We start from the raw sequence: 48,268 nt of genomic DNA, 5'->3' as shown, positions 1-48,268 counted from the left end.
TTTTTCTTCTGGCGCGTTATCGATCTGGTCGAAAGCACGTGCAGAACCACCGTAGGTTTTAGCCAGAACGGTAGTGATTGCAGCGGTCAGGGTAGTTTTACCGTGGTCAACGTGGCCGATAGTACCAACGTTAACGTGCGGTTTGGAACGTTCAAATTTTTCTTTAGACACGGCTATATTCCTTAACTCTTTTGCTCCCCCCTCATGGAGGGAGCACTGATCAATGTGTTAAACCCGAAAGCTTATTTACCACGGGCTTCAATTACGGCCTGAGCGACGTTGTTCGGCGCATCATCGTACTTCAGGAACTCCATGGAGTAAGAAGCACGGCCTTTGGTCAGAGAACGCAGTTGAGTTGCGTATCCAAACATCTCGGACAACGGAACTTCAGCGTGAATCTGAACGCCAGTAGCGTTGGATTCCTGACCTTTCAGTTGACCACGACGACGGCTAAGGTCACCGATGACGTCACCAGTGTTCTCTTCCGGCGTTTCAACTTCAACCTTCATGATAGGCTCAAGCAAAACAGGTTTTGCTTTCTTAAAGCCATCTTTAAAGGCGATAGACGCGGCCAGTTTAAACGCCAATTCGGAGGAGTCAACATCGTGGAAAGAACCGAAATGCAGACGCACACCGAGATCAACTACCGGATAACCGGCCAGTGGACCAGACTTAAGTTGCTCCTGGAGGCCTTTATCAATGGCAGGGATGTATTCCGTTGGGATCACACCACCTTTGATGTCATTGATGAACTCGTAGCCTTTCGGATTTGAGCCCGGCTCCAGTGGGTACATGTCGATAACAACATGACCATACTGACCACGACCACCAGACTGCTTGGCGTGTTTACCTTCGATGTCAGTAACTTTCGCGCGAATTGCTTCACGGTAAGCAACCTGTGGTTTACCCACGTTCGCTTCAACGTTAAATTCACGACGCATACGGTCAACCAGGATATCCAGGTGAAGTTCACCCATACCTGCGATGATGGTCTGACCTGATTCTTCGTCAGTCCATACGCGGAATGATGGGTCTTCCTTCGCCAGACGGCCCAGAGCCAGACCCATTTTTTCTTGGTCAGCTTTGGTTTTTGGTTCTACCGCTACGGAGATTACCGGCTCAGGGAACTCCATACGCTCAAGAATGATCGGGCTATTTGGATCACACAGCGTATCACCGGTAGTTACGTCTTTCAGACCGATTGCCGCAGCGATGTCGCCTGCACGAACTTCTTTAATCTCTTCACGCTTGTTAGCGTGCATCTGAACGATACGGCCAAGACGCTCACGCGCGGCCTTCACGGAGTTCAGAACGGTGTCACCGGAGTTAACAACGCCAGAGTACACACGGAAGAACGTCAGGTTACCCACGAATGGGTCGGTAGCGATTTTGAACGCCAGTGCAGAGAACGGCTCTGAGTCGTCAGAATGACGCACTGCCGGGGTATCTTTACCGTCGTCCAGAATACCGTTGATAGCTTCAACGTCATTTGGTGCTGGCAGGTATTCGACAACCGCATCCAGCATTGCCTGTACGCCTTTGTTTTTAAAGGCAGAACCACAGGTTACCAGAATCACTTCGTTGTTCAGCACGCGCTGACGCAGAGCTTTCTTGATTTCTTCCTCGGTCAGCTCTTCGCCGCCCAGGTATTTGTCCATCAGCTCATCAGAGGCTTCAGCAGCAGACTCAACCAGATTCTGGTGCCATTCAGCAGCCAGTTCTTGCATGTCAGCTGGGATCTCTTCGTATTCGAAGGTCACGCCTGCATCAGCTTCGTTCCAGTTGATGGCTTTCATTTTCACCAGGTCAACAACACCGGTGAATTTCTCTTCTGCGCCAATTGCCAGCTGCAATGGAACCGGGTTTGCGCCCAGACGAGATTTAAGCTGACCAACAACTTTCAGGAAGTTGGCACCCATACGGTCCATTTTGTTAACGAACGCGATGCGTGGCACTTTGTATTTGTTAGCCTGACGCCATACGGTTTCAGACTGTGGCTGAACACCACCAACAGCACAGTAAACCATTACCGCGCCATCAAGCACACGCATGGAACGTTCTACTTCGATGGTGAAGTCAACGTGCCCTGGGGTGTCGATGATGTTTACACGGTGCGGCTCAAACTGCTTGGCCATACCAGACCAGAAAGCAGTTGTCGCTGCAGAAGTAATGGTAATACCACGCTCCTGCTCTTGTTCCATCCAGTCCATGGTGGCGGCGCCGTCATGAACTTCACCGATTTTGTGGTTTACACCGGTGTAGAACAGGATACGTTCGGTAGTTGTGGTCTTACCGGCGTCGATGTGAGCACTGATACCGATATTACGGTAGCGCTCAATGGGTGTTGTACGAGCCATTTGATTCCTCTATTGCCTTAGGCGGTTCGGTGAAACCAAGCGGGTTGGCTTCTTGAAGCGCCCACTTGGTTAGCATAACTACTGCGTGGATTACCAGCGGTAGTGGGCGAACGCCTTGTTGGCTTCTGCCATACGGTGAACGTCTTCACGCTTCTTAACAGCAGAACCTTTGTTCTCTGCTGCATCAGACAGTTCGTTCGCCAGGCGCAGAGCCATGGATTTATCACCACGTTTACGAGCGGCATCAACGATCCAACGCATTGCCAGGGCATTACGACGAACCGGACGAACTTCAACTGGTACCTGGTAAGTAGAACCACCAACGCGGCGAGACTTAACTTCTACAGTCGGGCGAACGTTGTCGAGAGCGACTTCGAAAGCTTCCAGGTGACCTTTACCAGAACGCTGAGCCAGGGTCTCCAGCGCGGTATAGACGATTGCTTCTGCAGTAGATTTCTTGCCATCTACCATCAGAATGTTTACAAATTTAGCCAACAGCTCGGATCCGAACTTAGGATCTGGCAGGATTTTACGTTGGCCTATTACGCGACGACGTGGCATGGAAATACTCCGTTGAAAATTTCAGGATTGTCCAAAACTCTACGAGTTTATTTTGACATTAAAATGTTTGGCCTTACTTAACGGAGAACCATTAAGCCTTTGGCTTCTTCACGCCGTACTTGGAACGAGCTTGCTTACGGTCTTTAACGCCGGAGCAGTCAAGTGCACCACGGACGGTGTGGTAACGCACACCTGGCAAGTCTTTAACACGACCGCCACGGATCAGGATTACGGAGTGTTCCTGCAGGTTGTGGCCTTCGCCACCGATGTAAGAACTCACTTCGAAACCGTTAGTCAAACGCACACGGCAAACTTTACGCAGTGCGGAGTTTGGTTTTTTCGGGGTGGTAGTATATACGCGAGTACATACGCCACGTTTCTGCGGGCAAGCTTCCAGCGCTGGAACGTTGCTTTTAGCAGCCTTCACAGAGCGTGGTTTGCGAACCAGCTGATTAATCGTAGTCATTAAAAAAAGCTCCTGGGTTTTGCTTCGTTTTTTGCTTCGTAAACATGTGATAAATCCCCCGTATGCACTTTTGGCACAGTACGAGGACGCAGAATTTTATGGCTGACTGGTAGAGGTGTCAAGAAATATACAACATCACACGCATTACCATGCCATTTGGCTGTGGTGTTTCTCGGTTAACACAACGAAGTCAGTATAACCGATTAGCGTTATTTTGTGTGAAAAATGACCAGACAGGGCTCTGGCATCCAGATCGTCCTGCAGCGCATAAAGGGATATGGGGGCATTGAGCAATAAATCAAGGCTGGCGCTACCGGCCAGGCCAGCCAACACGCCGTCTTGCAACAACAGCAAGGCATCACCTTCTCTGGTGAGTCTTAACAATGCAGGCAGGTCGCAACGGGTTGGGGAATGGCTGAGGGTATACAGCATCAAAATTTCCTAGAAAGTCATGACCACATCGTAAGCGGCCAGTTTCTGGCGCAGAGTATCAGGCGGCAGAATTTCGGCCTTCAGCACCCAGTCCGTGACCTGTTGTAGGCCGCGCTCCTGGATGGCCGTTGCGCAGAGATAGCAGTTTTCAACGTCATACAGCGGCAATACGCCAAAGGTGGCGATGTAATTGCGGGCCAGGATCTTTTCGGGTTGTTGGCCCGGCAGCAGTTGCAACACGCCATCGCCGACAAAAAACACGCCGATATCCTCGCTCAGTGCCGACGTCGCCAGTACCGCATCCAGCCCCTCTCTGCCAGAAGCGCTGCCATGTGGCCCCTGGGTAAATACAAACGCAACTCGCTTCATTCTGCTCACTTAAAACTGTACCAGGCGATCGTTGCTCAACGCCGCTTCTGCCAATGAGCCCAAACCGCTGAGGGTAAACCCCGGCTGCAGGTTAGCGGCCGCCAACGCCAGCTGCGCAGCTTCTTGCTCATCGGCTACGCCACGGCGCAAAGCTGCCGCCACACAGACGTTAAGCTCCACACTATGCCGCTGGGCCAGATCAACCCACGCACGCACCAGATCGAATTCATCGCTGGCCGGAGATGATAGCTGGTTGGCATTCAGCACCCCTTCGCGATAGAAAAAGACGCTGGTAATGCGGTGGCCTGCCGCCAACAGGGCCTGGGCGAACTGCCAGGCGCTGCTCGCTTGCTGAGTGCCATAAGCCGGGCCGGTGACCAATAGGCAGTAGTTAAGCATCAGCGCTCATTGCCCAGCAGATCGCCACTCTTGAACTGGCGGATATACAGGTAAACCGTATGTTTGGAGATATTCAGACGATCGGCAACCTGATTGATCGCGTCTTTGATGTCAAAAATGCCTTTCTCGTACAGGTTGAGTACGATCTGGCGATTTTTGGCGTTATTGGACACGTTGCGATCGGCATTCACCTCTTCGATGGTGAACTCCAACGTCTGCGCTACCAGATCGTCAACCGAGGAGGCGAAGTTGACCGAGGAGGCCACCTCCTGCGTTTCCGGCGGCATAAAGGTCTGGATGATCTGCGAGAACGGCACATCGAGGTTCATGTTGATACACAGCAGGCCGATCACCCGCTGTTCGCGATTGCGGATGGCAATCGTCACCGACTTCATCAACACGCCACTTTTGGCCCGGGTGAAATAGGCTTTAGAGACGCTGCTGTCATCGCCCGCCATATCATGCAGCATACGCAGTGCCAGATCGGTGATCGGCGAACCGATTTTACGCCCGGTGTGCTCGCCATTGGCGATACGCACGGCGGAGCATTTCAAATCCTCCAGGGAGTGCAGTACGATTTCGCAGTGCCCACCAATCAGCATCGCCAGCCCGTCGACCACGACTTCATACGACTTCAGGATTTCATGGTCCGTCTGACTAAACGGACGCTCATTCAGCAAATCAAGTTCGCTGGCTTCGCTGGATAAAAGCGAATTTGACATCGAAGATACCACCTACATAGATCGCCTGTGCCAGGGGACGCAACTAAAACGGCTCGCGCAGGAAGCAATCGCTGCCGGGAGCAGTTTTAGGTACACGCCCTAAGGGGCAGGCGCATGATTCATAAGTTCAGACCCAGAGTCTAGCAAAACGGTCAGATGCTGGTTCTTACATTTGCGCGTGATATTGACGTTAAGCCCGATGCCCGGCAGGCGTCAAGCGATCAGTAGAGACAGGGAGTAAAGTTGCAGGATATTTTGCATTCTTGGTAGCGCAGAAATGAAAACCGCCGCGAAGGACATTCGCGGCGGTTGGGAAAATCTCAGACTTATTTGGCTTTAGCGTCTGCAGCAGCTTCATCAGCCGCTTTTTCTGTTTTGTCGTCAGCCTTGGCTGCCGGTTTCACATCCAGCAGTTCAACGTCAAACACCAGCGTGGAGTTGGCAGGGATCCCTGGAACGCCATTTTTACCGTAGGCCAGTGCTGGTGGGATAACCAGTTTGATCTTGCCACCTTTCTTGATGTGCTTCAGGCCTTCGGTCCAGCCTGGGATCACGCCGTCCAGACGGAATGACAATGGCTCGCCGCGATCGTAGGAGTTGTCAAACACGGTGCCGTCGGTCAGGGTACCTTTGTAGTTTACCACTACGGTATCGCTGTCTTTCGGTGCTTCACCGGTCCCTTCTTTCTCTACTTTGTACAGCAGACCAGATTCGGTTTTCTTCGCGCCTTTTTCTTTGGCGAAGGCTTCAGCGTATTTAGTGCCTTTCGCTTCGTTTTCTTTCGCGTCCTGCTCCATCTTCGCCTGAGCGGAAGCCTTCACGCGCACTTCAAAACCTTGCAGGGTTTTTTCGATGTCAGAGTCATTCAGCTTGCTCTGCTTGGCAAACGCGTCCTTAACAGCCCCAAGCATCACATCTTTGTCCAGCTTGATGCCCAGCTTTTCTTGTTCATCCAGCGAGTTTTCCATGTAGCGGCCGAGTTGAACACCCAGTGCGTAAGCTACCTGCTCATCGTCATTCTTGAACTTGCCGGTGCTTGGTGCTTCTGCAGGTTTAGCCGCTTCAGCAGCAGGCGCAACCTCACCGGTAGTGGTAACGGTAGCTGCATCAGCAGGTTTGGCCGCATCGGCTGCCATCACTTGGGTCGCATTCAGAGCAAGAGCCATAGTGGTTGCCAGAAGCGTGACTTTAAACAAAGATTTCATCCATTTCTCCAGTGTCTGAAGCGGTGCCTCAAACCATCATTAAGTAAGTTAACCGGGCTACTATAGCTGCCTGAAACAAAACAAAACAGTCACACAGGTAACCAATCGAGTCAAGATGTGACCTCATATTGGTAGCAAAGTTCAAGAAAAATAAAAATAGCATTGATAATTAACGATTTTATTTATCGACTTTGCGGATTGAATTACCCGCTCTACGGCAGTGAAAAACCGCTTGCCGAAATTGGCAGGCACAAAGCCGAGCGCTACTGATAACATAGTGCCAGAATCCCAGATTTAACAGTGCCAGAGGTAACATTATGCACGAGAAAGACTACGACAACCTGCTGCTGCGGTTGGAAGAGATGGAAAGCCGCCAGGCCTTTCAGGAAGTGACGATTGAGGAACTCAATCAAACCGTGGTGCAGCATCAGCTTGAAATGCTGAAGATACAGGAACATCTGCGCCTGCTGACCGACAAGCTGCGCGCTAGCCAACCTTCGATGATCGCTTCACAGTCGGAAGAGACGCCTCCCCCGCATTACTAAAAAAGGCCGCCGAAGCGACCTTTTGTTGCAGTTACAGCACCAGGATTAGTGGCAGCCGCAACCACCGTTGCCACCACAGCCGCCTTTCTTGCCGTGGTCATGATCGTGGTCGTGATCGTGGCCATGACCGCCGCAGCAGCCGTCACCGTGTTCGTGGTGATGATCGTGCTCACCGTGAACGTGGCCGTGAGCCAGTTCTTCTTCGGTCGCTTCACGAAGCGCCACAACTTCTACATGGAAGTTCAGGTCTTGGCCAGCCAGCATGTGGTTACCATCAACCACTACGTGGTCACCATCAACTTCGGTGATTTCAACCGGAACCGGGCCCTGATCGGTATCAGCCAGGAAGCGCATGCCTACCTGCAGTTCATCAACGCCCATAAAGACGTCTTTAGGAACGCGCTGCACCAGGTTTTCATCGTAGTTGCCGTAAGCTTCGTTAGCGGCAACATGAACGTCGAAACGATCGCCCGCTTCGTGACCTTCAAGTGCTTTTTCCAGACCTGCGATCAGAGAGCCATGCCCGTGCAGATAGTCCAACGGTGCACTCACCGGAGACTCATCAACCAAAACACCGTCTTCTGTACGTACTTGGTAAGCCAGGCTGACCACCAAGTCTTTTGTTACTTTCATGATATCTCCTACCGTTGGAAACTAAATCGGTGGAGATTGTAGCGGAAATCTCCAGCGCTGTACCCTTCAGCATAAAAAATCACGGCAGATAACGCTACTCCGGATCAAAAATACCGATCACCTGCTCCTGCGGCCGAACGTGTTTTTCCACCTGTTGCTCGGTCTGGCGCTGATGGTGGCCACACTTGACGCACTCCACCACTTCGACCTGGTCTTCACGCCAAACCGCCAGCGTATCCATAGCGTTACAGCTTGGGCAAACCGCCCCGGCGATAAATCTTTTACGTGTTGCAGACATCTTTGTGCTCCGAATTATTCGTATTCATCCCAGCCGTCGAACTGCCGTTTTTCTTTTTGCATTTCGCGGTGGAAAAGTTCTTCCAGCTCGCGCCGGGCTTCTTTCACGCGGGAAATCTGGGCCACGTCCCCAAGATGCGGCGGCATCAGTTCACGCAGCATACGCATATCCAGACGGCGAAAATGCTGCTGAGCGCGATAAGCCTGATGTGGGTGCATCCCCAACTCCGTTAACGCCTTGCGCCCAAGCTCCAGGGCGCTGGAGAAGGTTTCACGACTAAACTGTTTTACGCCAGCCTGTAGCAACTCATGCGCTTCCACACGCCCCCTCGCCCGCGCCAAAATGGACAGGTTGGGGAAGTGCTGCTGACACAGATGGACGATGGCCATGGTATCTTCCGGCTCATTGCAGGTAATGACGATAGATTTGGCCTTTGCCGCACCGGCTGCCCTCAGCAGTTCCAGCTCCGTGGCATCCCCGTAGTAAACCTTGTAACCGTATCGGCGCAATACGCCAACCGCGCTAACGTCCCGCTCCAGCACGGTGATACGCTTCTTGTTAGCCATCAGCAAGCGGCCAATTACCTGCCCGAAGCGGCCGAAACCGACGATGATTACCTGCGGATCGTCATCTGCCACGTAGGGAGCCTCTTCATCCTCATCCTTGGCGTTATAGCGGCGGGCCAGAATGCGATCGATAATCTGCATCAGCAGTGGCGTGGTCATCATTGAGAGCGTCACCACGACCAGCAGCAAGGCCAGTTGTTCGTCATCGAAGATATGCTGCGTCGAAGCCGCCGAGAACAGCACGAAGGCAAACTCACCGCCTTGGCTCAGCACCCCGGAAAATTGCAGACGTACCGAGCGCCGCAGGCCAAAGATACGCGCCATTGAGTACAACACACCCGACTTCACCGCCACCAGGATCACCACGCCAAGCAGCACTTCCAGCAGATGGGTATACAACACGCCCATATTCAGTGCCATGCCTACCGAGATGAAGAACAGCCCGAGCAACAACCCTTTGAAAGGCTCAATGGCGATTTCCAGCTCATGGCGATATTCGCTCTCAGCCAGTAGCACCCCGGCGATAAAAGTCCCCAATGCCATCGACAGGCCAAGGGCATCCATAAACAACGCTGCCCCCAGCACCACCAACAACGCGGCGGCCGTAAATATTTCACGCACCCCAGATGAGGCGATATAACGAAATAACGGGCGTAACAGGAAGCGCCCCCCGATCAGCATGCCGCCGAAGGCCGCCACCTTCATAGCGATTTTTGCCCAATCGTCGCTGGTACCTGCGCCACCGGCCAGGATCGGGATCAGCGCCAACGCCGGGATCACCGCCATATCCTGGAACAGCAGCACCGAGAAACCTAGCTGGCCCCCCTCGTTACGGTTCATCCCCTTTTCACGCATCAGCTGCAGCGCCATGGCCGTCGATGACATGGCCAGACCAATGCCGCCGATCACTGCCGCCTGCCAGGCAAAATGGCTGAAATACAGCAGCGCGCCGAGCACGGCGGCCGTGGCCAGTACCTGCCCGGCACCAACACCAAAGATCGAACGACGCAGTTCCCATAGTTTGGCCGGGTTCAGTTCCAGCCCGATGATAAACATCAGGAACACCACACCCAACTCGGAGAAATGCAGAATTTCATCCACATCCCGAATGAATCCCAATCCCCACGGGCCGATGGCGATACCGGCGATCAGATAGCCTAAAACAGCCCCGATCCCCAGACGGCGGGCGATCGGCACCGTCACCACCGCAGCAAACAGGAACAGCAGTATGGCGGTTAATAGCGAGGAACCTTCCATCAGTGCCTCCCGGTGTGCGGTAAAGGGTTACGCAACCAATCGCCATAGGCGCTGGCGTGGCTGCTCAGCACTTCTGGTTTCTGGCGGCGTGCCCAGTAGACGAGGATCGGCGTCAGCCAATGCATATGACACATGGCCGCAGTCAGCTCAAAAGGGCGCAGAATATCCTCGATCGGGTAGCGATTGTAACCGCCGGTGCGATAGGCACCTTCCGGCTCCCCGGTAGTGATCACCGAACGCCAGTATTTGCCTGCCAGCGCATTACCGCCCATCCCACTGGCAAAGCCACGGGACAGTACACGGTCCAGCCACTCTTTCAGCAAGGCTGGGCAGCTATAGGTATACAGGGGATGTTGGAAAACGATGACCTGATGGTCGCGCAGCAGTTGTTGCTCGTGATGGATATCAATAAAGAAATCCGGATAGTGCGCGTATAAATCGTGCACGGTGACATGTTCCAACTGCTGTGCCGGTTGTAACAAAACCCGGTTTGCTACCGAGTCCTGGGATTCCGGATGGGCATACAGCAGCAAAACCTTCGGCGGCTGTGACATCATTCCCCTCCAAAGCGTCGTCAGGGTGGCGGATTTCCGTTACCATGCAACGCAAAGACTAATAATAGGACTGCTACGCGTCCTGTTAACGTAAACTCAATTCAATTTAACATACTCTGAACAAACGGCGCTTTATGATTGTTTTCTCCTCGCTACAAATCCGACGCGGCACCCGCGTCCTGTTGGACAACGCCACGGCGACGGTTAATCCAGGTCAGAAGGTTGGCCTGGTGGGTAAGAACGGCTGTGGGAAATCGACGCTGCTGGCCCTGTTGAAAGGTGAGATCGCCGCAGACGGTGGCAGCTACACCTTCCCAAACAACTGGGCGCTGGCCTGGGTGAATCAGGAAACACCGGCACTGGACGTGCCCGCCATTGAGTATGTTATCGATGGAGATCGGGAATTCCGCCAGTTGGAAGCCGAATTACAGGTGGCAAACGATAATAACGACGGCCACGCCATCGCCACGCTGCACGGCAAGCTCGATGCCCTGGATGCCTGGACCATCCGTTCCCGTGCCGCCAGCCTGTTGCACGGTTTAGGCTTTTCCAACGAACAGTTGCAAAGCCCGGTGCGCGCCTTCTCGGGCGGATGGCGTATGCGCCTCAACCTGGCTCAGGCTTTGGTTTGCCGCTCCGATCTGCTGTTGCTGGACGAACCCACCAACCACCTGGATCTGGATGCAGTGATCTGGTTGGAACGCTGGCTGAAAAGCTATCCGGGCACCCTGGTACTGATTTCGCATGACCGTGATTTCCTCGACCCAATCGTCGACAAGATCCTGCACATCGAAAATGAGACCATCAACGAATATACCGGCAACTATTCCTCCTTCGAGCGCCAGCGCGTCACCAAACTGGCACAGCAACAGTCGCTGTATCAGAGCCAACAGGAAAAAGTGGCGCATCTGCAAAGCTATATTGACCGTTTCCGTGCTCAGGCCACCAAGGCCAAACAGGCACAGAGCCGCATCAAAATGCTGGAACGGATGGAGCTGATTGCCCCAGCGCACGTCGATAACCCGTTCACGTTTAGCTTCCGCCAACCCGAAAGTCTGCCAAACCCCTTGCTGCGCATGGAAAAAGTCAGCGCAGGCTATGGCGACAAAGTGATCTTGCAGTCAATCAAGCTCAACCTGGTGCCCGGTTCACGTATTGGCCTGTTGGGGCGTAACGGTGCCGGTAAATCAACGCTGATCAAAATGCTGGCTGGCACGCTGGAGCCGCTAAGCGGGGAGATCGGGCTGGCAAAGGGCATCAAACTGGGTTACTTCGCCCAGCATCAGTTGGAATTCCTGCGCGCCGATGAGTCTCCACTGCAACATCTGAGCCGCATCGCCCCTCGCGTGTTAGAACAGCAATTACGCGATTACCTTGGCGGCTTCGGCTTCCAGGGCGATAAAGTCACCGAAATCACCGAACGTTTCTCCGGCGGTGAAAAGGCACGGCTGGTGCTGGCGCTGATCGTCTGGCAGCGCCCTAACCTGCTGCTGCTCGATGAACCGACCAACCACCTGGATCTGGATATGCGCCAGGCGTTGACCGAAGCGCTGATCGATTTCGAAGGGGCATTGGTGGTGGTTTCGCACGACCGCCATCTGCTGCGTTCTACTACCGACGATCTGTATCTGGTGCACGATGGCCAGGTGGAGCAGTTCGAGGGCGATCTGGACGATTACCAGCAGTGGCTTAGCGATCTGCAAAAGCAGCAGGCACAGCAGGATGCCGCACCGAAACAGGATAACGGCAACAGCGCCCAGGCGCGTAAAGACCAAAAGCGCCGTGAAGCCGAATTCCGTACGCAAACCCAACCACTGCGTAAGCAGATCGCCAAGCTGGAACAACAGATGGATAAGCTGGGTGCCGAATTGGCCGCGGTGGAAGAACAGCTGGCAGACTCGGCGCTGTACGACATCAGCCGTAAAGCCGATCTGACCGCCTGCCTGCAAAAGCAAAGCCAGGCGAAATCCGCTCTGGAAGAAACGGAAATGACCTGGCTGGATGCCCAGGAACAGCTGGAGACGCTCACCCAGGCGTTTGAAGCAGAGAGTTGATTTAACGCCCCCCTCACCCTCTCCCACAGGGAGAGGGGCTCTATCGTGCTACAGCTTAACTCTGGTTATAATCCTTTATATCAACTAGTTAAATATTAACTCTGTAATCACCTACGAGCTCAATTCAGCTCCCTCGCCCTGTGGGAGCGGGTTGGGGCGAGGGGCAGGCAATGCGCTGGCGGATCTGCTCCAGTGAGTCCTGGTTATAGAGTTTGCCATCCAGGAAGCGCGTTTTCAGTTCGCCCTGCTGTTCCTGCTGCCAATCCTGATTATCCAGCAGTTGATATTCCCCTGCTTCATCGCGGACCACCCGCAACAAACCGCGTGCAGACTGTTTCAGACCGCTGTCGGTCTTCGGTTGTTTGAAGATAGGGCGCCCCACTCCGTTCACCTCACCGTAGGTGGCCTTCATCGCGAAACCAAAGGTATCGCGGGTATTATACTGATAAGTAAAGGAACCTACGCCAAACACTACGTTAGAACTGGCAAAACCTTTCGCTTCCAGCCGTTGCAGAATTTCCTGGGCGCGTTCCAGAGTGATGGAGTCTCCATAAATCAGCCCGACATGCGGATCCAACACTTTGTAGCCCTTGCTGTTAACCGTGCCGCCAAAGATTTCCCACAACACTTCCACCGAGCCTTTCTCTTCGGGGCTACGTTGCGTACTGCGATCGCTGTCGTCGCCGGTTCCACAAAGAATAGCCACCGGGTCGCCACTGTCTGGGCGGAAGACCACTCGGCCATCGCGCGCCATAATCTTGCTGTGTAACTCACGAGTAAACTCCGTCAGCACCTGCCAGTAATCCCAGGTATCCGACACGATGGAAACCAGCCCGTTCGGGTAAAGATCTTCAATCAGGCGGCGGAACGTTTCGATCTCCGTTGCCTGCTCTCCCATGCACATCACACTATGTTCGGTGGCGGGAATGCTGCCAGCCACGAAGTAATCTTCAGCGGTTGGATAATACTTCTGTGCGTACAGCACCGCAGGAATGTTGTCGGTCCCCTTGAAGCTGAGCAAATGCCCGGCACCGGATTGCGCGACATCATGCATGCCCGACATGCCGCGGAAAGAAAAGTCGTGGCATTGGAAATCCAGATGCGCCAGGTCATCACAGGTTTTATCCGCCCACATCTGGCAGATCTTGCGGTAATGGTGGGCAATGGTGGCATTGGTGGAAGCCTTCCACAGTTCGGCCGAGATCACCGTTTCCAGGTAGTTGACCAGCCAGAAGAACTCCTCACGCGTATTGGTGATGGTCAACACAGGCACCTTCATCCTCACCTTGCTGCCTTCATCCAGCCCTTTGATATGCAGCGGCAGATAGCCCAGCTGATGCAGGGCGCGAATATGCTCCACGCAGACTCGGTCCTGACCAATGTAGCTATCCATCAGCTTTTTATATTCCCCCACTACCTGCTCTTCCGGTTGGGCAAAAAACTGTTGGTTGAAGAGATCCACCATGAACCACTGCAACAAACCCTGCAAACCAAAGAACACCAGTTGGCCGTCCGGCAACGGGGAAGCAAAGAACCGATCGCTGCGCGGCGTGAAGTTGGAATAGATCCGCGTAGTACCCAGCGGATACTGCTCACGGTGTGACACTTTATAGCCATCAATCGCCAGAATAGGATTGGTCAACATAGTCGGTTCCTTAGTGAGCGTAGATACGCGCAATATCAATCAGTTCAACACGTTGCTCAGCGAGTTCCGCCGCAGCATAGGAAGTGGTGCTATAGATGTTATCGATGCCTTGGCTCAGCAAAGCCGCAGTGCCTTTGGAAAACACCCCGTGGGTGACATACAGGCTGACCGTACGAGCCCCCGCCTGACGCAACACCTTGGCCGAGCCGATAAAGGTACCGCCGCCGTCGCACAGGTCATCCACAATCAGCACGTCTTTGCCCTGCACATCACCGGCCAGCAGCTCGAAACCCGTCAGTTCGCCGCTGAATACGTCCCGGTGTTTGGTCAGGATGCCGTATTGCGCGATGCCAAAGTGCGCCGCCACCGCGTGAATTTTTTTCAGCGCTCCGGCATCCGGAGCCATCAGTAACAGCTGCTGCTGGGTCAGTAAATTGGCCAGTCTGCTGCTGTGCTGCATGCACTGTTGCTGAGTAATGATGTGCATGTTGTCGATCACGGCGGCAGCCACTTCACTGTGTGGATCGAGCACCGTCACGCGGTCAAACGCCAAGGTGTTTAGTAATTGGCCGAACACCTTGAGCGCAAAGCTGTCGCCGGAGGTCATATGGCGATCCTGGCGGGCGTAGGGCAGGTAAGACAGCTCAAGCAGGCTTTCTTTGATCAGAAACTGGTGGCGTACCGCCTGCGTCAACTGTGCCAACAGCATGAAGTCATCCATGCTGCGCATTGCGCTGGCACGTATACGCATCTGCCAAGCCCCCGTTGTTTCAGGCTGTGCAAAACGGGCATACACCGCCCCATCGGGAAACTGCCCGGTTGTCACCTTCACTTCAATGTCGTTCAAAAACAACTGCAGCTGTGCGCTCATATTTTTCTCCCCCGCTAATTATTGTCCCTGGGACACTTATATAATTGTCCAAGAGACATTTATTGGCAAGCGAAAAATGCCTTAATCGCAGAGAAATCGCTTAACCATTTGTTTATTTGAGCTTTTAATAATTATCATTAGCCAGCAGCTATTGTTATATTGTCTCAAAGACCTTTTTAGCCGAGCGCCAGCATGACCACGCAAGCCGAGTACCTGAAAAACTACGATCCGCGCCTCTTCCCCTCACCGCTTGTCACCGTCGACAGCGTGCTGTTTACCGTACACGGCGGGAAGCTGTGCGTGCTGTTGGCCAAGCGCGCTAATCAGCCTTTCCTCGATCAGTGGGGATTGCCCGGTGGGTTTATCGATTTGCAGCGTGACACCTCCACGCAAGCGACGGCCGAACGTAAACTGAGGGAAAAAACCGGTTTGGTGCCACCCTATCTGGCGCAGTTGGCCAGTTTTTCCGGCCCCGAAAGGGACCCGCGCGGCTGGAGCCTGACCACGGTCTACTTTGCTCTGATCGCCCATGCCGATTGCCAGCCGCATATCGCCGACGTGAGCGACGTAGCCTGGGTGCCGTTGGACAGCCTGCAAGCGCAGCAGCTGGCTTTCGATCATCAAACGATCGTAGAAGCGGCACTGCAGCGGCTGCGGCAAAAAACGGCTTACTCCATGCTGCCGGTCTATTGCCTGCCAGCGGAGTTCACGCTTTCCCAGTTGCAGGAAGTGATTGAGATCATCTTGTCGCATACGGTACAGCGCAAAAGCCTGATGCGGCGTTTTGACGCTTCGGAAATGTTTGAGGAAACCGGCGAGAGAGTGGCAACAGGCGCACGTAAGGCACGCCTGTATCGCAGGAAAGCGGGAATAGATATGAGAAACTTTTCCAGAAACCTGATGGTGGAGTGATCCTCAGGCGCGATAGAACGGCTTATCTCCCAGAATGGTCGCGCGGTGCATAATACGCCGCTGCGGCAGGTAATCCGCGTTGGCGTAATGCTGCGTCACCCGGTTATCCCAGATGGCAATATCATTGGCCTGCCAGCGCCAGCGCACCTGAAACTCCGGCTTGGTGATATGCGCAAACAAGAAGCTCAGCAAGGCATCACTCTCCTTCGCCGCCAGATCGACAATCCGCGTAGTAAACCCCTCATTGACGAACAGCGCCTGCTTGCCGGTCACCGGATGGGTGCGGATCACCGGATGCAGCAAAGGTGGGTTTTTCTGCACGGCCAACTGCCAGCGCTGATGCTCCTCCTCGCTACCACGATGTTTATACTCGGGGAACGACTTGGTGAAGTCATGTTCCGCCTGTAACCCAGCCAACAGCCGCTTAAAGGGTCCGGACAACGCCTCATAGGCGGCAATCCCGCTGGCCCACAGCGTGTCCCCACCGGTCGTCGGCAGCTGCTTGGCGGCTAAAATCGCCCCCTGCGGCGGGTTTTCAATAAAGGTAACGTCGGTATGCCAGTTGTCGTTATCCGGCGGGTTATCGTTATGGGTATCCAGCACAATGATCTCCTCCACATCGGGAGCATGTGGATACACCGGGTGAATATGCAAATCGCCGAAGCGCCCTGCCAGCTCGCGCTGTTGTAGCGGTGTGATTGGCTGTTCGCGCAGGAACAGCACCTGATGTTTGAGCAAAGTATGATAAAGCTGTTCAAACTGGCCGTCGCCCAGTGGCCGCGCCAGATTGACGTTTTCCACCAACGCGCCGATATAAGGCCCCAACGGGGTAATTGCCAAACGTTCGTTCATTGCTGTACTCCATGCCAGGGGGTCAAACGGCGCTGTAAGGCACGCAGCCCCAGCTCCAGACCAAATGCAATTATCGCAATCACGCTGATACCAGCGATCACTACGTCGGTCGCCAAAAACTCACCTGCGGACTGCACCATGAATCCCAGACCGCGCGTGGCGGCAATCAGTTCGGCGGCCACCAGCGTAGACCAGCCGACGCCCAGGCCAATACGGATGCCGGTCAGAATTTCCGGAAGCGCGCTGGGCAACACCACAAAGCGCAACAGTTGCCAGCGGTTAGCTCCCAAAGCTTGTGCAGCACGAATGCGCACCTGCGCTACGCTGCGTACGCCTGCGACGGTCGAAAGCGTCACCGGGGCAAAAATCGCCAGGTAGATCAGCAGGATTTTCGAGGTTTCGCCAATGCCAAACCAGATCACCATCAGTGGCAGATAGGCCAGCGGCGGCACCGGGCGATAAATTTCAATCAGGGGATCGAGCAGGCCACGTACCGTCTCACTCAGTCCCATCGCAATACCCACCGGGACACCGATGACCACCGCAGCAAGCAGCGCTACCAGGATTCTGCCCAGGCTGGCGGCTAAGTGTTGCCACAACGTGGCATCCATAAAGCCTTGCGGGCTGGCAATGACCACCAACTGATGCAATACCTGCTGCGGCGCGGGCAGAAATAACGGGCTGACCAGTTGCAAGGCGGTTACCGCCCACCAGACCGCCAATAGCACCAGCAAGGTTGCCGTGCTCAACTTGAGGCTGTGCGGCAGCGTGAAACGAGATTGACGCACCGCTGTCGGTACTGCGGCTTTCAGAACAGAATGCAGGCTCATAGCAAGGCCTCGCGCTGTTGGAACACCCGGCCCAGCACGTATTCACGCTGGGCGATAAACTCAGGATCGGACTTGATGGCGCGGCAAGCCTCTCCGGCGGCATAGCGCTGGCCAAAATTCAGCGATAAACGCTCCACCACCTGCCCAGGGCCAGGAGAAAGCAGTATCAGCTCGCTGGCCAGGAATACCGCTTCTTCAATGTCATGGGTGATCAGCAGCACCTGCTTGCCGGTATCGCGCCAAATGTTCAACAGCAGTTCCTGCATCTGTTCGCGAGTGAATGCGTCCAGCGCCCCGAAAGGCTCATCCAGCAGCAATAGCCGAGGATCGGCAGCCAAGGCGCGGGCAATGCCCACCCGCTGACGCATCCCACCGGACAGTTGCCAGATAAAGTGTTGTTCATAGCCGGTCAGCCCCACACGTTGCAACATCTGCTGCGCCACCTTGCGGCGTTGCGGCTTGGCCACACCGGCCAGCTGTAAACCAAACTCCACGTTATCCACCACGTTGCGCCACGGCAGTAAGCCTTCATGCTGGAAGACCACGCCCCGCTCGGCTCCTGGGCCTTTGATGGGGACATCGTCCAGCGTAATGCTGCCTGCCGTTGGCTCAATAAACCCGGCGATCAAATTCAGCAACGTGGTCTTGCCGCAGCCAGAAGGCCCCAACACCACCACCAATTGCCCTCTGGCTATCTGGAACGACACATCGCGCAGCGCCGCACGCCCCTGATAATCGGCCGAAAGATGGTTAACGTTTAGCATGGCGGACCCCTTACGACTGCGGCGCAGCCTGCACCTGTTTGACAAAGCGGTCGGTCACATAGGCACTGTAATCACTGTCCACCTGCGGGATCTTGCCTTGTTGCTTGAGGAACTCGGCGGTATCACGAATGGCTTTATCTACCGGCTGGCCCAGTTGAGTAATCTGATCGGCGACCGGCAGGTAGCGGTTACCCTTCACCAGTTCCGGCACCTGCTCTGGCGGAACTCCGCTCAGGCGAGCCAGCGTGCTGAGGTTGCTTGAGTCTTTCAGCCACTGTTCCGGCTGTGCCAGATAGGCCTTCTGCGCTTTCAGGGCGCTGGCAGCAAACGCGGTGACGACTTCCGGATGCTGCTCGGCAAAGTCTTTGCGCACTACCCACACGTCCAGCGTTGGTGAGCCCCACTGGCCAACCTGCTCGGAGTCGGTCAACACCTTGCCCTGTTTGGCGAGTTCATTGACCACCGGAGCCCATACGTAAGCCCCGTCGATATCCCCACGCTGCCAGGCCGCTGCAATGGCTGGCGGTTGCAGGTTGAGAATTTGCACCTGGTCAGGTTTGATGCCCCAGTGTTTCAGAGAGGCCAGCAGGCTGTAGTGAGTGGTGGAAATGAACGGTACCGCAATACGCTTACCGATCAGATCCTGGGGAGATTTGATGTCCTTTTTCACCACCAGCGCTTCGGAACTGCCCAGCTGTGAGGCGATCAGGAACACTTCGATAGGGAGCTTCTGGCTGGCGGCCACGGCCAGCGGGCTGGAGCCGATATTGCCAATCTGCACGTCGCCAGAGGCCAGCGCACGCAACACGCTGGAGCCGCTATCGAACTTGCGCCAGTCAACGGTCGCGCCAGACTGTTTGGCAAAGCTGTTTTCCGCCTGCGCCACCTTGGCCGGTTCGGCGGAGGTCTGGTACGCCACGGTGACGTCCACTGCCTGGGCACTGGCCGCACCGAGCGATAAAGCCAACAATACTGCACTGCGTAATGAGAAAAGTTTGCTCGCCATGATCCGCTCCGTTGATAAAATTCTGTGCTGTGACCAACAGTTTTATCTGAGCGGCGTTCGGCAATAAAAGAATAAAAAAATATTCTTTATTACTTATGGCGATATCAATGCCACCCACTCTCCCCCTGCACGGCTACTGCGCTGAGCGGCATCAATAAACGCCATCCCTTGCACACCCGTTTCAATCCCTGGTAACAACGGTGCCGCCGAAGGGTCATCACGCAAACACCGGGCCGCTTCACGGTAAATCTGGCCAAACCCTTCCAGATAACCTTCAGGATGCCCAGCGGGTACGCGGGCCAATTGGCGGTTCTCTACGTGCTGAAATGCCGAAGCGCGGGTGATGCAATAGGGGGGCGCGTCAAAAGGCCGTATCCACAGCTGGTTCGGGTTTTCCTGGCAAAACTCCAGGCTGCCCTCACTGCCGTAAACTCGTAACTTCAGCCCATTCTCATGACCACAGGCTACCTGGCTAGCCCAGAGCCGACCTTTGGCACCGTTGGCATAACGCATCTGCACTCGCACGTCGTCATCCAGCTTGCGCCCCGCGATGAATGACGTCAGCTCAGCGCTGATCGCCTCAGGCAACATGCCACTGACAAACTCTGCCAGTTGCCAGGCGTGGGTACCTACGTCACCGATGCAACCGGATCCGGCTTTTTCCGGCTGCGCACGCCAACCGGCCTGCTTGTTGTCGGTCAGTTCCAGCGGTTTTGCCAGCCACTGCTGCAGATATTCCACCTCAATGAAGCGGATCTCACCCAACTCCCCCGCCAATATCCGGCTACGTGCCTCACGCACCAGCGGGTAGGCGCTGTAGTTATGGGTCAGGATCAGTTGTCTGCCGCTGTGGCGCACCATTTGTGCCAGTTGCAGAGCCTCGGCATAGGAGGTGCATAACGGCTTATCGCAGATAACATCAATCCCGGCGTTGAGAAAGGCACTGGCGACTGGGGCGTGCAAATGATTCGGGGTCACGATCGCAACGACATCAATTCCATCCTCGCGTGCCGCTTCCGCCAACGCCATCTGGCTAAAATCGGCATAGCAGCGTTCCGGTTGCAGATGCAGTAGCGCCCCGGTGCGCAGACAGTTTTGTCTATCGGAGGAGAAAGCCCCGGCGACCAGCTCAAACTCATCGTCCATCCGCGCCGCCAGCCGATGCACCGCGCCAATAAACGCGCCTTCACCACCACCTACCATTCCCAGCTTCAATCTCATGATGCATCCTCCACGCCCAGCATGGCTCTGACTCGCTCACGGTCAGTATCCACCGCGGCAAAATCATCAAAGGCCCGTTCCGCTACCGGAATTATATGGCGGGCGATAAAGGCGGCACCTTCGCGTGCCCCAGCCTCCGGCGACTTAAGGCAGCACTCCCATTCCAACGTAGCGACTCCAGGGAAGCCGTACTGCGTCAGCTTGCTGAAAATCGCCGGGAAATCGATCTGCCCGTCCCCCAACGAACGGAAGCGCCCAGGCCTTTCCAACCACGGTTGGTAGCCCCCATATACGCCGCTGCGGGCGTTGGGGCGGTACTCGGCATCTTTGACGTGAAATGCGCGGATACGTGGGTGATAACAATCGATAAAGCCCAGATAGTCCATCTGCTGCAAATGCAGATGGCTCGGATCATAGAGAATATGGCAGCGGGGATGATTGCCGACCTTGGCCAAAAAGCGTTCAAAGGTCACGCCGTCATGTAAATCCTCCCCCGGATGCAGCTCATAGCACACATCTACACCAGCCCGATCGAAGGCGTCCAGGATCGGCAGCCAGCGCTTGGCCAACTGTTCGAAGGCCTCTTCCAACAGTAACGCATTATGCGGCGGCCAAGGATAGAAATAGGGCCACGCCAGCGCCCCAGAGAAGGTCGCATGGGCCGTTAGCCCCAAGCGCTGAGATGCCTGTGCTGCCAGCAACAGTTGCTCCGTTGCCCAGGCTTGCCGCAGCTGTGGTTTACCCCGGATTTCTGGCGGAGCAAAACCGTCAAAGGCCAGATCGTAGGCCGGATGGACGGCGACCAACTGCCCTTGCAAATGCGTCGACAGCTCGCTGATGCGAATACCGTGCCGCCCAAGCCGGGCGACGATCTCATCACAATAATCCTGACTACGCGCCGCCAGCGCCAGATCGAAAATGGCCGGCTCAAGCGTGGGGATCTGGACGCTGGTGAAGCCCAGCCCGGCAGCCCACTCCGCCAGGCCATCCAACGTATTAAACGGGGCCTGCTCGGCGATAAACTGCGCCAGAAACAGCCCCGGCCCCTGCATCGTCTTCATGCTTCTCTCCCTAAAATCACCGTACGTTGGCTGCGTACCGCCTCGTCCGCAGCCAGCACCACCCGTAAGCTGTTCAGCGCATCCTGAAGATGCTGATTGAGATCCAGCCCCTCACGAATAGCCCGCAAAAAGTAACGCTGTTCACTCAGGCACAGCGCTAAATGGTCCGGCTCATCCTGGCAATCGATCCAGCGATCCGGTCGCTTAAAGCGATTCTCATCGTCTAAATCGGCGTAATGCACCCGCAATGATTCGGTTTTGGTATGTCCCCCGACATCGTCAGAAGCCCTTTCGTGATGACGGGCCACGATCGAAACCGCGCCGCGCGGCCCAATGACGTCTTTCACAAAGTAAGCCGTTTCACTGATCATCGGCCCCCAGCCCGCTTCGTACCAGCCGATCGATCCGTCGGCAAAACGCACCTGTAGCTGGCCGTAGTTATACATCCCCTGCGGCAGGTCATCGGTCAGCCGGGCACCAATAGCGCTTACGCTGATCGGTTCTGCCTGGGCCATCTGGCACATCACGTCCAGATAATGTACTCCGCAATCAACGATTGGCGACAATGACTGCATCAGGTTGCGATGCACATTCCACATCTGCCCGTGGCTTTGCTGGTTGAGGTTCATCCGCATCACCAAGGGCTTACCCAAACCGCGAGCGAGCTCCACAAACTGCTGCCAAGAGGGGTGATGGCGCAGAATATAGCCCACCACCACCTGTCGTTGTGCCTGATGAGCAGCAGCAATCACCCTTTCAGCCCCTGCTACCGTGGTGGCGAGCGGCTTTTCGATAAACAGATGACATCCCGCCGCCAGTGCTGCCAAGGCGTAGGTTTCGTGGGTGTCCGGATAAGTGGTCAGGCACACGGCATCAGGCCGGGTTTGCGCCAGCGCCAACTCAAAGTCGCTAAAGGTGGGATAGTCGCCCCCCAAATGTTGATTGAGCAACTCACGCGACTCGCCCCGAGCCACCAGACCGCAGATTGTCACCCCTTCCATAGCGTGGTAGGCCTCGGCATGGGACGCCCCCATATTGCCGCAGCCCACCACCAGCACCCGCAAATCAGCCATCGCGTTTCTCCCCTGCTGGAATATCCCGGTAGTTGAAGGTGAAGAAGAACAGCGCGGCGATCGCCAATGCACCGAAGGCCGGATACCACCAGAAGTGCTGCCATTGCGGCAACGCCGCAGTTCCTTCCGCCGTCACCATATGGTTAAACAGCGCACCGCTGATTTGTGAACCAATCAGCATACCGATGCCGTAGGTGAACAACACCAACAGGCTTTGTGCCTGACCTTTTACCTTATCGCCCGCCACTTTATCGGTATAGATAAAGCCGATAACGAAGAAGAAGTCATAGCACATGCCATGCAGGATGATGCCGAGGTAGATCATCCAGCGCATTTCTTCGGTAATGCCCAGAGCGAACATCACATAGCGCAGGAACCAGGAAAGCATGCCGATCATCAGCATGTACTTGATCCCCAAGCGGGCAAACAGGAACGGGATCAGCAGCATGAAGAACAGCTCGGACATTTGCCCCAGCGACATCACGCCACCCACGTTGGTGAAACCGGCCGCGGCAACGAACGGCGCAGCATAGGCGTAATACGCCGCCAGCGGGATAGAGATCAGCATGGCGCAGATGATAAACACCAGGAAATGGCGCTGCTTGAGCATCGCGAAAGCATCGGCACACAGCAGATCGCGCATTTTTACTGGCTTGCCGCGTTCCGGTGCAGGGGTATGCGGCAGCGTAAAGCTGTAAATCGCCAATACCAACGAAGCTACGGCAGCCAGCATGAAGATATCGGTACTGTCCGACAGGCCGCTGGTGCCGACAATCAGTCCGGCGACAATCCAGCCAAAGGTGCCGAACGCCCGCACAATCGGGAAGGCCTTCTCACTGTTGCTCAGGCTATAAAATGCCACGTTGTTGCTCAGGGCAATGGTGGGCATGTAGCACAGCATATAGCCGAAGATGAGCCACAGTAGACCGCTGCCCTGCCCTTCAGCAAAGAAGCCCGGCATCATCCACAGCAGGCCTGCCCCAATCAGGTGCAGCACGGCTAACACTTTCTGTGAAGCGAAGAAGCGATCGACCACCATGCCCAGTACAAAAGGCGACAGAATGGAGGCGATCGGCCCGGTGGAATAGGCATCGCCAATGATCGCGGTCAGTCCATATTTGCCCATCACCACGCCGAGCGTGACGTACCAGGCTCCCCAGACAAAAAACTGCAGGAACATCATCAGTGCCAGCCGCGGCACCACCCATTTGAACGTGGTGCTTTTGGCCCCCAGGGCCAGGCTATCTGTTTGCATAACTCCCCCCATTGGTGTTGGTTGGTTAATACGGCAACGACGCCGGTGCTAACCGCTTTCCGGCAAAAAGGACGGCATCACCACGCCGCCGGGTTGTTGCGCCTGGCCTTTCACCTGCGCGACATGTAATTCACAAATTCGTCCTCCCCAGCGCAGTAAAACCTGGCTAAGCGCGGAGCGCTCTGCGGGCACTAATACCACCGGTGTCGTACCGCGATGATGGTGATCCAGCATCCAACCGAGTAACTCAAGGGCGATCTCTTCGCTATGGCTGCACCCCGGCCCCAACATGCGGGAAGCCGGGTGTGCCACAGAGGCCAAATAGCCACCGATGCGCTCGTCCAGCTCCCAGACGGCAACCCGCCACAGTCCACGGGTATCATTGAGGAAATAATCGATATCGCGCTGGCGTTCGATGCCCAGTATTTCGCGCTCCAGCTCCAGGATGGCGGGCAGATCGTCGAGCCGGGCTGCCCGCACCTGGCCGCGAGTCAGGCGTGGATAAGCAAATCCCTGGCTCGGCACTGGGATCGTCATATCCTGATAGAGGGCATACGGGGTAAATCCCCCGCGCTGGTAGAGCGAATAGGAATCCAGGTTTAGCGCGCTGGATAGCAAACGAACCGGTAACCCCCCCGCCAGTTCGTCGGCCTTGGCCAACAAACGGCTGGCGATCCTCCGGCCGAAATAATCGGGATGAACATTCATGATGCCCAACCCCAAATGAGTTTCACGCGGATGGAAAAAGCAGGAGCCGCAGATTGCCCCTTGTTGATCGCGCGCAATCCAGTGGTGGCCCTCATCCAACTGCTGATAAACATCAACAAACAGCCCACAACTTTCCGGCCCGGCAGAGAAGATGTCACCCAGCCCGTGGCGCTGATACCAGGCATTGGTTGAACAATGGATCAGAGCGGCAATCTCGCTGCGATCCTGCGCCTGCGCTAGCTGAAGCTGTATCTCCATCTGCCACCTCCTATTGCGTCACCATTGGGGGTAATTCGGTCTAAATTAGAAATGTAATCGATTTCATTTTGCGATAAATAAAATGTAATCGATTTCTTTTTTTCGGCAACCGGATTGATATGATTAAAAGCAGGTAGAGGATGAATTTGTAATCGCTGTCACAAACTCTTCGTAGTGATCGTACTTTTTGCCGCATACTGTGCGAGGCAAACGGGCAGAAGGAAAAGCAAACCATGTCGATAGCAAAGGTGGCGAAAATCGCTGGCGTCTCAGCGGCCACCGTCTCACGGGTGTTGAACGGCCAACAGATCGTCAAACCGGCCACTCGCGATAAGGTCCTGGCGGCGATCCGCGCGTGTGACTATCAACCCAATCTGCTGGCACGCCAACTGCGCACTGCCCGCAGCGGGATGCTGTTGGTGCTGGTGTCCAATATCACCAACCCCTTTTGCTCACTGGTGGTACGCGGTATCGAAGAAGAGGCCGAACGCCACGGTTACCATATTCTGCTGTGCAACTCGGAATCCAATCCCACCCGTGAATCCGCCTACCTCAGCCTGCTGAGTGGCAAGGTGGTTGACGGGGTGATCACCATGGATGCCATCAGCTGTTTGCCGGGGCTGACTGCCATGATCGGTGATTTCCCCTGGGTACAATGCGGCGAAGGGGATACCCAATTCCGCGCCTCCTCCGTCACCATCGATAATCACCAGGCCGCCATGGCCGGTGTGCAGCACTTGGCCGCCAAGGGCCGCCAACGGATCGCGTTGCTCAATGGTGATATGCGTTATCTGTATTCACAACAGCGGGAACAAGGCTACCGGCAGGCGTTGGCAGAGCTGGGGCTGGACTATTGCCGGGTCGAATACGTAGAAGGGCTGGACTACGCCGCTGGAGCCAAGGCGATGAATGATTTGCTAGCAGAAGGGCCGCGGCCAGATGCGGTATTTGCCATTTCAGATGTGATTGCCGGAGGCGCGATGAGTACCTTGCATCAGCAGGGCTTGCGTATTCCAGAAGATATCGCGGTAATGGGATTTGACGGTGTGCCTTTTGGCAGCATCACCACCCCGCCGCTGACCACCATCGTACAACCCATGCATCAGTTCGGCGTGCGCAGCGTGCAGTTGCTGCTGGAGAAAATTCAGGGCCAGCAGTTGCCTCCTTGCCACGACGTGCTGGATTGGCAACTGCTGGAACGGAGTTCAACCTGAAATCGTGCCGCGCAAGAAAATACGTGCGTGGCCACCCAGCAAAGTACGCTCCCCTTGCAGTTCGCAAAACAGTTCACCACCGCGTGATGATAGCTGCTTGGCATGCAATACGTGGCGGCCAAGACGCGCCGTCCAGTAAGGCATCAGTATGCAATGGGCGGAGCCGGTGACCGGATCCTCGCTGCGATCCAGCGAGAAATAGCGCGAGACAAAATCTACTTCATCGCCCGGAGCCGTGACGATCACGCCACAGCCAAGGTGGTCAATCAGCTCGGCGATCGCAGGCTGTACCGCCCTGACCTGCGCCTCATCGGCCAATACCGCCATCAGCGACTGGGCTCGCCACACTTCCTGCGGTTGCACACCGAGCAAAGCGGCCAACCGTGGCGGTTCAGCAATCTTCTGTGGTGGGCGAGAAGGGAAATCCAGGATCAGCCTCTCACCGTCGGCCACATCGCGTTTGACATACAGTTCACCGCTGGCGGAACGAAAACGGATATCGCTCAAAGCCGGGTTGGCTACGTTTAACAGCACGTGCGCCGTAGCCAAAGTGGCATGTCCGCAGAGATCCACTTCCCGCGTTGGCGTGAACCAGCGGATCGCGTACATGTCACCATCCTCCCAGACAAAGCTGGTTTCCGGCAGGTTCAGCTCGTTGGCGATGGCCTGCATCTGTGCCGCCTCCAGCGGTTGTTGCAGCAGGCAGACACCGGCCGGGTTGCCCCGCAGTCCCTCGCCGATAAAGGCGTCCACATGGAAATAGTTTTCGTTCATCAGCGTTCCCTCAATGCCAAATCAGTAATACACAGGCGGCGGTTAGCAGCCCCATCGATACGTTAAAGATAATCCAGGCCTTCTTGCTGCGCAGCAGACGGCCAATCACCGTACCAAAACCCAACCAGATAATCCCAGCCACGATATTGACGGCAAAGATACCGAAGGCGATAGCCAGAATGGAGTGGTTGTATTTATCCCCCGCCAGGCTGAAGCTCGCCACCGCCCCTAGCGCCATCAGCCAGGCCTTGGGGTTGAGGAATTGCAACAGCCAGCCTTGGTACAGACGCACCGGCTTTGGTGGCGGCGCGTCGGTTTCCAGCTTTTCATAGGCCGCCGTCGCCACTTTCCACGCCAGCCACAACAGATAAAGGCTGCCGAGGATTTTCAAGATCAAGTGCAAGGAGGGATAAATCAGGATCAACCCACCAACGCCAAATGCCACCAACACCAGGATACTTTGCATGCCCAGCATGATGCCGATCATCAGCCATAATGAACGCATAAAGCCGAAATTGGCACCTGAGGTGGTGAGCAACATATTGTTGGGGCCAGGGGTGATCGCGGCCACCCACAGGAAGCCTAGCATCGAAAGAAATAAACTCAGTTCCATGAAGCGGGTGCTCCTCACCCAAATGACTTTTTTGCAGTATGATTGCTAATACATGTGTTTGAAGCTAACAGTGCGGTTCGGATCACACAATAGCCGCCAACAAGAATTTTATTCATTATGTATGAATCCTTTCGCCCCCTGACCGGGGCCAGTAATCCACACCTGCAAACCCTGCTGCCACGGCTGGTGCGCCGCCGCGTACTGCTGCAACCCCATTGGCAACGGCTGGAGTTGCCGGACGGCGATTTCGTCGATCTGGCCTGGAGTGAAGATCCGCAACTGGCGCGCGATAAACCTCGCGTGGTGCTGTTCCATGGGTTAGAGGGTAATTTTTACAGCCCTTACGCACATGGGCTGCTCAATGCCTGGCGCGAGCAAGACTGGTTGGGCGTGGTGATGCATTTCCGTGGTTGCAGCGGCGTGCCCAACCGTAAGCAACGCATCTACCATTCCGGCGAAACGGAAGATGCCCGCTTCTTCCTGCGCTGGCTGCGTGACAGCTTTGGCGAAGTGCCAACGGCGGCGGTCGGGATTTCTCTTGGCGGCAATATGCTGGCCTATTATCTGGCCCAACAGGGCAATGACAGCCTGCTACAGGCGGCAGTAGTCGTTTCCGCCCCGCTGATGCTGGAACCTTGCTCTATCCGCATGGAACAGGGATTCTCACGCGTTTATCAGCACTACCTGCTAGGCCAACTCAAGCAAAATGCCACCCGCAAGCTGCTGCACTATCCAGGCACCTTACCGTTGGATTTGTCGCAACTGAACAAGCTGCGGCGCATTCGCGAGTTTGATGATGTGATCACCTCGCGCATTCACGGCTTCAGCGACGCGGTCGATTACTATCGCCGCTGCAGCGCCCTGCCGCTGTTGCCGCAGATCACCACGCCGCTGCTGATCATTCACGCTAAAGACGATCCGTTTATGACCGATGCGGTGATCCCCGACCTCGCCAGCCTGCCGCCTAATATCGAATATCAGCTGACGGAGTGCGGTGGCCACGTCGGCTTTGTCGGCGGCACCTTGAAAAAACCACAAATGTGGCTGGAGCAACGTATCCCAGCCTGGCTTTCTCCTTTTTTGGAACCCACCAAGTGATTATTCCCTGGCAAGACATTGAACAAGAGACCCTCAACAGCCTGATCGAATCCTTTGTATTACGCGAAGGAACCGACTATGGCGAGCACGAACGTTCGCTGGAACAGAAGGTCGACGACGTGCGCCGTCAGTTGAAAAGCGGCGAAGTGGTGCTGGTGTGGTCAGAGCTACATGAAACCGTCAACATCATGCCTCGCGGGCAGATCCGCGCCGGACAGGAGGAAATTTAGTCTTACTGCGCGCTATGACTGAGGGAAAAAATCAGGTAACAATGCAGTATTGCAAACCAACGCGCACAATTTCGCCTTGGGCGAAAGGGCATCAGCCATACTAAAAATCTTATTCTGAGCCTGCGCATTTAATACGGAGTGACCCTCGATCATGTCTGCCAAACATCCCGTTATCGCGGTGACCGGTTCCAGCGGAGCCGGCACCACCACCACCAGCCTGGCGTTCCGCAAGATTTTTCAGCAGCTAAACCTGCGCGCCGCCCAGCTGGAAGGCGACAGCTTCCACCGTTACACCCGGCCGGAAATGGATGCGGCAATCCGTAAAGCCCGCGATATGGGTCGCCATATCAGCTACTTCGGCCCGGAAGCCAACGACTTTGGCCTGCTGGAGCAGAGCTTTATCGAATACGGCAAGAACGGCACCGGCCGCTCACGTAAATATCTGCATACCTACGACGAGGCAGTGCCTTACAATCAGGTACCGGGCACCTTCACGCCTTGGGAGCCACTGCCCGCCCCGACGGATGTCCTATTCTACGAAGGGCTGCACGGCGGCGTAGTGGCCGATCAGATCGACGTGGCCAAGCATGTCGATCTGCTGGTCGGCGTGGTGCCAATCGTCAACCTGGAGTGGATCCAGAAGCTGATCCGCGATACCGGCGAGCGTGGCCATTCCCGTGAGGCGGTGATGGACTCGGTGGTCCGTTCGATGGAGGATTACATCAGCTATATCACGCCACAGTTCTCGCGTACCCATATCAACTTCCAACGCGTCCCGACGGTAGATACCTCCAACCCGTTTGCCGCCAAGGCGATCCCTTCGCTGGATGAAAGCTTGGTGGTGATCCACTTCCGTGGCCTAGATCAGATCGACTTCCCTTACCTGCTGGCAATGCTGCAAGGATCGTTTATCTCGCATATTAATACGCTGGTGGTGCCGGGCGGCAAGATGGGGCTGGCAATGGAGTTGATCATGGCACCGCTGGTGCAGCGGCTGATGGAAGGCAAGAAAATCGAGTAAAGTCATCATACCCGTCGTCTGCGTTAATACCTGCACATAGCTATTCGGGCCCATCCGTGGGCCTTATCCTTTTTAGAAAGACAATCAACTCGTCATCAGAAACAGGCCCCCTCTTTTTTGATATTGCGATGAGCTGGATAGTCAGCTTATTTCCTACAACTAATTCCTCCCGAATAACCTACACCGCCTTGTTTTACATTCAAAGCGACTAACTGTTTCATAATAGCCAAGATAAATGACTCGAAACTCAGTGCTCTTTCATGGAGGTTGTTCCTTAACTCCCACATCAGTTCGTTTATACATCTCTCTTCAAAGGGGTTAAGATTAGCTTAAGAAATCCACTATCTCATTGTATTTTAATTAATTAATAAAAACCATAGGCAAAGCAATGTCTTTAGGTGAGTTTTGTTTTTTTATTAATAGAGTAAATGTATCTCTTCCCGTAGTAGCTGTTGATAATGCAAACAGACATTAATTCAATACTGAATCAAGACAACGTTAATTTAACTACTTCGATCATAGCACTATTGCGTACTGGCCCTTTTACAACCTTTGGTGAGGTTTTTTTTAAACATGTCACTGGCAAGTCGCCGTGGTGGAGATACTGATAAATATAGGAAAGTAACTATGGGTAATAAAAATATCGTAATTATATCCCCTTACGCCTACATGGCGGCAGCGGTGGAAGCTATGCTCGAGCGTGAGGGGGTACATTACCGCCTTACACCATTGTTGATACCTATGATTTATCCACAATCCCCCCTTTTTCAGGCGGGCTGGCTAAAACCGGATACGGTAGTGCTTCATGTCACAAAGGGTGTAACGCATTCCGCATGTCGTACTCTCGACAACTTCTATGCCACCTGCTCACCTGAATGGCGAACACTTATCCTATTCGATACGGAAATCGCTTATCAATTGTCGACCCTGCCGTGTGTCTGCTAACAGGCCGATGCGATCCTTAGCAGCGCAACCCCATTGTCAATATTGGCCTCAATTTTGCTGAAAAAAGACTCTTTTTTATCTTCACCTCAAAAGAATCTCAGGAATTTTTCCCGTGAGACTCGCCCGGGTGCTAATACGCTTCGCTGGAGGGCGTAATAAAGATGACTTCATTGACTCGAGAAACAACACCGAGGCAGACAGTAGTCCTGGTGCATCAATGCCCTTTTACGCGCCAGGGGCTGAAGACGCTGCTGTCGCCGGCCTATGATGTGATTGATGCTGAAGATATTTGTGATCTTGAGAAAGAACTTGTCTCTGTAGATCTGTTGTTGTTATCACCACAACTTTTTCCTCCGGGCCGTATGAGAGAAGTAGAGCAGTTCATGAAACGGATATACCAACATCACCCACAGTGTTTGGTATTGCTCACCTTGGAGACAGCTGACATGTCCTACATACGGTATTTAATCAGTCCGTTCAAAGTGGTAGGTGGCTTAGACCTCTCTTACTCGGTGTCGGCATTGCGCTTGCAGCTCGAGGCCATTCTAACCGGGAATGAACAACCCTCTTTGCCCTGTGAGTGGAAGGGGTTAAGTTCTAGAGAATACGCGGTCCTCAGCGCCCTTATATCAGGAAATAGACCGGTGCAAGTAGGTAAATCTTTGGGAGTAAACGTCAAGACAGTCAGCCATTACAAACTCCAGGGATTAAAGAAGTTAGGTGTGCGTAATATGCAGGCTTTTCTATTATCACCTTATTTTTAAAAGTCTATGACAGTGAAGATGGAGAACACACGATGATGAGAAATAATGGCGGAAATACCAATCAGCCGTGGGTCAGCGTATCTCTGCAGGGAAAAGGGAGGCTCAATAACATCCCTGAAAGTTACACCAATTACGCCATGCGTGTGCGTTCCCTGTAATGATTATGTTCATTAGGGGGGAAAAAGCGGTGTTTTCTCAGTTGGCTAAACAGGCATCAGAGAGAGAACGCGAAGAAGTGTGGGGAGAGGCACAGAATTTATGGTTTCTTGCGTCCCTGAAGGCCGCCTCTTGCGAGAATCGAGCCTGGGCAACCTGCCGATCTGAGTTTTGTCGTCGAAGATCAGAACGGCAGGGATGCCCATAAGCGAATTGCATCTAGAGATAGGCTAAGCAACAGATTTGTACATCTGACACTGCGTATCGGTGAAGCTATAGGCGCGGAAAATTTCTTAGTACCGCGCCCACCGTTGTTAACGCATCAACAGATGGCGGATAAAACCGACGTGCAGTTTCACCCCAATCTGCATCGCTGCCTCGTCCAGTTTAAAACGGGGGTTATGCACGCCATAGGTGGCACCGATCGCCTCGTTACCGCTGCCGATAAACAGGAAGCACCCCGGCACTTTCTCCTGATAGGAGGAGAAATCCTCGCTGCCAAACATCGCGGAGGTCAATTCCCGCAGCGCCTGTGGCCCCACGGCTTCGGCCACCACCTCGCGCGCAATGGCGCAGGCATCAGGGTGGTTATTGCCGATGGTATAGCCACGCGTCCAGTCAACCTTGTAGCTGGCACCGTGCGCCTGGCAGATCCCAGCGACGGTTTGCTCAACCAACAGCGGCACTCGCTCACGTACTTCCTGGTTATGAGTACGTAGCGTTCCCGCCAGCCGCGCGCTGTCTGGGATGACGTTATAGCTGTCACCCGCCTGGAAGGTCGCCACCGTCAACACCGGTGCATTTAACGGATCCAGCTTACGTGCCACGATCTGCTGCAAAGCGCTAACGATCTCCGCACCAATCGGCACCGGATCGATACACAGATGCGGCATCGAGCCATGCCCCCCCTTCCCCTGCAGCACAATATCGAAGTTATCGCTGGAGCCACTGAATACGCCCTGCTTCATCGCCACCTCACCGGTCGGGAAGTTGGGCATGACATGCAGGCCGAAGATCATCTTCACGCCATCCAGAACCCCTAAATCCACTAGCTGTTGGGCTCCGCCCGGCGGCACTTCTTCGGCATGCTGGAAGATAAAGCGCACTGAACCTTGCAACTGCGCCTGCAACTGGCAAAGCACGCTGGCCGCCCCCAGCAACATCGCGCTGTGGGCATCATGGCCGCAGGCATGCATCACCCCTCGCCGGGTTGAGCAGAAAGGTTCGTCGCTTTCCTCCTGGATAGGCAAAGCGTCGATATCGGCGCGCAATGCATAGCACGGCCCCGGCGCTGCGCCCTGCAATTCGGCCACTACGCTATTTGGTGTAGGACGTGAGATCTTCAACGGGCCAAGTCTGGCCAACTGCCCGGCAATGTAATCTGCCGTCTGCGCTTCCTGGAATGACAACTCCGGATTGGCATGCAGGTGGCGACGCCACTGCAAGACCTGTTGTTCCACACCGGCAATCAGTTGTTCAATGTTCATTTTCATACTCCTTAATTCAGTGCCGGTTGGCGTGCTTTACCCGCCAATGGCAGGATCACCAGCCCGGAAACCACCATAGCCAGTGCTAAAAAGATAAACGTCGTCATATAGTTATGGCTGATAGTGATCAGATACCCCATGGCGATAGGGGCCACAAAGCCACCCAAGGTGCCGCCGGTGTTAATCAGCCCCATTGCTGCACCCATCACTTCCGTAGGCAAGCGCTTCATCGGCAGGGTAAACACCGTGACGAACGAGGCCATCAGGAAGATATAACCTAGGAACAAGAACAGGCTGGCCGTCAGCGCTGATTCGCTGGTAAACACCAGCCAGATGCACAAGGCGCTGAGCAGAGAACTGAAGAAGATCACCCACGGCTCACGCCCTTGCAGATAGCGCCCAACCAGCCAGCCGGTACCGAGTGAGGAGATCCAGATCCCCAGACCACCGGCGGCTACCACCATGCTGGAAACGTCAATTGGCATTCCCCGCTGCTGTACCAGGAATTTCGGCAGCCAGGCCATCAGGCCGTACGACGGGATGTTGATACAGAAGATCGCCACAAACAGCAGCAACACAATTGGGTTTTTCAGCAGGGCCTTATAGTTGGCTGCGGCTGCCCCAGCTTTGGCGGGTGCCGCCTGTGGCGGATTGGGAACCAGCCACAAGATGCAGGCAGCAATCACGAATGCCAACAGGCCAAGCGCAGAAAACGACCCACGCCAGCCGATGTGATCCAGGCAATAGACCGCGACCAGCGGCCCGACGGTCATCGCCAATCCGGCGGAGGACAGCAGAATGGACTGCGCGAAGGTGCGCTGTTCCAGTGGGAAATTCGCCACCACCGCCTTGGCGCAGGAACACGGATAGCCAGAGTGGCCAATACCGGACAAAAAGCGGAACGTCACCAGCAGGCCCAGGCCGAACCCCAGAATGCCGAAGCACAGGGCAAATCCCCCCAGCAGCAGTAACGAACTGCACAGCACTTTCTTAAAGCCAAAGCGGTCATTGAGCCAGCCCGCCGGTATCTGGAACAGGGAATACGCCAGGAAAAACATCCCGGTAATGTAGCCCAGCTGTTCCGGCTGTAGATTGAACTCGCGCTCGATAGGTAACAGCGCAAAACCCATCACGGTTTTATCGATGTACACCACGACATAGCCCACAAACAGCAAAAAAATCATTAGCGAACGATTCTTCATTGCCGATATTCCTTTAAGTTATCACCCAGGCAGCCCACCCGCAGGGCAGGCGTAGTTTAATAATGTGATCAAGGTCACTTTATAGTTTTAATAACAGTCACTTACAATAACATGCTGAAATTATCGCCTTTTACCGAGTGGCATAAGATACAATTTTGTAAGGGGTGATGCTTTTTATTGATAGGGTGGGGAATGCGCTATTTACCGAAGTTACAACAGTTGAAAGTTTTCCAGCAGGTGATCCGCAGCGGCAGTATTCGCGGGGCGGCGCGCGCGCTGGAGCAGTCTCAGCCCGCCGTGAGCCGTACCATCCGTGAACTGGAACAGATCCTGGAAACCCAGTTGATCAATCGCAGCAGCCAGGGAATGACGCTGACCGAAACCGGCCGCGCCTTTGCCCTGCGGATGCAGTTGATCCTGGAAGAGTTGCAACGCGCCGCCGACGAGATCCAGCAGTTGAATCAGCATTCGCAAGGTAACGTCGCCATTGGCTGCTCTTCACTACTCGCTCTCACGGTATTACCGGAACTGGTCGAAGCCTTCAAACAGCCGTTTCCGCAGGCCAATCTGCTGATCCGCGAAGCACAGCTTTCTACGCTGCTGCCAGCATTGCGCGAAGGCCGCCTGGATTTTGCCGTGGGTACCGTCAGCCCGGAACTGCCGCTGGAGGATCTGGTACGTGAACCGCTGTTCAGCGCCTCTTTTTGCATTATCGCACGCCAGGGGCACCCACTGGCGCAGGCAACCTCGCTGGACGAACTGCGTGAGGCCAAGTGGCTATTACCGGAAACCGATATGGGTTATTACCAGCAGTTGCGCGCGGTGTTGGGCACCTTCTATCAGCAATTGAGCCGTTCGCCCATTCGCTCGGATTCAGTGACCTGTGGCTTGAACATGGTGTTAGAGGCGGATTATTTGACTATCGTGGCGCGGGCGATGAGTGCACCGTTCCATTTGCAGCATCGGCTGGTGGCATTGCCTATCGACACGCTGCCGCAGGCGCAATATTGCGTGCTGTATTCACAGAAATCGCCGCTAACCGTAACGGCACGGCGATTTCTTGATTTATTGCGTACCCACTGTCTGCGCTACCCTTGGTAGGATCAGGCTACTTCGCGGATTTCAAAGCTGTGGGTGATACTGGCGGCTTTACCCAGCATCAAGGAGACTGAGCAGTATTTCTCGGCGGAAAGATCCACCGCGCGCTCTACGATCTTATCAGTCAGCCCTTTGCCGGTGACAATAAAATGCAGGTTGATATGGGTAAATAGACGTGGCGCTTCTTCACGGCGCTCAGAGGTCAGTTTTACCTCGCAGTCACGCACATCGTTACGTCCTTTTTGCAGGATCGACACTACATCAATGGCGCTACAACCGCCGACGGACATCAACACCATTTCCATTGGGCTTGGCGCTTTATCGCCCGCGTTGCCATCCATCAAAACCTGGTGGCCGGACGCAGACTCACCCAGGAATGTCAGCCCTTCTACCCACTTAACTCTTGCCTGCATGTTACACACTCCGGTTAATTTCTTAAAAACAGGGTACGCTTTCGCATACATTCTGGCAACGTAACCTGACCCTAATCATGCTGAAGCGAGACAACACAAGACACCCGCCTCACTCTGTGCTACAAACAGAGCCGCAATAACTCTTTCCAGGTCACCGATTTCAGGGATATGTCCAAGGAAAGGCCCCTATATTGGTTTGTTAACAGAATGTAGCTTGCAGCTCTCCCTGCAAGTTAATATGCTAGAGCACAAGCGTATTTCTATAACACGCCTCAAAACCTGTTGATAGCCACAATTAAAACACCGGGCTATAAGCACGTTTTACAGGGAACTCTGACCCCTGTGATACAAGGCAGCGATAACAACAGAGGATAACAGCGAATGGTTCTCGGCAAACCGCAAACAGACCCGACTCTCGAATGGTTCCTGTCTCATTGCCATATCCACAAATATCCATCGAAGAGTACGCTGATTCACCAAGGTGAAAAGGCCGAAACGCTTTACTACATCGTCAAAGGCTCCGTCGCGGTGCTGATTAAAGATGAAGAAGGCAAAGAGATGATCCTGTCCTACCTTAACCAGGGGGATTTCATCGGCGAGCTAGGATTATTTGAAGAAGGCCAGGAGCGTAGCGCCTGGGTACGGGCCAAAACCGCCTGTGAAGTGGCTGAAATTTCCTACAAGAAATTCCGCCAGTTGATCCAGGTTAACCCGGATATCCTGATGCGCCTGTCCGCACAGATGGCTAACCGCCTGCAAGTCACCTCAGAGAAAGTGGGTAACCTCGCCTTCCTTGACGTTACCGGCCGCATTGCTCAGACCTTGCTGAACCTGGCAAAACAACCTGATGCCATGACTCACCCAGACGGCATGCAGATCAAAATCACCCGCCAGGAAATTGGCCAAATCGTCGGTTGCTCACGTGAAACCGTCGGTCGTATTTTGAAAATGCTCGAAGATCAAAACCTGATCTCCGCGCACGGCAAAACCATTGTCGTGTACGGTACGCGTTAATCCCCAGGGAAACGGTGCAGCAATGCGCCGTTTCTTTACCTACTGAATAGCCAACCATGTGGCGCCGCCTGATCTACCATCCGGAAGTCAACTACGCACTGCGGCAAACGCTGGTGTTGTGCCTGCCGGTGGCGTTTGGTTTGCTGATTGGCAACCTGCAACTCGGCATGCTGTTCTCGTTGGTGCCCGCCTGCTGCAACATTGCCGGGCTGGATACGCCACACAAACGCTTTTTCAAACGCCTGGTCGTGGGTGGCTCCCTATTCGCACTCAGTAGCTTTCTGCTGCAACAAGCCCTGCTGTGGGACCTTCCCCTGCCCTTACTGATGCTGGGAATGGCGCTGTTGCTCGGCGTCAGCGGTGAGATCAGTCCGCTGCATGCCCGCCTGCTACCAGCCGCACTGGTTGCCGCCATCTTTTCCCTCAGCATGGTAGGCACCGTGCCAATCTGGCATGCCCCTTTACTGTATATCGTCGGCACCGCCTGGTACGGGTTGTTTACCTGGGCCTGGTTCAAGCTGTGGAAAGAGCAGCCGATGCGCGAATCCTTAAGCCAGCTGTATATGCAGTTGGCCGACTATTTTGAAGCCAAATACTCATTACTGACGCAACATACCGATCCAGAAACTGCCCTGCCGCCGCTGTTGCAACGCCAACAGAAAGTGATGGACCTGATCAGTCTGCTATACCAACAGCTTAATTTCCTGCCCCATGCCAATAACCTGGAGCAAAAGCGCCTGCAACGTACGTTTCAGGTGGCGCTCGATTTGCAAGAGCACATCACCGTCAGCCTGCATCTGCCGGAAGAAGTACAAAAGTTGGTAGAGCAAAGCCAGGCCGAAGCGATTATCCGCCGCAACGCCCAGGTGATCGCCACGCGCCTGCGGGTGGTGGCCGACGATATTCTCTATCATCGGCACTCTGCGCGTTTCAGTATGAAGAATGAGCTGGCGGCGCTGGAAAAAGTGGCCTCACAGCACGCCGATAACCCGGTTGGCCAGTTCTGCTATTACCACTTCAGCCGCATCGCACGCCTGCTGCGCACCCAGCACCCGCTTTACCGCCGCAATCTGATGGCCAATCAGTCACGTCTGCCGTTCTGGCCCGCGGTGGTGAGCTATCTGTCGTTTAAATCCAACGCCCTGCGCAACGCCGCCAGGCTGGGGGTCATTCTGGCGGCAGGCAGTAGCCTTGGCATGCTGTTCAACCTGCCAAAACCCTATTGGATTTTGCTGACCATCATGCTGGTCAGTCAAAACGGCTATAACGCCACGCGGGTGAGGATCCAGCACCGTGCCCTCGGCACGTTGGCCGGGTTGGTGATTGCCGCCGGACTGCTGCAACTGCAGATGCCGGAGAACGTGACGCTGAGCATCATGTTGGCGATCACCCTGGCGGCCTATCTGATCCTGCGGAAAAACTACGGGCTGGCGGTGATGGGCTTTACCGTGACCGCCGTCTACACCTTGCAGCTCCTGGCGCTGAATGGCACCCATTTCCTGGTTCCCCGCCTGATCGATACCCTTATTGGCTGCGTACTGGTGTTTGGCGGCACGATCTGGCTATGGCCGCAGTGGCAGAGTGGCCTGCTGCGTAAAAACGCCCATCAGGCGCTAGAGCACGATCAGACGGCACTGCGATTATTGCTGGAAGAGCAGGAACCGGACCCCAGTGAACTGGCCTACACGCGTATGCAGGTCAACCAGGCGCATAACGCCCTGTTTACCTCGCTCAATCAGGCGATGCAGGAGCCGGGGTTTGAATCGAATTATCTGGCAGATATGCGGCTGTGGATCACCCATAACCAGTTTATCGTTGAACACCTGAATGCGATGACCATTCTGGCGCGCGAGCACTATATGCTGACGCCCAAGCTGGCTCAGGAGTATCTGCAAACCTGTGAGATAGCCTTGCAGAGCTGCCAGCAGCGGTTGGAATATGACGGCCCAAGTACCAGCAATAGCATCATGAAGCCGCCGGATCTGCACCCGGACATGCCGATCACCGAGATGGAACGCCACCTGCGGCGGATCCTTTCTCACCTGACCGTGATGCATACCATTTCGTCACTGGCATGGCGCCAGCGCCCACATCATGGGATCTGGCTGAAGCGCAAACTGCGGGAAAGCTGAGGTTGCCGGAGCCGATGCTGAAGTTCGGCCCCGGCAAATGACTTAAGCCTTAATCACATCCTGTACGGCCAATTCGAACAGCGCCATGCCTTCGTCGATATCTTTCAGCTCAACCACCAACGAAGGAGCAAAACGGATCACGTTTGGCCCAGCGTTGAGGATCATCAAGCCACGCGCAGCGGCGGCAGTGAGAAAATCGCGCGCTTTGCCATGATAGCCCGCCTTCAGTTCTGCACCAATCAACAGCCCCATGCCACGAATATCGCTGAACACATCGTATTTTTTACCAATTTCCTGCAAAGCCTGCACAAACAGCCCGTGACGCTGCTCAATCCCGCTTAGCACCTCTGGCGTGTTGATAACGTCCAACGCTGCCTCTGCCACTGCACAGGCCAGTGGGTTACCGCCGTAGGTAGTACCATGAGTGCCAACCTGCATCACCGAGGCGATCTCTTCGGTAGTCAGCATCGCACTCACCGGGAAACCACCGCCCAGCGCTTTAGCGGTGGTGAGGATGTCTGGCGTAATGCCGTAATGCATATAGGTAAACAGCTTACCGCTGCGGCCCATACCGCTTTGTACTTCATCAAATACCAGCAGCGCCTGATGTTGATCGCAGAGTTCACGCACGCCCTTGAGGAAGACAGGATCGGCGGCGGTAATGCCCCCTTCCCCCTGAATAGGCTCCATCACTACCGCACAGGTGTGATCGTCCATCACCGCTTTCACCGCGGCCAGATCGTTGAAGGGCACATGCACGATATCGGCCGGTTTCGGCCCAAAGCCGTCGGAATATTTTGGCTGCCCACCCACGGAAACGGTGAACAGCGTACGGCCATGGAAAGCGTTGTTAAACGCGATGATCTTGGTCTTATACGCGCTATGACGGGTGATGGCATAATGGCGAGCGAGCTTGAAAGCCGCCTCGTTAGCCTCTGCACCCGAGTTGGCGAAGAACACCCGGTCGGCGAAGGTAGCAGCGATCAATTTAGTGGCCAGGCGCAGCGCGGGCTCATTGGTGAACACGTTGCTGGTATGCCACAAGGTTTCGCCCTGCTGCTTTAAAGCCTCAACCAGTGCCGGATGGCAGTGCCCCAACGCAGTCACCGCTATACCACCAGAGAAGTCGATATACTCTTTCCCCTGCTGATCCCATACGCGGCTCCCCTTGCCCTTCACCGGCACAAACTGGGCCGGTGCATAAACAGGCAGGATAACCTGATCAAAGGTGCTGCGAGTGACTGCGGTTTTTTCGGTCATTACTGGCTCCAGGCGGCTAACTATTAAGTGAAAATATAATCACAAAATATGCATAAAAAACCAAACAAGGGCAAGCTTAAAAAGCCACTAACGGCTAACTTCCAAGGAAATTATCCAGCAGTTGGTGCCCTTGTTCGCTGAGAATGCTCTCCGGGTGGAACTGCACACCTTCCAGCGCCAGCGTCCGATGGCGGATCCCCATGATCTCATCGCGTTCGCCGTCACGTTCGCTCCAGGCGGTCACCTCAAAGCAATCCGGCAACGTGGCAGCATCCAGGATCAGCGAATGGTAGCGGGTGACGGTCAGCGGATTATTCAATCCCTTGAACACGCCGAGATTATTATGGCGGATGGCAGAAGTTTTGCCATGCATCACCTCCCGGGCGCGAACCACGTCGGCACCAAACGCCTGGCCCAACGCCTGATGACCTAGGCAGACCCCAAGGATCGGCAGCTTACCGGCAAAATGGCGAATGGCAGCCAGAGAGATGCCCGCCTCGTTCGGCGTACAGGGGCCAGGGGAGATCACCAGATGCTGTGGTGCCAGCCACTCGATATCGGCCAGTTGCAGTTCATCGTTACGCTTCACCAGCACTTCTGCACCCAGTTCGCAAAAGTACTGATAGAGGTTGTAGGTAAAAGAGTCGTAGTTATCGATCAGCAGCAGCATGTTTAAATTAACTTCGTGATTAAGGCTCGTTACGGCAGATATTGATTTGGGCCTATGACACAGGCCTTGCTGGAGTTTAACGCCCATAGCGGTGTGGAGCACAGGCTAATTTTCTGACTCAAAGCACTTTAAATCAGTAAAAAAGAGAATACCCTACTCCGGCTCGCGATGTAGCCGTTCAGATAATCAGTGGGTTAATGTTCTACCCTGCACATTCAGAAGCATTGCCACTTTGTCATCCGCCCGAAGCGATAAGGTCACTCAACCCAGTGCCATAGGTAACAATCGTCATGAATTACGTTGAAACCATAAGAAGGAAAATAGGCCACGATTTACTGTTGCTTGCTGGTGCTAATGTCGTCATAACACGTGATGATGGCAGCATTCTTCTTCAACTGCGCCGTGATGGTCGCTATGGGTTGCCTGGCGGCTTGCTTGAACCTGGGGAGTCACTCTTAGCAGTGCGCCATTCGCGAAACCTATGAAGAGTGTGGGGTGCGTTTTTCTGACATGCAGTTCGTTGAGGTTTTCTCTGGGGCTGAGTATACGTTCACGCTGGCCAACGAAGACCAAATTAATGTTATCACCGCCGTATACTCTGCAGAATTAAAAGATGGCTGTGGAGAGATTGTCATTAATGATGATGAAAGTGAGGAGTTTAGCTTTTTTAGCCCCCTTGCCCTACCTCATAATATGGATGAGGAATATCGGGTCTATATCGAAGCCTACCTTACAAGCATCATTAAGCCATAGGCCTGTCTAAGTAGGCGCTGAATGCAGCGCCCCTACGTTAGAGTTCACAGACCTACTTCTTACGGCCACCCATGATCGAGCCTAAAACGCCGCGCAGGATCTGGCGGCCCAGATCGCGCGCCATGCTCTTGGCGGCGGTCTGTACGATGCCGTCGTGTTTACCGCCACGTGGACCGGTGGAGCCGAACAGGATCTCGTTCAAGCCGCCCATCAAGCCACCGCCGCTTTCCTGCCCTGCGGCCGGTTTCTGAGCCGGTTGCCCTGGCTGTGGCGTACCCACAGTGGCAAAACCGCCTGCGGCCAGTTTTTCATAGGCAGATTCACGATCCACCATATCTTCATAACGGCCATAGAGCGGGGATTTATTGATGGCGCTGTTCATCCCTTCGGCTCCCAACATGCCCATTTTTGATTCAGGTGCGATCACCATCGCACGCTCCACCACGTTCGGCCGCCCTTTCTCATCCAGGAAGGAGACTAATGCCTCGCCCACGCCTAACTCGGTGATTGCCGTTTCCGCATCAAAGTCTGGATTGGCACGCATGGTTTGTGCCGCGGCCTTCACCGCTTTCTGATCGCGTGGCGTAAAGGCCCGCAGCGCATGCTGGACACGGTTACCCAACTGGCCCAGAACACTGTCCGGGATATCCAACGGATTCTGGGTGACAAAGTAGATGCCCACACCTTTGGAACGGATCAGGCGCACCACCTGTTCAATTTTGGTCAGCAATGCCGGTGGCGCATCGTTAAACAGCAGGTGGGCTTCGTCGAAGAAAAACACCAGCTTTGGCTGTTCCGGATCGCCCACTTCCGGCAAATGCTCAAACAGCTCCGCCAGTAGCCACAACAAAAACACCGCATACAGCTTCGGCTGGTTAATCAGCTTATCCGCCGCCAGCAGGTTGATGACGCCGTGCCCGTTGGCGTCGGTTCTCATCAGATCGTTGATATCCAACATCGGCTCGCCAAAGAACTGATTGGCACCCTGCTGTTCCAGCGTCAGCAAACCACGCTGTATCGCCCCGATCGAGGCCGAAGAGATGTTGCCGTACTGGGTTTGAAACTGTTTGGCGTTATCCCCGACGTACTGCACCATCGCACGCAGGTCTTTCATATCCAGCAGCAGTAAGGCGTTGTCATCGGCGATCTTGAACACCAACTGCAACACACCGCTCTGCACCTCGTTCAGATCCAGCAGGCGGCCAAGCAGCAGCGGGCCAAGATCGGAAATGGTGGCACGGATGGGATGGCCCTTTTCGCCAAAAATATCCCAAGGGATCATCGAACAGGCTTGGGGTTGCCAGTCGGTAACGCCAATCGCGGCTAACCGCGCCTGCAACTTCTCGGAGGGAACACCTTCGATCGCAATGCCTGACAGGTCGCCTTTAACGTCCGCCAGGAATACCGGAATGCCAATGCGTGAGAACTGCTCCGCCATCTTTTGCAGGGTGACCGTTTTACCCGTACCGGTTGCCCCGGTGATCAACCCGTGGCGGTTAGCCAGGGCAGGCAAAATGACCAGATCCTGTGCCGGTTTCCCGTCTTTCATCGCTTTGGCAATAATCCGTGCTTCGCTCATTTGCTGTTCCTATAACCCAGTACGGCGCGAATGCGCCCGTTGATATCATCAAGGCTATAAGCGAGAAGTAAACCCGTCAAGGACAAACAAAAAGGGCACCATTCAGGTGCCCTCATGCCAAACCGAGTCGCTTAACGCTATCCCCGTAACCCCAGTTCTTCTTTCAGCGATTTGAGATAGCGGCGGCTGACCGGTACCGGCTCCCCCACTGACATAATCATTTCCGCCGTGCCACTTTCTTCAAAACGGATCTCTTTGACCTGCTCAAGGTTCACCAGATATTGCCGGTGACAGCGCACCAATGGCGTGCGGCTTTCCAGCGTGCGTAGCGTTAGTTCGGTAAAACACTCCATGCCGTCATTGCGTACCACATACACCCCGGTCGAGCGTGAGCGGATGGCAATCACCTCGTCGAAACGCAGCAGGTAAATCCGGCTGTGGCCGGTACAGGGAATGTATTTCAGGTAGCCTGCGCTTTCATCCAACGCCGCAATATTCTGCGGAGCACGGCGCTGATGCAGGCGCTGCAGGGTTTTATTCAGCCGATTCGGCTCCGCCGGTTTCAGCAGGTAATCAAACGCATGCTGCTCGAAGGCCTGCACCGCGTATTCGTCATAGGCCGTCAGAAACACGATGTAGGGCATACGGTTCGGATCGAGCATGCCAACCATTTCCAGTCCGCTGATACGTGGCATCTGGATGTCCAGGAACACCACGTCCGGTTGCAAGCGGTGGATTTGGCTGATGGCCTCAATGGCATTGGCGCATTCACCAATAATGGTGATGCCCTCTTCCTCTTCCAGCAGGTGGCGCAGGTTATCGCGGGCAAAGGGCTCGTCATCAACAATCAGTACGTTCAACATCAAGCAGCCCTCGCCAAGGGAACGTTAAGGGTGATGCAGGTATAGGCTTCGGGCTCGCAGGTGACCTGCACACCGTAATCTTCACCATAGCGCACGCGGATACGCCGATCGACCAGGTTCATCCCCAACCCGCTGCCACCGGTTTGTTGACGGAACAGCCCGGCGTTATCCGTTACCTGCAACAGCAAGTGATCGCCTTCGAGGCGGGCACCAATATCGACACGGCCAATCCCCAACAGATGCGAAGTGCCGTGCTTGATCGCATTTTCCACAATCGGCTGCAGCGAGAACGCCGGTAAACGCACTGCCAGCAACTCTTCCGGCAGCGAAACGGTGATCTCCAGCCGATCGGCAAAGCGGGCTTTTTCGATCTGCAGATAGGCGTTCACATGTTCAATCTCGTCCGCCAGGCTCACCTCATCGTCGGAACGCTTGAGGTTTTTGCGGAAAAAGGTCGACAGATACTGCACCAGTTCGCAGGCCCGGTCGCCATCGCGGCGGATCACCGCCACCAGCGTATTCAGGGCGTTGAACAGGAAATGCGGGTTCACCTGCGCATGCAGCAGTTTGATTTCCGACTGGGCCAGCAGCTGTTTATGGCGCTCATATTGCCCGGCCATGATTTGCGCCGACAGCAGGCTGGCAATCCCTTCCCCCAGCGTGCGGTTGATGGTGCTAAACAGCTTGGTCTTGGGTTCATACAGTTTGATGGTGCCAATCACTCGCTGATTTTCACCACGCAGTGGGATCACCAATGTCGAACCTAGTTTGCAATTGCCGTTGATGGAGCAGCAGTAAGAAAGCTCGTTGCCGTCGGCATACACCACCTCGTTGTTATCGATAGCGCGATGGGAGTGGACCGAGGAGATCGGCGTGCCCGGCAGATGGTGGTCGTCACCAATGCCGATAAAGGCCAGCAGCTTGTCACGATCGGTGATCGCCACGGCGCCGATGCCCAGTTCCTGATAGACCACCCGCGCCACCTTCATGCTGTTTTCCTGGTCAAACCCCTGGCGCAGAATACCCTCGGTACGTTCGGCAATCTTCAACGCCTTGGAGGAGAAGGCACTGGTGTATTTCTCAAACATCGCCCGCCGATCAAGCAGGATCTGCATAAACATGGCGGCACCGATGGTATTGGCGATCAGCATCGGCAGGACGATATGCTCCACCAACAGCACCGCTTCGGGGAACGGACGCGCAACGATCAGGATAATCGCCATTTGCAGCACTTCCGCCACCAGCGCAATCCCGGCGACAAACAGCGGGTTGAACAGCAGATCGATACGCCCACGCCGCATGGCAATGCTATGCACAATGCCGCCAACCAGCCCTTCGGCCACCGTGGAGATCGCACAGGCAACGTCCGTCATGCCACCCAGTGTATAACGATGTAAGCCGCCTGTTAGGCCAACCAGGAAACCAACGGAAGGCCCACCCAGCAGCCCGCCCAACACGGCACCGATAGCGCGGGTATTGGCGATGGAGTCCTGAATATGCAGGCCAAAATAGGTGCCCATAATGCAAAACACCGAGAAAATGACGTAGCACAGTAGCTTGTGCGGCAGGCGGATGGTCACCTGCATCAGCGGAATAAACAGCGGCGTCTTGCTCAGCAGATAAGCAATGACGAGATACACGCACATCTGCTGTAGCAGCAGTAACACCTGGTTAAATTCGTACATAAAAACGGCTCATCCTGAACAACGGGGGCGATCAAATAAGTGCCGGGTATCCGGTCTGGTTTTAGGCGGGCAATTAAATCACGTGGGATCGAAAAAAACAGTGATGCAGGCAAACATTCAGGAGGGAAAAGCAGGCCGGCCCCCAGCTAGAGACCGGCTTGGGTGATTTATGGCAGCACTTTGGCCGACAGGATCACGATAGGTTTGCTCGGGACATTCTGGTAAGGACCGACGTTGCCAGTGGGTACCTGGGAGATTTTATCTACCACGTCCATCCCTTTAACGATCTTGCCAAATACCGCGTAGCCAAAATCACGCTGGCCATGATCGAGGAACGCATTGTCTGCCACGTTCAGGAAGAACTGGCTGGTGGCGCTGTCTTTATCGGCGGTACGCGCCATGGAAATGGTGCCACGCAGGTTACGCAGGCCGTTGTCGGCTTCGTTTTTGATCGGTGCATTGGTGGTTTTCTGCTGCATATCCGCAGTAAAACCGCCGCCCTGAACCATGAAACCCGGGATCACGCGGTGGAAAACGGTGTTGTTGTAGTAACCGCTGTTCACGTAGTCAATAAAGTTCTTGGTTGAGACCGGTGCCTTCTGACTGTCGAGCGCCAATTCGATATTCCCTGCCGAGGTGGTCAGCATGACGTGGGTTTCACCGGCGGCAAATGCGGCGGGTGCCATGGCTGTCAGTGAACACAGCGCAACGAAGGTCACTAAAGTACGTTTGAACATGAACGGGTCCTTTCTTTGAGATACAAACAACGGAAAGCGCTTTGATTCTAAAGAGCTGCGCCCGGCAGCGCCAGCCATTTACCTATATTTACTCAATTGCCGGACGTTTCTGAGTGCGCCCGGTTTTTTCCTGCCGACAGTATGATCCCCGTACTGATTTTTGCCAAGCCGATCACGCATTATTTGCCCATTTTCGCCCTTCATCGTTTTTTGCGACACAAATCCCGGTTTGGTTCTGCAATCCAGCTAGGCTAAATAAATGAGAGCGCTCTCATTTGCGCTGATAACAATAATACTGGAGAGCAATGATGAAGAAGATAGTGCTGTGCTGTGCCGCGGGGATGTCCACCAGCATGCTGGTCAAACGCATGCAAACCGAAGCGCAAAAGCGCGAACTGGCCGTGGAGATTGTGGCGGTAGCGGCTGCGGATTTCGAAGCCGAGTTGCCAACCGCCAGCGTGGTGCTGCTAGGGCCACAGGTGAAGTACGAACTGGCCCGCTTCAGCCAGCTTGCAGAGCCGCATGGCCTGCAGGTTGCCGTCATCGACATGATGGATTACGGCACCATGCGCGGTGACAAGGTATTAGACAAAGCCCTCAGCCTGATCGCCTGATGCCGCGGAGAACCCCATGAGCCTATACGCTTCCCTGATGCGCGTGGTCGAAAGCCATATCGCGCCACTGGCTGGCCGGATCGGTAGCCAGCGCCATATTATTGCCATTCGTGACGGTTTTATCAGCGCGATGCCATTTTTGATCGTCGGCAGTATCATGCTGATCGTCGCCAACCCGCCTTTTGATGCGACCACCACCTCCAGCTTCGGGCAAGCCTGGTTAGGGTTCGCCAAAAAGCACTGGGACACCATCACCATGCCGTTCTTTATGACCATGGGGTTGATGAGCGTATTTGTCTCTATTGGTACCGCCTACAGTCTGGCAAAGCACTACGGAATGGACGCCCTGACCGCCGCGCTGCTGTCGCTGATGGCATTCCTGCTGGCTTCTGCGCCACAGGTCGACAACAAGATGTCCCTAGATTTTCTGGGTGGCCAGGGGGTATTCACTGCCCTGATCTGCGCCATTTGGTCAGTCGAACTGATCCGCCTGCTGAAAAAGTACAACATCACCATTCGCATGCCGGAACAGGTTCCCCCTGCCATTGCCCGCTCGTTTGAACTGCTGTACCCGGTGGTGGGCATTCTGTTGACGGTCTACCCCGTCAGCCTCCTGATGCAGAGTGAATTCCAGCTGCTGCTGCCCGCCGCGATTATGCAGGTGTTCCAGCCGCTGATTTCCGTCGGCGATACGTTGCCAGCCATCCTTTTGGCGGTGCTGATTGCCAACCTGCTGTGGTTTGCCGGTATTCACGGCGACAACATCGTGACCGGCCTGCTGAACCCGATCTTTATGGCTAACCTGGCCACTAACGCCGCGCTGGTCGCCAACGGTGCCGCCATGACCCAAACGCTGACCGCGCCATTCTGGTCATTCTATGTCTGTATCGGCGGTTCTGGATCCACGCTGGTGTTGGCCTTCCTCTACCTGCGCAGCCGCTCCATTCATCTTCGCACCATCGGCAAGCTGAGCGTGGTCCCGGCGGCTTTCAATATCAATGAACCGCTGCTGTTCGGTTCGCCGGTGGTGATGAACCCAACGCTGTTTATCCCGTTGATTGTGGTGCCGATG

Annotated in this window: 53 protein-coding genes (1 of these 53 running past the window's edge); 18 read left to right on the top strand and 35 right to left on the bottom strand. The window is 54.9% G+C overall.

Annotated features, from left to right (window positions below):
• The 9 genes from ACKWMY_RS11320 to fkpA all read right to left on the bottom strand — a co-directional run.
• Nucleotides 1–171, bottom strand: a 171-nt coding sequence (locus ACKWMY_RS11320; protein ID WP_235163334.1) for a GTP-binding protein, incomplete at its 3' end; no start/stop codon positions are given.
• A gap of 71 nt (nt 172–242) precedes the next feature.
• A complete protein-coding gene (gene fusA, locus ACKWMY_RS11315; RefSeq protein ID WP_024530836.1) occupies nt 243–2,357 on the bottom strand; it encodes an elongation factor G in 2,115 nt (704 codons plus the stop codon).
• A gap of 90 nt (nt 2,358–2,447) precedes the next feature.
• Complete coding sequence (gene rpsG / locus ACKWMY_RS11310) at nt 2,448–2,918, bottom strand: 30S ribosomal protein S7 (protein ID WP_021181637.1); 471 nt, start codon at nt 2,916–2,918, stop codon at nt 2,448–2,450.
• Between the two features lie 91 nt (nt 2,919–3,009).
• Nucleotides 3,010–3,384 (bottom strand): 30S ribosomal protein S12, encoded by a 375-nt coding sequence (rpsL, locus tag ACKWMY_RS11305; protein ID WP_021181638.1) that lies wholly within the window; start codon nt 3,382–3,384, stop codon nt 3,010–3,012.
• Between the two features lie 144 nt (nt 3,385–3,528).
• Nucleotides 3,529–3,816 (bottom strand): sulfurtransferase complex subunit TusB, encoded by a 288-nt coding sequence (tusB, locus tag ACKWMY_RS11300; protein ID WP_024530835.1) that lies wholly within the window; start codon nt 3,814–3,816, stop codon nt 3,529–3,531.
• A 9-nt stretch (nt 3,817–3,825) separates the two neighbouring features.
• On the bottom strand, nt 3,826–4,185 hold the full coding sequence (gene tusC, locus ACKWMY_RS11295) for a sulfurtransferase complex subunit TusC (protein ID WP_024530834.1): 360 nt from the start codon (nt 4,183–4,185) through the stop codon (nt 3,826–3,828).
• Between the two features lie 9 nt (nt 4,186–4,194).
• Nucleotides 4,195–4,584 carry a sulfurtransferase complex subunit TusD gene (tusD, locus tag ACKWMY_RS11290; protein WP_074032196.1) on the bottom strand — a complete coding sequence of 130 codons (390 nt, stop codon included), beginning with the start codon at nt 4,582–4,584 and terminating at the stop codon, nt 4,195–4,197.
• A complete protein-coding gene (locus tag ACKWMY_RS11285) occupies nt 4,584–5,306 on the bottom strand; it encodes a transcriptional regulator (protein WP_024482691.1) in 723 nt (240 codons plus the stop codon). Before ACKWMY_RS11285 ends, tusD begins: the two co-directional genes overlap by 1 nt.
• Before the next feature lie 326 nt (nt 5,307–5,632).
• Nucleotides 5,633–6,511 (bottom strand): FKBP-type peptidyl-prolyl cis-trans isomerase, encoded by an 879-nt coding sequence (fkpA, locus tag ACKWMY_RS11280; protein WP_409486310.1) that lies wholly within the window; start codon nt 6,509–6,511, stop codon nt 5,633–5,635.
• A 317-nt stretch (nt 6,512–6,828) separates the two neighbouring features.
• Between fkpA and ACKWMY_RS11275 the strand changes: the two genes are divergently transcribed.
• On the top strand, nt 6,829–7,056 hold the full coding sequence (locus ACKWMY_RS11275) for a protein SlyX (RefSeq protein ID WP_024530832.1): 228 nt from the start codon (nt 6,829–6,831) through the stop codon (nt 7,054–7,056).
• A gap of 45 nt (nt 7,057–7,101) precedes the next feature.
• Here the strand turns inward: ACKWMY_RS11275 and slyD are convergent, their stop codons facing one another.
• The 4 genes from slyD to kefG form a co-directional block, all read right to left on the bottom strand.
• Complete coding sequence (gene slyD, locus ACKWMY_RS11270; RefSeq protein WP_021181645.1) at nt 7,102–7,689, bottom strand: peptidylprolyl isomerase; 588 nt, start codon at nt 7,687–7,689, stop codon at nt 7,102–7,104.
• Nucleotides 7,690–7,783: 94 nt separating this feature from the next.
• Complete coding sequence (locus ACKWMY_RS11265) at nt 7,784–7,987, bottom strand: YheV family putative zinc ribbon protein (protein WP_029711887.1); 204 nt, start codon at nt 7,985–7,987, stop codon at nt 7,784–7,786.
• Nucleotides 7,988–8,001: 14 nt separating this feature from the next.
• Complete coding sequence (gene kefB / locus ACKWMY_RS11260) at nt 8,002–9,810, bottom strand: glutathione-regulated potassium-efflux system protein KefB (RefSeq protein WP_024530830.1); 1,809 nt, start codon at nt 9,808–9,810, stop codon at nt 8,002–8,004.
• Nucleotides 9,810–10,364, bottom strand: coding sequence for a glutathione-regulated potassium-efflux system ancillary protein KefG (gene kefG, locus ACKWMY_RS11255; protein WP_024482696.1), 555 nt, complete (start codon nt 10,362–10,364; stop codon nt 9,810–9,812). The genes kefB and kefG overlap by 1 nt, the downstream gene beginning before the upstream one ends.
• 134 nt (nt 10,365–10,498) lie before the next feature.
• Between kefG and ACKWMY_RS11250 the strand changes: the two genes are divergently transcribed.
• On the top strand, nt 10,499–12,418 hold the full coding sequence (locus ACKWMY_RS11250) for an ABC transporter ATP-binding protein (protein ID WP_024530829.1): 1,920 nt from the start codon (nt 10,499–10,501) through the stop codon (nt 12,416–12,418).
• Nucleotides 12,419–12,542: 124 nt separating this feature from the next.
• Here the strand turns inward: ACKWMY_RS11250 and ACKWMY_RS11245 are convergent, their stop codons facing one another.
• Entirely contained in the window at nt 12,543–14,063 is a 1,521-nt protein-coding gene (locus ACKWMY_RS11245; protein WP_024530828.1) for a nicotinate phosphoribosyltransferase, read from the bottom strand.
• A gap of 10 nt (nt 14,064–14,073) precedes the next feature.
• The gene (gene prs / locus ACKWMY_RS11240) at nt 14,074–14,934 is read right to left on the bottom strand and encodes a ribose-phosphate diphosphokinase (RefSeq protein ID WP_409486309.1); all 861 of its coding nucleotides are present in this window, start codon (nt 14,932–14,934) and stop codon (nt 14,074–14,076) included.
• 192 nt (nt 14,935–15,126) lie between these two features.
• On the opposite strand from prs, the gene ACKWMY_RS11235 reads away from it, so the two are divergent.
• Complete coding sequence (locus ACKWMY_RS11235) at nt 15,127–15,846, top strand: NUDIX hydrolase (RefSeq protein WP_409486308.1); 720 nt, start codon at nt 15,127–15,129, stop codon at nt 15,844–15,846.
• A 3-nt stretch (nt 15,847–15,849) separates the two neighbouring features.
• On the opposite strand, the gene tauD is transcribed toward ACKWMY_RS11235, so the two are convergent.
• The 9 genes from tauD to ACKWMY_RS11190 form a co-directional block, all read right to left on the bottom strand.
• On the bottom strand, nt 15,850–16,698 hold the full coding sequence (gene tauD / locus ACKWMY_RS11230) for a taurine dioxygenase (RefSeq protein WP_409486307.1): 849 nt from the start codon (nt 16,696–16,698) through the stop codon (nt 15,850–15,852).
• Entirely contained in the window at nt 16,695–17,528 is an 834-nt protein-coding gene (tauC, locus tag ACKWMY_RS11225; protein WP_065684966.1) for a taurine ABC transporter permease TauC, read from the bottom strand. Before tauC ends, tauD begins: the two co-directional genes overlap by 4 nt.
• Nucleotides 17,525–18,292, bottom strand: a complete 768-nt coding sequence (gene tauB, locus ACKWMY_RS11220; protein WP_065684965.1) for a taurine ABC transporter ATP-binding subunit — start codon at nt 18,290–18,292, stop codon at nt 17,525–17,527. Before tauB ends, tauC begins: the two co-directional genes overlap by 4 nt.
• Before the next feature lie 10 nt (nt 18,293–18,302).
• Complete coding sequence (gene tauA, locus ACKWMY_RS11215; RefSeq protein WP_024530822.1) at nt 18,303–19,298, bottom strand: taurine ABC transporter substrate-binding protein; 996 nt, start codon at nt 19,296–19,298, stop codon at nt 18,303–18,305.
• 93 nt (nt 19,299–19,391) lie between these two features.
• Nucleotides 19,392–20,519 carry a Gfo/Idh/MocA family protein gene (locus ACKWMY_RS11210; protein WP_409486306.1) on the bottom strand — a complete coding sequence of 376 codons (1,128 nt, stop codon included), beginning with the start codon at nt 20,517–20,519 and terminating at the stop codon, nt 19,392–19,394.
• The gene (locus ACKWMY_RS11205) at nt 20,516–21,580 is read right to left on the bottom strand and encodes a sugar phosphate isomerase/epimerase family protein (protein ID WP_161712868.1); all 1,065 of its coding nucleotides are present in this window, start codon (nt 21,578–21,580) and stop codon (nt 20,516–20,518) included. Before ACKWMY_RS11205 ends, ACKWMY_RS11210 begins: the two co-directional genes overlap by 4 nt.
• A complete protein-coding gene (locus ACKWMY_RS11200; RefSeq protein ID WP_409486305.1) occupies nt 21,577–22,653 on the bottom strand; it encodes a Gfo/Idh/MocA family protein in 1,077 nt (358 codons plus the stop codon). Before ACKWMY_RS11200 ends, ACKWMY_RS11205 begins: the two co-directional genes overlap by 4 nt.
• Nucleotides 22,646–23,908: an MFS transporter gene (locus tag ACKWMY_RS11195; protein ID WP_409486304.1), complete on the bottom strand. Its 1,263-nt coding sequence runs from the start codon at nt 23,906–23,908 to the stop codon at nt 22,646–22,648. Before ACKWMY_RS11195 ends, ACKWMY_RS11200 begins: the two co-directional genes overlap by 8 nt.
• Before the next feature lie 48 nt (nt 23,909–23,956).
• Nucleotides 23,957–24,874, bottom strand: a complete 918-nt coding sequence (locus ACKWMY_RS11190) for a GNAT family N-acetyltransferase (protein ID WP_409486303.1) — start codon at nt 24,872–24,874, stop codon at nt 23,957–23,959.
• Between the two features lie 233 nt (nt 24,875–25,107).
• On the opposite strand from ACKWMY_RS11190, the gene ACKWMY_RS11185 reads away from it, so the two are divergent.
• On the top strand, nt 25,108–26,088 hold the full coding sequence (locus ACKWMY_RS11185; RefSeq protein ID WP_409486302.1) for a LacI family DNA-binding transcriptional regulator: 981 nt from the start codon (nt 25,108–25,110) through the stop codon (nt 26,086–26,088).
• Here ACKWMY_RS11185 and ACKWMY_RS11180 read toward each other — a convergent pair.
• Nucleotides 26,080–26,862 (bottom strand): PhzF family phenazine biosynthesis protein, encoded by a 783-nt coding sequence (locus tag ACKWMY_RS11180; protein WP_024530815.1) that lies wholly within the window; start codon nt 26,860–26,862, stop codon nt 26,080–26,082. The two genes, ACKWMY_RS11185 and ACKWMY_RS11180, sit on opposite strands and share 9 nt — an antisense overlap.
• A gap of 10 nt (nt 26,863–26,872) precedes the next feature.
• A complete protein-coding gene (locus tag ACKWMY_RS11175; RefSeq protein WP_021808042.1) occupies nt 26,873–27,475 on the bottom strand; it encodes a LysE family translocator in 603 nt (200 codons plus the stop codon).
• A gap of 117 nt (nt 27,476–27,592) precedes the next feature.
• On the opposite strand from ACKWMY_RS11175, the gene ACKWMY_RS11170 reads away from it, so the two are divergent.
• The 7 genes from ACKWMY_RS11170 (at nt 27,593) to ACKWMY_RS11140 (ending at nt 31,897) form a co-directional block, all read left to right on the top strand.
• Nucleotides 27,593–28,573 (top strand): hydrolase, encoded by a 981-nt coding sequence (locus ACKWMY_RS11170; protein WP_409486301.1) that lies wholly within the window; start codon nt 27,593–27,595, stop codon nt 28,571–28,573.
• On the top strand, nt 28,570–28,803 hold the full coding sequence (locus ACKWMY_RS11165) for a YheU family protein (protein ID WP_024530813.1): 234 nt from the start codon (nt 28,570–28,572) through the stop codon (nt 28,801–28,803). Before ACKWMY_RS11170 ends, ACKWMY_RS11165 begins: the two co-directional genes overlap by 4 nt.
• 151 nt (nt 28,804–28,954) lie before the next feature.
• Nucleotides 28,955–29,824 carry a phosphoribulokinase gene (locus tag ACKWMY_RS11160; RefSeq protein ID WP_021808045.1) on the top strand — a complete coding sequence of 290 codons (870 nt, stop codon included), beginning with the start codon at nt 28,955–28,957 and terminating at the stop codon, nt 29,822–29,824.
• A 627-nt stretch (nt 29,825–30,451) separates the two neighbouring features.
• Nucleotides 30,452–30,769 (top strand): hypothetical protein, encoded by a 318-nt coding sequence (locus ACKWMY_RS11155; RefSeq protein WP_409486300.1) that lies wholly within the window; start codon nt 30,452–30,454, stop codon nt 30,767–30,769.
• A 161-nt stretch (nt 30,770–30,930) separates the two neighbouring features.
• Nucleotides 30,931–31,533, top strand: a complete 603-nt coding sequence (locus ACKWMY_RS11150) for a LuxR C-terminal-related transcriptional regulator (RefSeq protein WP_309047060.1) — start codon at nt 30,931–30,933, stop codon at nt 31,531–31,533.
• A 32-nt stretch (nt 31,534–31,565) separates the two neighbouring features.
• On the top strand, nt 31,566–31,691 hold the full coding sequence (locus ACKWMY_RS11145) for a hypothetical protein (RefSeq protein WP_309047062.1): 126 nt from the start codon (nt 31,566–31,568) through the stop codon (nt 31,689–31,691).
• Nucleotides 31,691–31,897, top strand: coding sequence for an ANR family transcriptional regulator (locus ACKWMY_RS11140; protein WP_152529982.1), 207 nt, complete (start codon nt 31,691–31,693; stop codon nt 31,895–31,897). The genes ACKWMY_RS11145 and ACKWMY_RS11140 overlap by 1 nt, the downstream gene beginning before the upstream one ends.
• Before the next feature lie 106 nt (nt 31,898–32,003).
• On the opposite strand, the gene ACKWMY_RS11135 is transcribed toward ACKWMY_RS11140, so the two are convergent.
• The gene (locus tag ACKWMY_RS11135) at nt 32,004–33,182 is read right to left on the bottom strand and encodes an amidohydrolase (protein ID WP_024530809.1); all 1,179 of its coding nucleotides are present in this window, start codon (nt 33,180–33,182) and stop codon (nt 32,004–32,006) included.
• 5 nt (nt 33,183–33,187) lie between these two features.
• Nucleotides 33,188–34,378 (bottom strand): MFS transporter, encoded by a 1,191-nt coding sequence (locus ACKWMY_RS11130; RefSeq protein ID WP_409486299.1) that lies wholly within the window; start codon nt 34,376–34,378, stop codon nt 33,188–33,190.
• A 192-nt stretch (nt 34,379–34,570) separates the two neighbouring features.
• Here ACKWMY_RS11130 and ACKWMY_RS11125 point away from each other — a divergent pair, with 192 nt between their 5' ends.
• The gene (locus ACKWMY_RS11125) at nt 34,571–35,479 is read left to right on the top strand and encodes a LysR substrate-binding domain-containing protein (RefSeq protein WP_261161241.1); all 909 of its coding nucleotides are present in this window, start codon (nt 34,571–34,573) and stop codon (nt 35,477–35,479) included.
• 2 nt (nt 35,480–35,481) lie between these two features.
• On the opposite strand, the gene ACKWMY_RS11120 is transcribed toward ACKWMY_RS11125, so the two are convergent.
• A complete protein-coding gene (locus ACKWMY_RS11120; RefSeq protein WP_021181673.1) occupies nt 35,482–35,889 on the bottom strand; it encodes an OsmC family protein in 408 nt (135 codons plus the stop codon).
• 381 nt (nt 35,890–36,270) lie between these two features.
• On the opposite strand from ACKWMY_RS11120, the gene crp reads away from it, so the two are divergent.
• Both crp and ACKWMY_RS11110 read left to right on the top strand, forming a co-directional pair.
• Nucleotides 36,271–36,903, top strand: a complete 633-nt coding sequence (gene crp / locus ACKWMY_RS11115) for a cAMP-activated global transcriptional regulator CRP (RefSeq protein WP_005969523.1) — start codon at nt 36,271–36,273, stop codon at nt 36,901–36,903.
• 56 nt (nt 36,904–36,959) lie between these two features.
• Nucleotides 36,960–39,035 (top strand): YccS/YhfK family putative transporter, encoded by a 2,076-nt coding sequence (locus ACKWMY_RS11110; protein WP_065684951.1) that lies wholly within the window; start codon nt 36,960–36,962, stop codon nt 39,033–39,035.
• A gap of 42 nt (nt 39,036–39,077) precedes the next feature.
• Here ACKWMY_RS11110 and ACKWMY_RS11105 read toward each other — a convergent pair whose 3' ends face one another.
• Both ACKWMY_RS11105 and ACKWMY_RS11100 read right to left on the bottom strand, forming a co-directional pair.
• On the bottom strand, nt 39,078–40,295 hold the full coding sequence (locus ACKWMY_RS11105) for an aspartate aminotransferase family protein (protein ID WP_409486298.1): 1,218 nt from the start codon (nt 40,293–40,295) through the stop codon (nt 39,078–39,080).
• A gap of 94 nt (nt 40,296–40,389) precedes the next feature.
• Entirely contained in the window at nt 40,390–40,965 is a 576-nt protein-coding gene (locus ACKWMY_RS11100; protein ID WP_409486297.1) for an aminodeoxychorismate synthase component II, read from the bottom strand.
• A gap of 290 nt (nt 40,966–41,255) precedes the next feature.
• Here ACKWMY_RS11100 and ACKWMY_RS11095 point away from each other — a divergent pair, with 290 nt between their 5' ends.
• Together ACKWMY_RS11095 and ACKWMY_RS11090 are read left to right on the top strand one after the other, a co-directional pair.
• Nucleotides 41,256–41,450: an NUDIX domain-containing protein gene (locus ACKWMY_RS11095; RefSeq protein ID WP_409486296.1), complete on the top strand. Its 195-nt coding sequence runs from the start codon at nt 41,256–41,258 to the stop codon at nt 41,448–41,450.
• Between the two features lie 10 nt (nt 41,451–41,460).
• A complete protein-coding gene (locus ACKWMY_RS11090; RefSeq protein WP_409486295.1) occupies nt 41,461–41,718 on the top strand; it encodes a DNA mismatch repair protein MutT in 258 nt (85 codons plus the stop codon).
• A 52-nt stretch (nt 41,719–41,770) separates the two neighbouring features.
• Here the strand turns inward: ACKWMY_RS11090 and ACKWMY_RS11085 are convergent, their stop codons facing one another.
• The 4 genes from ACKWMY_RS11085 to ppiA all read right to left on the bottom strand — a co-directional run bounded on the left by ACKWMY_RS11085 (nt 41,771) and on the right by ppiA (nt 46,582).
• Nucleotides 41,771–43,297 (bottom strand): helicase HerA-like C-terminal domain-containing protein, encoded by a 1,527-nt coding sequence (locus ACKWMY_RS11085; protein ID WP_409486294.1) that lies wholly within the window; start codon nt 43,295–43,297, stop codon nt 41,771–41,773.
• A gap of 137 nt (nt 43,298–43,434) precedes the next feature.
• Nucleotides 43,435–44,160 carry a two-component system response regulator BtsR gene (gene btsR / locus ACKWMY_RS11080; RefSeq protein WP_021181680.1) on the bottom strand — a complete coding sequence of 242 codons (726 nt, stop codon included), beginning with the start codon at nt 44,158–44,160 and terminating at the stop codon, nt 43,435–43,437.
• The gene (locus ACKWMY_RS11075; protein ID WP_021807483.1) at nt 44,160–45,845 is read right to left on the bottom strand and encodes a sensor histidine kinase; all 1,686 of its coding nucleotides are present in this window, start codon (nt 45,843–45,845) and stop codon (nt 44,160–44,162) included. Before ACKWMY_RS11075 ends, btsR begins: the two co-directional genes overlap by 1 nt.
• Nucleotides 45,846–46,012: 167 nt before the next feature.
• Complete coding sequence (gene ppiA, locus ACKWMY_RS11070) at nt 46,013–46,582, bottom strand: peptidylprolyl isomerase A (protein WP_024527555.1); 570 nt, start codon at nt 46,580–46,582, stop codon at nt 46,013–46,015.
• 308 nt (nt 46,583–46,890) lie between these two features.
• Here ppiA and ACKWMY_RS11065 point away from each other — a divergent pair, with 308 nt between their 5' ends.
• Complete coding sequence (locus ACKWMY_RS11065) at nt 46,891–47,196, top strand: PTS sugar transporter subunit IIB (RefSeq protein ID WP_024527556.1); 306 nt, start codon at nt 46,891–46,893, stop codon at nt 47,194–47,196.
• 16 nt (nt 47,197–47,212) lie between these two features.
• Nucleotides 47,213–48,268, top strand: partial view of a PTS sugar transporter subunit IIC gene (locus ACKWMY_RS11060; protein WP_024527557.1) — the 5' portion only. Its footprint extends 270 nt past the window's final position; the window shows 1,056 of its 1,326 coding nt (coding positions 1–1,056); it begins with the start codon at nt 47,213–47,215; its stop codon lies off the right edge, out of view.

It is taken from the genome of Serratia sp. J2, assembly GCF_046269175.1.
Classification (GTDB): domain Bacteria; phylum Pseudomonadota; class Gammaproteobacteria; order Enterobacterales; family Enterobacteriaceae; genus Chania; species Chania fonticola_C.
Note: the sequence above shows the minus strand (reverse complement) of the source record. Positions and strands in the feature narration are given on the sequence as shown.

Bases quoted from the DNA above. Each gene is read 5' to 3' on its own strand.
- ACKWMY_RS11100 (WP_409486297.1), bottom strand. From the start codon at position 40,965: ATGCTGCTGCTGATCGATAACTACGACTCTTTTACCTACAACCTCTAT.
- slyD (WP_021181645.1), bottom strand. From the start codon at position 7,689: ATGAAAGTAACAAAAGACTTGGTGGTCAGCCTGGCTTACCAAGTACGT.
- fkpA (WP_409486310.1), bottom strand. From the start codon at position 6,511: ATGAAATCTTTGTTTAAAGTCACGCTTCTGGCAACCACTATGGCTCTT.
- ACKWMY_RS11140 (WP_152529982.1), top strand. From the start codon at position 31,691: ATGATTATGTTCATTAGGGGGGAAAAAGCGGTGTTTTCTCAGTTGGCT.
- btsR (WP_021181680.1), bottom strand. From the start codon at position 44,160: ATGTTGAACGTACTGATTGTTGATGACGAGCCCTTTGCCCGCGATAAC.
- ACKWMY_RS11155 (WP_409486300.1), top strand. From the start codon at position 30,452: ATGGGTAATAAAAATATCGTAATTATATCCCCTTACGCCTACATGGCG.
- ACKWMY_RS11195 (WP_409486304.1), bottom strand. From the start codon at position 23,908: ATGCAAACAGATAGCCTGGCCCTGGGGGCCAAAAGCACCACGTTCAAA.
- ACKWMY_RS11150 (WP_309047060.1), top strand. From the start codon at position 30,931: ATGACTTCATTGACTCGAGAAACAACACCGAGGCAGACAGTAGTCCTG.
- ACKWMY_RS11250 (WP_024530829.1), top strand. From the start codon at position 10,499: ATGATTGTTTTCTCCTCGCTACAAATCCGACGCGGCACCCGCGTCCTG.
- ACKWMY_RS11075 (WP_021807483.1), bottom strand. From the start codon at position 45,845: ATGTACGAATTTAACCAGGTGTTACTGCTGCTACAGCAGATGTGCGTG.
- tauA (WP_024530822.1), bottom strand. From the start codon at position 19,298: ATGGCGAGCAAACTTTTCTCATTACGCAGTGCAGTATTGTTGGCTTTA.
- tauB (WP_065684965.1), bottom strand. From the start codon at position 18,292: ATGCTAAACGTTAACCATCTTTCGGCCGATTATCAGGGGCGTGCGGCG.
- ACKWMY_RS11245 (WP_024530828.1), bottom strand. From the start codon at position 14,063: ATGTTGACCAATCCTATTCTGGCGATTGATGGCTATAAAGTGTCACAC.
- ppiA (WP_024527555.1), bottom strand. From the start codon at position 46,582: ATGTTCAAACGTACTTTAGTGACCTTCGTTGCGCTGTGTTCACTGACA.
- ACKWMY_RS11275 (WP_024530832.1), top strand. From the start codon at position 6,829: ATGCACGAGAAAGACTACGACAACCTGCTGCTGCGGTTGGAAGAGATG.
- tauD (WP_409486307.1), bottom strand. From the start codon at position 16,698: ATGAACGAACGTTTGGCAATTACCCCGTTGGGGCCTTATATCGGCGCG.
- ACKWMY_RS11065 (WP_024527556.1), top strand. From the start codon at position 46,891: ATGAAGAAGATAGTGCTGTGCTGTGCCGCGGGGATGTCCACCAGCATG.
- prs (WP_409486309.1), bottom strand. From the start codon at position 14,934: ATGAGCGCACAGCTGCAGTTGTTTTTGAACGACATTGAAGTGAAGGTG.
- rpsG (WP_021181637.1), bottom strand. From the start codon at position 2,918: ATGCCACGTCGTCGCGTAATAGGCCAACGTAAAATCCTGCCAGATCCT.
- kefG (WP_024482696.1), bottom strand. From the start codon at position 10,364: ATGTCACAGCCGCCGAAGGTTTTGCTGCTGTATGCCCATCCGGAATCC.
- rpsL (WP_021181638.1), bottom strand. From the start codon at position 3,384: ATGACTACGATTAATCAGCTGGTTCGCAAACCACGCTCTGTGAAGGCT.
- ACKWMY_RS11265 (WP_029711887.1), bottom strand. From the start codon at position 7,987: ATGTCTGCAACACGTAAAAGATTTATCGCCGGGGCGGTTTGCCCAAGC.
- tusC (WP_024530834.1), bottom strand. From the start codon at position 4,185: ATGAAGCGAGTTGCGTTTGTATTTACCCAGGGGCCACATGGCAGCGCT.
- ACKWMY_RS11180 (WP_024530815.1), bottom strand. From the start codon at position 26,862: ATGAACGAAAACTATTTCCATGTGGACGCCTTTATCGGCGAGGGACTG.
- ACKWMY_RS11130 (WP_409486299.1), bottom strand. From the start codon at position 34,378: ATGAAGAATCGTTCGCTAATGATTTTTTTGCTGTTTGTGGGCTATGTC.
- ACKWMY_RS11145 (WP_309047062.1), top strand. From the start codon at position 31,566: ATGATGAGAAATAATGGCGGAAATACCAATCAGCCGTGGGTCAGCGTA.
- ACKWMY_RS11175 (WP_021808042.1), bottom strand. From the start codon at position 27,475: ATGGAACTGAGTTTATTTCTTTCGATGCTAGGCTTCCTGTGGGTGGCC.
- ACKWMY_RS11110 (WP_065684951.1), top strand. From the start codon at position 36,960: ATGTGGCGCCGCCTGATCTACCATCCGGAAGTCAACTACGCACTGCGG.
- ACKWMY_RS11105 (WP_409486298.1), bottom strand. From the start codon at position 40,295: ATGACCGAAAAAACCGCAGTCACTCGCAGCACCTTTGATCAGGTTATC.
- tusD (WP_074032196.1), bottom strand. From the start codon at position 4,584: ATGCTTAACTACTGCCTATTGGTCACCGGCCCGGCTTATGGCACTCAG.
- crp (WP_005969523.1), top strand. From the start codon at position 36,271: ATGGTTCTCGGCAAACCGCAAACAGACCCGACTCTCGAATGGTTCCTG.
- ACKWMY_RS11235 (WP_409486308.1), top strand. From the start codon at position 15,127: ATGACCACGCAAGCCGAGTACCTGAAAAACTACGATCCGCGCCTCTTC.
- ACKWMY_RS11170 (WP_409486301.1), top strand. From the start codon at position 27,593: ATGTATGAATCCTTTCGCCCCCTGACCGGGGCCAGTAATCCACACCTG.
- ACKWMY_RS11085 (WP_409486294.1), bottom strand. From the start codon at position 43,297: ATGAGCGAAGCACGGATTATTGCCAAAGCGATGAAAGACGGGAAACCG.
- ACKWMY_RS11125 (WP_261161241.1), top strand. From the start codon at position 34,571: ATGCGCTATTTACCGAAGTTACAACAGTTGAAAGTTTTCCAGCAGGTG.
- ACKWMY_RS11210 (WP_409486306.1), bottom strand. From the start codon at position 20,519: ATGAGATTGAAGCTGGGAATGGTAGGTGGTGGTGAAGGCGCGTTTATT.
- ACKWMY_RS11190 (WP_409486303.1), bottom strand. From the start codon at position 24,874: ATGGAGATACAGCTTCAGCTAGCGCAGGCGCAGGATCGCAGCGAGATT.
- tauC (WP_065684966.1), bottom strand. From the start codon at position 17,528: ATGAGCCTGCATTCTGTTCTGAAAGCCGCAGTACCGACAGCGGTGCGT.
- ACKWMY_RS11185 (WP_409486302.1), top strand. From the start codon at position 25,108: ATGTCGATAGCAAAGGTGGCGAAAATCGCTGGCGTCTCAGCGGCCACC.
- ACKWMY_RS11285 (WP_024482691.1), bottom strand. From the start codon at position 5,306: ATGTCAAATTCGCTTTTATCCAGCGAAGCCAGCGAACTTGATTTGCTG.
- ACKWMY_RS11095 (WP_409486296.1), top strand. From the start codon at position 41,256: ATGAATTACGTTGAAACCATAAGAAGGAAAATAGGCCACGATTTACTG.
- tusB (WP_024530835.1), bottom strand. From the start codon at position 3,816: ATGCTGTATACCCTCAGCCATTCCCCAACCCGTTGCGACCTGCCTGCA.
- ACKWMY_RS11120 (WP_021181673.1), bottom strand. From the start codon at position 35,889: ATGCAGGCAAGAGTTAAGTGGGTAGAAGGGCTGACATTCCTGGGTGAG.
- ACKWMY_RS11135 (WP_024530809.1), bottom strand. From the start codon at position 33,182: ATGAAAATGAACATTGAACAACTGATTGCCGGTGTGGAACAACAGGTC.
- fusA (WP_024530836.1), bottom strand. From the start codon at position 2,357: ATGGCTCGTACAACACCCATTGAGCGCTACCGTAATATCGGTATCAGT.
- kefB (WP_024530830.1), bottom strand. From the start codon at position 9,810: ATGGAAGGTTCCTCGCTATTAACCGCCATACTGCTGTTCCTGTTTGCT.
- ACKWMY_RS11205 (WP_161712868.1), bottom strand. From the start codon at position 21,580: ATGAAGACGATGCAGGGGCCGGGGCTGTTTCTGGCGCAGTTTATCGCC.
- ACKWMY_RS11160 (WP_021808045.1), top strand. From the start codon at position 28,955: ATGTCTGCCAAACATCCCGTTATCGCGGTGACCGGTTCCAGCGGAGCC.
- ACKWMY_RS11200 (WP_409486305.1), bottom strand. From the start codon at position 22,653: ATGGCTGATTTGCGGGTGCTGGTGGTGGGCTGCGGCAATATGGGGGCG.